55 protein-coding genes and 2 pseudogenes (2 of these 57 cut by a window edge) are annotated in these 57,295 nt (G+C 59.1%); 26 read left to right on the top strand and 31 right to left on the bottom strand.

Annotated features, from left to right (window positions below; translation table 11 throughout):
- Positions 1-827 carry the 3' end of an efflux RND transporter permease subunit gene (locus POR16_RS10730; RefSeq protein ID WP_122381279.1) on the top strand. 2,314 nt of this gene lie to the left of the window's left edge, so the window shows 827 of its 3,141 coding nt (coding positions 2,315-3,141); its start codon lies off the left edge, out of view; the stop codon is at positions 825-827.
- Positions 828-863: 36 nt separating this feature from the next.
- Here POR16_RS10730 and POR16_RS10725 read toward each other — a convergent pair whose 3' ends face one another.
- Both POR16_RS10725 and sfnG read right to left on the bottom strand, forming a co-directional pair.
- Positions 864-2,435 (bottom strand): sensor domain-containing diguanylate cyclase, encoded by a 1,572-nt coding sequence (locus tag POR16_RS10725; RefSeq protein ID WP_005893315.1) that lies wholly within the window; start codon positions 2,433-2,435, stop codon positions 864-866.
- Positions 2,436-2,744: 309 nt separating this feature from the next.
- Entirely contained in the window at positions 2,745-3,845 is a 1,101-nt protein-coding gene (gene sfnG, locus POR16_RS10720) for a dimethylsulfone monooxygenase SfnG (RefSeq protein WP_024669093.1), read from the bottom strand.
- A 326-nt stretch (positions 3,846-4,171) separates the two neighbouring features.
- Between sfnG and POR16_RS10715 the strand changes: the two genes are divergently transcribed.
- On the top strand, positions 4,172-4,507 hold the full coding sequence (locus POR16_RS10715) for a hypothetical protein (protein WP_005893322.1): 336 nt from the start codon (positions 4,172-4,174) through the stop codon (positions 4,505-4,507).
- 84 nt (positions 4,508-4,591) lie between these two features.
- Here the strand turns inward: POR16_RS10715 and POR16_RS10710 are convergent, their stop codons facing one another.
- The 4 genes from POR16_RS10710 to POR16_RS10695 form a co-directional block, all read right to left on the bottom strand.
- A complete protein-coding gene (locus tag POR16_RS10710) occupies positions 4,592-5,758 on the bottom strand; it encodes an acetyltransferase domain-containing protein (protein ID WP_042932588.1) in 1,167 nt (388 codons plus the stop codon).
- A gap of 56 nt (positions 5,759-5,814) precedes the next feature.
- Entirely contained in the window at positions 5,815-6,375 is a 561-nt protein-coding gene (locus POR16_RS10705; protein WP_005893326.1) for a gamma carbonic anhydrase family protein, read from the bottom strand.
- An 11-nt stretch (positions 6,376-6,386) separates the two neighbouring features.
- Positions 6,387-7,292, bottom strand: a complete 906-nt coding sequence (gene folE2 / locus POR16_RS10700; protein ID WP_005893328.1) for a GTP cyclohydrolase FolE2 — start codon at positions 7,290-7,292, stop codon at positions 6,387-6,389.
- Positions 7,293-7,466: 174 nt separating this feature from the next.
- Complete coding sequence (locus POR16_RS10695; protein ID WP_005893330.1) at positions 7,467-8,375, bottom strand: LysR substrate-binding domain-containing protein; 909 nt, start codon at positions 8,373-8,375, stop codon at positions 7,467-7,469.
- A 207-nt stretch (positions 8,376-8,582) separates the two neighbouring features.
- Between POR16_RS10695 and POR16_RS10690 the strand changes: the two genes are divergently transcribed.
- The 8 genes from POR16_RS10690 to POR16_RS10655 all read left to right on the top strand — a co-directional run bounded on the left by POR16_RS10690 (position 8,583) and on the right by POR16_RS10655 (position 18,462).
- Positions 8,583-10,103: an ABC transporter substrate-binding protein gene (locus POR16_RS10690; RefSeq protein ID WP_005893331.1), complete on the top strand. Its 1,521-nt coding sequence runs from the start codon at positions 8,583-8,585 to the stop codon at positions 10,101-10,103.
- A gap of 102 nt (positions 10,104-10,205) precedes the next feature.
- Positions 10,206-11,123, top strand: coding sequence for an ABC transporter permease (locus tag POR16_RS10685; RefSeq protein ID WP_024669088.1), 918 nt, complete (start codon positions 10,206-10,208; stop codon positions 11,121-11,123).
- Between the two features lie 8 nt (positions 11,124-11,131).
- Positions 11,132-12,040 (top strand): ABC transporter permease, encoded by a 909-nt coding sequence (locus POR16_RS10680; RefSeq protein ID WP_054997687.1) that lies wholly within the window; start codon positions 11,132-11,134, stop codon positions 12,038-12,040.
- A gap of 16 nt (positions 12,041-12,056) precedes the next feature.
- The gene (locus tag POR16_RS10675; protein WP_005893341.1) at positions 12,057-13,058 is read left to right on the top strand and encodes an ABC transporter ATP-binding protein; all 1,002 of its coding nucleotides are present in this window, start codon (positions 12,057-12,059) and stop codon (positions 13,056-13,058) included.
- Positions 13,055-14,068 (top strand): ABC transporter ATP-binding protein, encoded by a 1,014-nt coding sequence (locus POR16_RS10670; RefSeq protein WP_005893344.1) that lies wholly within the window; start codon positions 13,055-13,057, stop codon positions 14,066-14,068. The genes POR16_RS10675 and POR16_RS10670 overlap by 4 nt, the downstream gene beginning before the upstream one ends.
- Complete coding sequence (locus POR16_RS10665; RefSeq protein WP_005893347.1) at positions 14,065-15,492, top strand: M20 family metallopeptidase; 1,428 nt, start codon at positions 14,065-14,067, stop codon at positions 15,490-15,492. Before POR16_RS10670 ends, POR16_RS10665 begins: the two co-directional genes overlap by 4 nt.
- Positions 15,489-16,652: a M20 family metallopeptidase gene (locus POR16_RS10660; protein WP_005893349.1), complete on the top strand. Its 1,164-nt coding sequence runs from the start codon at positions 15,489-15,491 to the stop codon at positions 16,650-16,652. The genes POR16_RS10665 and POR16_RS10660 overlap by 4 nt, the downstream gene beginning before the upstream one ends.
- A gap of 286 nt (positions 16,653-16,938) precedes the next feature.
- Entirely contained in the window at positions 16,939-18,462 is a 1,524-nt protein-coding gene (locus POR16_RS10655; RefSeq protein WP_005893352.1) for an amidase, read from the top strand.
- Between the two features lie 9 nt (positions 18,463-18,471).
- Here the strand turns inward: POR16_RS10655 and phnP are convergent, their stop codons facing one another.
- From phnP to POR16_RS27035, 15 genes and pseudogenes are all read right to left on the bottom strand, one after another.
- On the bottom strand, positions 18,472-19,224 hold the full coding sequence (phnP, locus tag POR16_RS10650) for a phosphonate metabolism protein PhnP (protein ID WP_005893354.1): 753 nt from the start codon (positions 19,222-19,224) through the stop codon (positions 18,472-18,474).
- A complete protein-coding gene (phnN, locus tag POR16_RS10645; protein ID WP_005893356.1) occupies positions 19,215-19,781 on the bottom strand; it encodes a phosphonate metabolism protein/1,5-bisphosphokinase (PRPP-forming) PhnN in 567 nt (188 codons plus the stop codon). The genes phnP and phnN overlap by 10 nt, the downstream gene beginning before the upstream one ends.
- Positions 19,781-20,926 (bottom strand): alpha-D-ribose 1-methylphosphonate 5-triphosphate diphosphatase, encoded by a 1,146-nt coding sequence (locus POR16_RS10640; protein ID WP_005893358.1) that lies wholly within the window; start codon positions 20,924-20,926, stop codon positions 19,781-19,783. Before POR16_RS10640 ends, phnN begins: the two co-directional genes overlap by 1 nt.
- Positions 20,920-21,636, bottom strand: a complete 717-nt coding sequence (gene phnL / locus POR16_RS10635; RefSeq protein WP_054997686.1) for a phosphonate C-P lyase system protein PhnL — start codon at positions 21,634-21,636, stop codon at positions 20,920-20,922. Before phnL ends, POR16_RS10640 begins: the two co-directional genes overlap by 7 nt.
- Positions 21,637-21,668: 32 nt before the next feature.
- Positions 21,669-22,490, bottom strand: a complete 822-nt coding sequence (gene phnK, locus POR16_RS10630) for a phosphonate C-P lyase system protein PhnK (protein WP_005893366.1) — start codon at positions 22,488-22,490, stop codon at positions 21,669-21,671.
- Positions 22,487-23,374 (bottom strand): alpha-D-ribose 1-methylphosphonate 5-phosphate C-P-lyase PhnJ, encoded by an 888-nt coding sequence (locus POR16_RS10625; RefSeq protein WP_005893370.1) that lies wholly within the window; start codon positions 23,372-23,374, stop codon positions 22,487-22,489. Before POR16_RS10625 ends, phnK begins: the two co-directional genes overlap by 4 nt.
- Positions 23,371-24,450, bottom strand: coding sequence for a carbon-phosphorus lyase complex subunit (locus POR16_RS10620; RefSeq protein WP_122323379.1), 1,080 nt, complete (start codon positions 24,448-24,450; stop codon positions 23,371-23,373). Before POR16_RS10620 ends, POR16_RS10625 begins: the two co-directional genes overlap by 4 nt.
- Positions 24,450-25,046, bottom strand: coding sequence for a phosphonate C-P lyase system protein PhnH (gene phnH / locus POR16_RS10615; RefSeq protein ID WP_005893376.1), 597 nt, complete (start codon positions 25,044-25,046; stop codon positions 24,450-24,452). The genes POR16_RS10620 and phnH overlap by 1 nt, the downstream gene beginning before the upstream one ends.
- Positions 25,046-25,510, bottom strand: a complete 465-nt coding sequence (gene phnG / locus POR16_RS10610) for a phosphonate C-P lyase system protein PhnG (protein WP_005893378.1) — start codon at positions 25,508-25,510, stop codon at positions 25,046-25,048. Before phnG ends, phnH begins: the two co-directional genes overlap by 1 nt.
- A gap of 14 nt (positions 25,511-25,524) precedes the next feature.
- Positions 25,525-26,256, bottom strand: a complete 732-nt coding sequence (gene phnF / locus POR16_RS10605; RefSeq protein WP_042932590.1) for a phosphonate metabolism transcriptional regulator PhnF — start codon at positions 26,254-26,256, stop codon at positions 25,525-25,527.
- Between the two features lie 37 nt (positions 26,257-26,293).
- On the bottom strand, positions 26,294-27,082 hold the full coding sequence (gene phnE / locus POR16_RS10600) for a phosphonate ABC transporter, permease protein PhnE (RefSeq protein ID WP_024689862.1): 789 nt from the start codon (positions 27,080-27,082) through the stop codon (positions 26,294-26,296).
- A gap of 26 nt (positions 27,083-27,108) precedes the next feature.
- Entirely contained in the window at positions 27,109-28,119 is a 1,011-nt protein-coding gene (phnD, locus tag POR16_RS10595; protein WP_005893383.1) for a phosphonate ABC transporter substrate-binding protein, read from the bottom strand.
- Between the two features lie 53 nt (positions 28,120-28,172).
- On the bottom strand, positions 28,173-29,006 hold the full coding sequence (phnC, locus tag POR16_RS10590; RefSeq protein ID WP_005893384.1) for a phosphonate ABC transporter ATP-binding protein: 834 nt from the start codon (positions 29,004-29,006) through the stop codon (positions 28,173-28,175).
- A 267-nt stretch (positions 29,007-29,273) separates the two neighbouring features.
- Positions 29,274-30,038: a methyl-accepting chemotaxis protein gene (locus POR16_RS27040; RefSeq protein WP_371903751.1), complete on the bottom strand. Its 765-nt coding sequence runs from the start codon at positions 30,036-30,038 to the stop codon at positions 29,274-29,276.
- A 93-nt stretch (positions 30,039-30,131) separates the two neighbouring features.
- A pseudogene (locus POR16_RS27035) lies at positions 30,132-31,094 on the bottom strand (HAMP domain-containing protein); the annotation flags it as partial.
- 403 nt (positions 31,095-31,497) lie between these two features.
- On the opposite strand from POR16_RS27035, the gene POR16_RS10580 reads away from it, so the two are divergent.
- The 3 genes from POR16_RS10580 to POR16_RS10570 all read left to right on the top strand — a co-directional run bounded on the left by POR16_RS10580 (position 31,498) and on the right by POR16_RS10570 (position 34,964).
- Positions 31,498-32,322, top strand: a complete 825-nt coding sequence (locus POR16_RS10580) for an HDOD domain-containing protein (RefSeq protein WP_005893386.1) — start codon at positions 31,498-31,500, stop codon at positions 32,320-32,322.
- Positions 32,323-32,503: 181 nt separating this feature from the next.
- Entirely contained in the window at positions 32,504-34,477 is a 1,974-nt protein-coding gene (locus tag POR16_RS10575) for a DNA topoisomerase III (protein ID WP_005893387.1), read from the top strand.
- 88 nt (positions 34,478-34,565) lie between these two features.
- A complete protein-coding gene (locus tag POR16_RS10570; protein ID WP_005893389.1) occupies positions 34,566-34,964 on the top strand; it encodes a RidA family protein in 399 nt (132 codons plus the stop codon).
- Between the two features lie 8 nt (positions 34,965-34,972).
- Here POR16_RS10570 and POR16_RS10565 read toward each other — a convergent pair whose 3' ends face one another.
- Entirely contained in the window at positions 34,973-35,284 is a 312-nt protein-coding gene (locus POR16_RS10565) for a DUF6482 family protein (RefSeq protein WP_024669066.1), read from the bottom strand.
- Between the two features lie 207 nt (positions 35,285-35,491).
- Here POR16_RS10565 and POR16_RS10560 point away from each other — a divergent pair, with 207 nt between their 5' ends.
- On the top strand, positions 35,492-35,863 hold the full coding sequence (locus POR16_RS10560) for a PH domain-containing protein (RefSeq protein WP_005893391.1): 372 nt from the start codon (positions 35,492-35,494) through the stop codon (positions 35,861-35,863).
- Between the two features lie 64 nt (positions 35,864-35,927).
- On the opposite strand, the gene POR16_RS10555 is transcribed toward POR16_RS10560, so the two are convergent.
- The 3 genes and pseudogenes from POR16_RS10555 to POR16_RS27025 form a co-directional block, all read right to left on the bottom strand.
- Complete coding sequence (locus POR16_RS10555) at positions 35,928-37,724, bottom strand: methyl-accepting chemotaxis protein (RefSeq protein WP_005893392.1); 1,797 nt, start codon at positions 37,722-37,724, stop codon at positions 35,928-35,930.
- A gap of 132 nt (positions 37,725-37,856) precedes the next feature.
- Positions 37,857-38,582: a methyl-accepting chemotaxis protein gene (locus tag POR16_RS27030; protein ID WP_371906712.1), complete on the bottom strand. Its 726-nt coding sequence runs from the start codon at positions 38,580-38,582 to the stop codon at positions 37,857-37,859.
- Between the two features lie 132 nt (positions 38,583-38,714).
- Positions 38,715-38,999: pseudogene (locus POR16_RS27025) on the bottom strand (HAMP domain-containing protein); the annotation flags it as partial.
- 680 nt (positions 39,000-39,679) lie between these two features.
- Here POR16_RS27025 and POR16_RS10545 point away from each other — a divergent pair.
- Entirely contained in the window at positions 39,680-40,624 is a 945-nt protein-coding gene (locus POR16_RS10545) for a DNA/RNA non-specific endonuclease (RefSeq protein WP_005893394.1), read from the top strand.
- A 95-nt stretch (positions 40,625-40,719) separates the two neighbouring features.
- Here the strand turns inward: POR16_RS10545 and POR16_RS10540 are convergent, their stop codons facing one another.
- Positions 40,720-41,553 (bottom strand): DUF1206 domain-containing protein, encoded by an 834-nt coding sequence (locus POR16_RS10540; protein ID WP_005893395.1) that lies wholly within the window; start codon positions 41,551-41,553, stop codon positions 40,720-40,722.
- Between the two features lie 278 nt (positions 41,554-41,831).
- On the opposite strand from POR16_RS10540, the gene POR16_RS10535 reads away from it, so the two are divergent.
- The 3 genes from POR16_RS10535 (at position 41,832) to POR16_RS10525 (ending at position 43,747) form a co-directional block, all read left to right on the top strand.
- The gene (locus POR16_RS10535; protein ID WP_005893396.1) at positions 41,832-42,203 is read left to right on the top strand and encodes a hypothetical protein; all 372 of its coding nucleotides are present in this window, start codon (positions 41,832-41,834) and stop codon (positions 42,201-42,203) included.
- A gap of 2 nt (positions 42,204-42,205) precedes the next feature.
- Entirely contained in the window at positions 42,206-42,388 is a 183-nt protein-coding gene (locus tag POR16_RS10530; RefSeq protein ID WP_005893397.1) for a DUF1289 domain-containing protein, read from the top strand.
- A 105-nt stretch (positions 42,389-42,493) separates the two neighbouring features.
- Positions 42,494-43,747, top strand: coding sequence for an MFS transporter (locus tag POR16_RS10525; RefSeq protein ID WP_005893398.1), 1,254 nt, complete (start codon positions 42,494-42,496; stop codon positions 43,745-43,747).
- A 6-nt stretch (positions 43,748-43,753) separates the two neighbouring features.
- Here the strand turns inward: POR16_RS10525 and POR16_RS10520 are convergent, their stop codons facing one another.
- A complete protein-coding gene (locus tag POR16_RS10520) occupies positions 43,754-44,503 on the bottom strand; it encodes a carbon-nitrogen hydrolase family protein (RefSeq protein WP_005893399.1) in 750 nt (249 codons plus the stop codon).
- Between the two features lie 190 nt (positions 44,504-44,693).
- Between POR16_RS10520 and POR16_RS10515 the strand changes: the two genes are divergently transcribed.
- The 5 genes from POR16_RS10515 to POR16_RS10495 all read left to right on the top strand — a co-directional run bounded on the left by POR16_RS10515 (position 44,694) and on the right by POR16_RS10495 (position 52,375).
- Complete coding sequence (locus POR16_RS10515) at positions 44,694-45,236, top strand: hypothetical protein (RefSeq protein WP_051126734.1); 543 nt, start codon at positions 44,694-44,696, stop codon at positions 45,234-45,236.
- A gap of 334 nt (positions 45,237-45,570) precedes the next feature.
- On the top strand, positions 45,571-46,872 hold the full coding sequence (locus POR16_RS10510; RefSeq protein WP_005893401.1) for an Nramp family divalent metal transporter: 1,302 nt from the start codon (positions 45,571-45,573) through the stop codon (positions 46,870-46,872).
- A gap of 226 nt (positions 46,873-47,098) precedes the next feature.
- Entirely contained in the window at positions 47,099-49,210 is a 2,112-nt protein-coding gene (locus POR16_RS10505) for a TonB-dependent siderophore receptor (RefSeq protein ID WP_005893402.1), read from the top strand.
- 52 nt (positions 49,211-49,262) lie between these two features.
- Positions 49,263-49,991 (top strand): DUF4198 domain-containing protein, encoded by a 729-nt coding sequence (locus tag POR16_RS10500; protein ID WP_005893403.1) that lies wholly within the window; start codon positions 49,263-49,265, stop codon positions 49,989-49,991.
- 443 nt (positions 49,992-50,434) lie between these two features.
- Positions 50,435-52,375 carry a methyl-accepting chemotaxis protein gene (locus POR16_RS10495; RefSeq protein WP_005893404.1) on the top strand — a complete coding sequence of 647 codons (1,941 nt, stop codon included), beginning with the start codon at positions 50,435-50,437 and terminating at the stop codon, positions 52,373-52,375.
- Between the two features lie 207 nt (positions 52,376-52,582).
- Here POR16_RS10495 and POR16_RS10485 read toward each other — a convergent pair whose 3' ends face one another.
- The gene (locus tag POR16_RS10485) at positions 52,583-53,467 is read right to left on the bottom strand and encodes a LysR family transcriptional regulator (protein ID WP_005893405.1); all 885 of its coding nucleotides are present in this window, start codon (positions 53,465-53,467) and stop codon (positions 52,583-52,585) included.
- A gap of 110 nt (positions 53,468-53,577) precedes the next feature.
- Between POR16_RS10485 and POR16_RS10480 the strand changes: the two genes are divergently transcribed.
- The 3 genes from POR16_RS10480 to POR16_RS10470 all read left to right on the top strand — a co-directional run bounded on the left by POR16_RS10480 (position 53,578) and on the right by POR16_RS10470 (position 55,515).
- Positions 53,578-54,453 (top strand): MBL fold metallo-hydrolase, encoded by an 876-nt coding sequence (locus POR16_RS10480; RefSeq protein ID WP_122381280.1) that lies wholly within the window; start codon positions 53,578-53,580, stop codon positions 54,451-54,453.
- Between the two features lie 117 nt (positions 54,454-54,570).
- Entirely contained in the window at positions 54,571-54,969 is a 399-nt protein-coding gene (locus POR16_RS10475; RefSeq protein WP_005893408.1) for a hypothetical protein, read from the top strand.
- A gap of 60 nt (positions 54,970-55,029) precedes the next feature.
- Entirely contained in the window at positions 55,030-55,515 is a 486-nt protein-coding gene (locus POR16_RS10470) for a GNAT family N-acetyltransferase (protein ID WP_122381281.1), read from the top strand.
- Positions 55,516-55,587: 72 nt separating this feature from the next.
- Here the strand turns inward: POR16_RS10470 and POR16_RS26785 are convergent, their stop codons facing one another.
- The 3 genes in view from POR16_RS26785 to POR16_RS10455 are tightly spaced (at most 55 nt apart) and all read right to left on the bottom strand, a layout consistent with a single transcriptional unit that may run on beyond the window.
- Entirely contained in the window at positions 55,588-55,713 is a 126-nt protein-coding gene (locus POR16_RS26785; protein WP_005617503.1) for a hypothetical protein, read from the bottom strand.
- A 55-nt stretch (positions 55,714-55,768) separates the two neighbouring features.
- Positions 55,769-57,259 carry a chemotaxis protein CheW gene (locus POR16_RS10460; protein ID WP_122381282.1) on the bottom strand — a complete coding sequence of 497 codons (1,491 nt, stop codon included), beginning with the start codon at positions 57,257-57,259 and terminating at the stop codon, positions 55,769-55,771.
- On the bottom strand, positions 57,256-57,295 hold the end of the coding sequence (locus tag POR16_RS10455) for a methyl-accepting chemotaxis protein (protein WP_042932594.1). Its footprint extends 2,093 nt past the window's final position; only the last 40 of its 2,133 coding nucleotides appear in the window; its start codon lies off the right edge, out of view — the gene reads right to left on this strand; its stop codon occupies positions 57,256-57,258. The genes POR16_RS10460 and POR16_RS10455 overlap by 4 nt, the downstream gene beginning before the upstream one ends.

The raw sequence follows: 57,295 nt of genomic DNA, 5'->3' as shown, positions 1-57,295 counted from the left end.
ACCAAAACGCGCGAATGACCCCGGAAAGCGTGCTTAAACTGTATGTACCCAACAGCAGCGGCACGCTGGTGCCACTGGGTGCGTTCGTGTCTACACACTGGGAAGAAGGCCCGGTACAGATTGCTCGCTACAACGGCTACCCGGCGTTCCGGATAGCCGGTGATGCACCGCCCGGCGTGAGCACCGGCGAAGCGATGGCGGAAATCGAGCACATCCTCTCCAGCTTGCCTGCGGGTATAGGTTATGAATGGACAGGTCTGTCGTATCAGGAAAAAGTCGCCAGCGGGCAAGCGACCGGGCTGTTTGCACTTGCGCTGCTGGTGGTATTTTTGCTGCTGGTCGCGCTTTACGAGAGCTGGGCGATTCCGCTGGTAGTGATGCTGATCGTGCCGGTGGGCGCGCTGGGGTCGGTCTTGGCTGTGACTGCCGTAGGCATGCCCAATGATGTCTATTTCAAGGTCGGGCTGATCACAATCATCGGGCTGGCGGCAAAAAACGCGATTCTCATCGTGGAGTTCGCCAAAGAGCTTTGGGATCAGGGCCACTCACTGCGCGATGCTGCCCTTCAAGCGGCGCGGATGCGCTTTAGGCCGATTGTCATGACTTCGCTGGCCTTCATCCTCGGCGTTGTCCCGCTTACCCTGGCTACCGGCGCAGGTGCTGCGAGCCAGCGTGCCATCGGCACTGGCGTCATCGGCGGCATGCTTAGCGCTACGTTACTGGGGGTGGTTCTGGTGCCGGTTTTCTTCGTCTGGGTACTGTCGGCGCTGCGCCGCAAGCCGCATCAACAACACCAGACTGCTGACGTCGAGCCCGACGAAAGGTAAAAAACGGGCTGGCGGGCTGCAAACCCGCCACCCCGGCTATTCCGGTCCGGACTGCTGATTACGCAGCACCTTGACGCGGCTCCAGGCAGGCAAAGCGCCGCCGCCGATGTCCGAGGCGGCGTTGACGCGATTGCGACCTTGTGACTTGGCGGCATACAGCGCACGGTCAGCGAGCTCGATCAGCCCCCGCTGGTCAAGCCGTCGATCAGTGCCCATGAACGTGGCGACACCCAGGCTGACAGTGACGATACCGAACGGACTGTCGGCATGCTCGATCTGCCTGTCGCCAATAGCGTGCAGGATGTTTTCCGCGACCTGGCGGGCGTTTGACTCGTCGGTCCCGGGCAACACCACCGCGATCTCTTCGCCACCGTAACGGGCTGCAACATCTGCAGGCCGGCGAATGCACTGTTCGACCATCCTGGCGAGCGTCACCAGGCACTCGTCACCGGCCAGATGACCGTAATGGTCGTTGTAGCGTTTGAAGTGATCGGCATCGATCAAAATTAACGACAGCGTGCTGCGCTCGCGCCTGGCACGCTTGAATTCCAGGTCCAGAAACTGATCAAAGCGGCGGCGATTGGCCAGCCCGGTGAGCTTGTCTTCGGACGCAATAAGCTCCAGATGCTGATTCAGCCGGATAAGAGCAGCCTGTGAACCCAGCAATTGATCTTCTACCCGTATGCGGCTGTGAATATGGCCCAGCAGACGAAACCCCAGCCCTACGACCAGCCCGAGTAATACCAGCATCACCAGGATCGACTGCTTGGTCTGTCCGAGCCAGTCGAGCATGGCCTCCTTCTGCCCCAGCGCGACCACGGTCACAATCGGGTACACGTCACTGCGTTTGAACGCGTAGAACCGGGACACGCCGTCAATTCTGGAAACAAAACGGGTGGTCCCGGACGGCGAATCAAGTTCGGACGTGAAAATAGGCGTCGACGAAAGGTCTCGACCGATCTCTCCCTCAAGGTGGGGATAGCGCACGCGTAACTGCCCGGCGGTCGAGGTCAGGCTGATGACGCCGGTTTTGCCTATCTGAATGGCTGAATAGAATTTCAGAAGGTGCTCGACACCGATTGTCACGACCATCAGCCCGGCAAAGCTCGAGTCAGGATTCTCGATGCGCCGGCTTACCGATATCACCCATTCCCCCGAAGCACGACTGCGGATGGTCGGGCCTATGTAGGGCGCCTTGCCGGGCGTGTGCAAGTGACGCTGAAAAAAATCGCGTTGCGCACTGTTGATGCCCACCGCCTTCGGATTGCTTGAAAAGATGCAGATGCCATTGGCGTCGTACAGCGAGACAGTGTCGATTTGCGGCAATGCACCCATTTCACGTGCGATGACCGACCTCAGGCGTTCGAGCTGATCAGGCCCGATACCGTCCTTTTCGACACGCTCAGTCAGGCCGATAAGCATCAGCTCGCTTTGCTTGAAAATGCCGTCTGTATAAGTACTCAGCGCCCCAGCCAGATTCACCGTGCTGGTCTGGATGTTATCCAGCGTGTTGCGGCGCGCGGTCCATGCCTGCCAGACCATCAGCATCACCACGCAGATACACACTACAAAGATCAGCCACGACGCAAGCCGAAGGTCGCGTTTCAAAAAACTTGCCTCCACAACGGTGAGAACCAGTGCATCTGGTCTCTGAAAACCGGACCTGATCACTCAGGGGCCACCAACAATCTCCAGCTATCAACTGCTCTACTCGACAGCCGCCTGGCCAAGCCGAAAAGGCTGACGCCAGGCAACAGCATGCCGGACGGTGACATCATAATGCCACGTACAGATATCATTTGGTTGATTGGGGATCAACTTACGCAGGCAGCCAGACACTGGATCACAGTGGCGGAGGATTTCTGAAGGGCCGTGAGCGAAGTCCGCTCACGGCAACCGGGCGGGAGGGTCAGCGGATCAGGCGATGGCGGCTACAGGCTTGCGTTGTGCAGCGGCCTCCAGGTCACGCACCAGTGGCAGCACGTGCTCGCCGAAATAGGCGACTTCTTCCTGAAAATGCAGGAACGCAGATAGGATCAGATCCACACCGACAGACTTGAGTTCGACGATGCGCTCGGCTATCTGACGCGGCGTACCGATCAGATTGGTCTTGAAACCGTCGTTGTATTGCACCAGGTCCTGAAAGGTGGATTTGGCCCAGTTACCTTCACCTTCCGGGCTGGCCTTGCCCGCCTGCTTTGCCGCATCTCCGAAAGCGTTGACTGCTTCAGGGTCTGCCTTGTCAACGATCTCCGCCAGCACCGCACGGGCCTCTTCTTCGGTATCGCGGGCGATGATGAAGGCATTCACGCCGATTTTCACCGAATGGCCGTTTGCAGCGGCCTTGGCGCGGATGTCATCGACCTGAGCCTTGATGCCTTCGACGGTATTGCCGTTGGTGAAGTACCAATCAGACACCCGCGCCGCCATATCGCGCGCAGCACGCGAACTGCCGCCCTGGAAGATTTCCGGGTGGGGACGCTGAATCGGCTTGGGCTTGAGGGTGTAGTCGTGGAACCGATAGAAATCACCCTTGAACGTAAAGCTGTCAGTGGTCCAGATGCCCTTGAGAGCGCGAATGAACTCTTCGGAGCGACGATAACGCTCGTCATGCTCCAGCCAAGGCTCGCCAATGGCCTGAAACTCGCCCTTGAACCAGCCGCTGACGATGTTGACCGCCACCCGCCCTGCCGTGAGCTGATCGATGGTTGCCAGTTGCTTGGCCGCCACCGACGGCGTCCACGGCCCCGGCAAAATAGCGGCGATGACTTTGAGCTTTTCCGTCGCGGCCAGCAATGCATGGCTGAAAGCAACCGACTCATGCTGAAACTCGGCGCCATAACCGGCGGTAAAACGGATCTGGGTCAGCGCGTATTCAAAACCCGAACGCTCGGCAATCTGCGCCAGCTTGCGGTTGTAATCAATGGTCCAGCTGGTGCGTTGCTCGATTTTGCTGACGACCAGTCCACCGCTGACGTTCGGCACCCAGTACGCAAATTTGATGGCTGATTGGCTCATATCGGCACTCCTCTCACGGCAGGTTTCCCGAGCGCAGTAGTCGAACGGGGGTTGCAATTGCTATAGAGCAGCAACCGTGCCAGAGAGATAATCATTTACAGATCAAAGAGTTGGAACACCCGCTTATGGATGTCAACTGTTCGTACACCGGCAAGGTGCAGGACGACTGTTGCCAGAGCAACAGTCCCCTGCCGTCGTGCGCCATCCGTTGGCCCGATTGATCAGGCTGGCCAGCCGACGAAAGGCCGTCTGTAGTGGCTATTCAGAAGTAAAGGACAGGAGTAAATTTGGATCCAATGAAATCACATTCATCCGCAGGAGCACTGATGAAGTCTACCCTCTGGCTTTTGGCCTTGTTGATCCCGGCACTGGGAGCTCATGCCGAGGCAAAAACCATTCCCGTCCCCATGGACGTTGCAGGCCAGCACGCCTTGCTGGAAAAAAGCGGGAGTTCAGATCTGCGCGTGGTCGTCACGCGGCGGGAAGGCCTGCTCGGTGTGCTTTATTCAAAGCGCCTCTACAACTGCGAAAAACATTTGGTGAACCTGGTGGGCACCGGTTCGACGCTGGAAATCATGGAACAAGCCCATGCAGTCAGTGGCATGAGACCTATCATTCAGGATTCCACGGACGACTACATCGGCTCCGAGGCCTGCAGTTGAACTGACTGGGCACCGCTTCCATCGACACATGTCACAGATTCGCCAACATGAAAAGCGCCCACTCAGAGGCGCTTTTTTCGTTAGTTACAGGTATTTCAACCAGCCGATATCGCGACGACGCGCCTTGAGTGCGGCGAACCAGCGTACCGCCGGAAACAGCACCACAGCCAGTACCACTGAGGCCAGCCAGACGCCCCACATGTGGTCGAAACCAAAGTACTGACCCTGATTCGCACCCCAGATAGCCAAGGCAATCAGGTAGAGGATTTTCAGCACATACAGGTGCAGCAGGTAGAAAAACATCGGTGCAGAACCGAGCACCACCAAGGGGCGCACCCAGCTTTTCTCCTGACTGCGTTCGAACAGGATCAGCAGCAGCATGCCAATCCCCAGCGTCAGACTGATGAACACCAGCGATGGCGGGTACTTGGTGATGTTGAAAAAGCTCATGACGGTTTGCACGCCGGTCTCGCCAGCGCTCCACGGTTTTTCGCCGTAGCCGTTGATCATGCGCAGCACCACGAAACCTGCCAATGCTCCCACGCCGCACATCAACAGATTCGCACGCCGCTTCGCTGGCTCGAAACCTGCCACAAACCAAGGGCCTGCGGCATATCCCAGTGCGATGATGCCGATCCACGGCAACAGCGGATACGAGGTGCGAAAGCGCAGGTTTTCTGATACGTCGATCCAGCCACGATCATGCAGAATCGCCCACGGGATGTGCATGGCAGACTCGGCACCGAAATGCAGTGTGTCCAGCAGATTGTGCCCGCCAATGATCACAGCGCCGATAACCACCAGCGCCCAACGCGGCAGGAACACCATCGCCGACAACGCCACCATGCTCAGGCCGATGGCCCAGATCACTTGCAGGTAAATAATGGTCGGCGGGAACTGGAAGGTCCACGCAAAGCTCACCAGAGTGAACTCAAGCGCGATCAGAAACAGCCCGCGCTTGAGCAGAAACGCCGAAACGTCGCTTCTGCCCTGGTATTTCTCGCCATACAGGTAGGCCGAAAGCCCGGTCAGCAGCACGAACAGAGGCGCACACAAATGCGCCAGAGTGCGGCTGAAAAACAGATCTGGTCCGGTTGTCGCTACATCCATCGGGTCCAGCACCTGACGGTGCAGAAAGAACGTCTCCCGAACATGATCCAGCAGCATGAAAAGGATTATCAGCCCGCGCAGAGCATCAATCGAGCGCAACCGGGATGCCGGTGCTCGGGTGGGTTGAACAGCTGTTGTCATGAAAATTCCAGGTCCGTGGTTGGGCTTGCCAGGTACAGCGTATTGCTCAAGCTTTATCAGAATTCGTTTTGCAGAGCCTTGTAACCGCGCACCAGATCAATGTTGGTGTGTGCGACGTCTTCGGAAAACTCTGAGGCCGAGATGCTCACTGGCGGAAACTGCGAGAGATCTGTATTCGCCCCGATGCGAGTCGTGGACGGCACGTAAAAATTCTCCGGCAGATCGCGGCCATCGACCACCGAGTTGTGCCTGACCACACTGCCGTTACCGACCTTGCAATTGAACACCACACTGTTGAAGCCGATGAACACGCGATCTCCGACTATGCAAGGTCCGTGCACGATGGAACGATGGGCAATCGAGGTGAACTCGCCGATAGTCACTGCAGCGCCGGATTTGGAGTGGATGACCACGCCATCCTGAATGTTCGAATTGGCGCCAATGATGATCGGCTCCATGTCGCCACTGGCATCGACTTCATCGGCGCGGATCACCGCGTAAGGGCCGACGAAGACATTATCGTGGATGATCACCTTGCCGCAGATTATCGCGGTTTTGTCGATGTAGGCGGATTCGGCAATGACCGGCAGGTGGCCGGACGGGTTTTTACGGATCACGGTATGAAGCCTCAGGACAGGTAGTTGGAGGTCTGCGCAGCTGCATCGTGCGGATGCAGGCTTTCGAAGTGACGCACGCTGACACTGGAGGCGGCGTAGCGGCCCTCAAGTGCTTGCTGGATCTTGCGTGCGGCGTCTTCGACGTACATCAGGTTTTGGCCATTGAGCCGGGCGAACGCCTGCTCGTCAGCACGTTTGACGGCGGTCTGCACCGGCGTGCCCAGCGCTTGCTCGACAGCATCGATCAGGCTCATCAGGCCCAGCTCGGCAGCCTGTTCAGCGACCCGCACTTGTACCGTCGCCACGCTGCGCTGACTGTGCGGCGTGGCATGGGAGGCGTTCTCCCGTAGCCAGGCGGCAACCACCATCGGGTCGACAAACGACTGCCTGCCGAAGCGCATCGTGAACGCCTCTTCCAGCAGTTGCCGAGACAATGCAGCCGAGCATGGGCAGGTAGACGAATAGGTGATGTCGGCTGAGACATTGAGGCACAGGTGGCCTGCATGCCAAGTGGCGTCAAGCTTCACCGGGTAGGATTTCCAGCCGCTGAGCCCTTCGGTAATCAACGCCGGGCGACGGCACAGCAGGTTGAAGCTCAACGTCAGCCGGGCGCGGCTGGAGTGACAATCGAGATGGCTCTCGACCATCGCCTCCATCAAGGCTGCGAGCGTGTCTGGGCTCAGTATCTGGTGTTCGGCGTACCTGTCGAGCAGGCGGTAAAGTCGCGACATATGAATGCCCTTGACGCTCGGATCGGCCAGATCGACCTGCAGATCGACATGCGCATGAACAGGATGCCGGATGCCCGCTTCGGCGAGCCTGATAGGCACTTCGACGCCTTGCATGCCGACCCAGTCAAGTGAAATCAGGGCCGAGGAAACTTCCGTCAGGGCAACGTCTGGGAGGGGGTTGTTCATGTTGGTCGGTCGTCTCGCTGGCTGACCTCGCCGCGTGGGCAAGGCCTGATGTTGGCAGAGCACGCGTATACAGCGCGCCACTGCAAATTCGTTACACTATAACATCATGAGCAAACAGTTCATCAACCACACATTGTCCAGCCGATACAGCGAAACCTTACGGGCACAGGCCTCTCAGGTCTTTGCCAGCTCCTGAATCAGAAAATCGCGAAACGCCGCCACAGCAGCGGGCAGGTTCCGCCCGGCCATGCTTTGCAGCTCGATACGCCGCGCTTTCATGCCTTCGTCGCTGATCGGCAGCGATTTGAGCTGTTTTTCATGCGCGCGCTTGTCGAGCGTCATTTCGCTGGACAGGCTGATACCGCCCTCCTCGCTGACGAATCTCAGCAGCGCGCCAATGTAATTGCTGGTCAGCACCGGGTCGAACATCAACCCTTGCACACCACAACAGATATCAAACAGCTGGCGCAACGTCGTGTCGGTGTTGGTCAGCGCAATGGCGTAGGGCTGCAGCTCGGCCAGCGCAACCTCTTTGCGCGAAGCCAGCGGGTGGTTCTGGCTGACCACCGCGCAGATGGCGCCGCTGTGAATATGCTCGACCTTGATCTCGTTCTGCGGTGTCAGGCTGAAGGTCAGGCACAGGTCCGCATCGCCCGAGCGCACCCGCTCGGTGGCCTGGGCCGGGGCGCAGACTTCCATCGAGAAGTGGATGCCTTGATAGACCTGCCGGAACCGCGCGATGCATTGCGGGAGGAAGTCCAGCGCAAACCCCTCAGAGCAGGCAATCCGCACATGACCGCGCTGCAAACCCTGCAGCTCGGTGATTTCCAGCACCACCTGCTCGGCCTCCAGTTGTGATTTGCGCGCATAGGCCGCCAGCCGAATGCCCGCCTCGCTGAGCATCATGCCGCGTGCCTGGCGCTCGAACAGCAGCGCATCCAGCTCGCGCTCCAGCTTGCTGATCTGCCGACTTACCGCTGACGACGCGACATTGAGCCGGATTGACGCTTCGCTGATCGATCCGCAACGCGCCACTTCGAGGAAGTAGCGCAGCGCGGTGGACTGTACGCCGTAGAGTTGCATCGCGGCTCCTGCGTTGCCTTTTCGGCAATGAAAGGTTCGAAATATTGTGCTTGTGGCATTGATACGCTTTGCCTAGAGTCATGTCGAGGCGCAACTCAATCAAAAGAATGCAATCAAAAGAACACTGCCGCCTCGTTGTCCTCCTCTTCTCGCATTTGCGACCCACTGCCCTTTGATACATCCACTTTGCCTTTTGGAGATGACGGCATGGGAATCAAGGGTTTCGCTCGCAGCATTGCGCTATTGAGCCTGTTCAGCAGTTTTTCCGCACTGGCCGGCAAGGCCGACGACACGCTGGTCTACGCATCCGACAGCGAACCGGAAAACATCAGCCCCTATCACAACGACCTGCGCGAAGGCGTCATCCTAGGTCGCCTGATCTGGGACAACCTCGTCTATCGCAACCCCGACAACGGCCAGTACGAACCCATGCTTGCCACCCGCTGGAAGCAGGTCGACGACACCACTATCGACTTCCAGTTGCGTGAGGGGGTCAAGTTTCACAACGGTGACCCGTTCACTGCCGACGATGTGGTCTTCACCCTCAATTACGTGGTGTCGCCCGAGTCCAAGGTCGTCACGGTACAGAATGTCGACTGGATCAAGAGCGCCGAAAAACTCGGTGAGTACAGCGTCCGCCTGCACCTGAAAAAGCCCTTCCCGCCTGCGCTGGAATACCTCTCCAACGCCGTACCGATGTTTCCGCAGAAATATTTCGAGCAAGTCGGCATGGCTGGTTTCAGTCGCAAACCGATTGGCACCGGGCCTTACAAGGTCACGGCCATCGCCGCCGGTGAAGGCGTAAAGATGGACAAGAACCCGGACTACTTCAAGGACAGCCCGCAGGGCCAGCCGAAGATCAGCCACATCAACTTTCGCGTCATTGCTGATGCTGAAACACGTCTGGCAGAGCTGATGACCGGTGGCATCGACTGGACTTGGCGAGTTGCTCCGGATCAGGCGGAAAACCTCAAGGCCATGCCGAATCTGGTGGTGACCAGCGGCGCGTCGATGCGTATCGGTTTTCTGATTCTCGACGCACGCGGCACTTCCAGCGCCGACTCGCCGATGAAGCAATTGAAAGTGCGGCAGGCGATCAACTACGCGATCAATCGTGACGGCCTGGCCTCGCAACTGGTCGGCGGCGAAAGCAAACCGTTACAGGTGGCCTGCTACCCCGGCCAGTTCGGGTGCGACACGACAGTCGCGACTGTCTACAACTATGACCCGGCCAAGGCCAAGGCGCTGCTCGCCGAAGCCGGTTACCCGAATGGTTTTGAAACAGAAATATTCGCTTACCGTGACCGCGACTATGTGGAAGCGATCATCGGCAACCTGCGCGCAGTAGGCATCAACGCCAAGTTGCGCTACCTGAAGTACGCCGCACTGCGTGATCAGCAGCGCGGCGGCAAGGTGCCGATGTCTTTTCAGGCCTGGGGCTCGTTCTCGATCCTCGACACCTCGGCCTCCGCTGGCACCTGGTTCAAGGGCAACCCGGACGACAACATCAAGGACCCGCAAGTCCAGAGCTGGCTGCAGACGGCCGACAACGCGCTGGACCCGCAGGTGCGCAAGGACAATTACCGCAAGGCATTGCAGCGTATCAGCGAGCAGGCGTATTGGGCACCGTTGTTCAATTATTCGATGAACTACGCCTACGTCTCGGACCTGAACTTCAAGCCTTATCCGGATGAACTGCCGCGCTTCGTGCTGTCGAGCTGGAAATAGGCCGTTCGTGACGCCAATCGGCGAAACCGGCTGTGAGGTGCGTGAAGGGCCTTGTAGCGTCGGCCGCCAACCCGTTATCCCCTGAACACAAGGTCACTTGTCATGTTCGGATTTCTCTTGCGCCGCCTGGGCATTGCTCTGTGCGTGGCGATTACCGTGTCGGTGATCAGTTTTTCACTGCTGCACCTGTCCGGCGACCTGGCCACCGCCATTGGCGGGCCGGAAGCCAGCAGCGAGCAGATCGAACAGATCCGCGTGCAGTACGGCCTTAACAAGCCACTGGTCACCCAGTATTTCGAATGGCTGGGCGACGTGGTGCGCCTCGATCTGGGCGATTCGTTCTTCTTTCAGGAGTCGGTCTACAACCTGATCGCCTCGCGCCTGTCGATCACCCTCGGGCTCGGTGCGATGGCCCTGAGCATTGCGTTGCTGATCGCCATTCCGCTGGGCGTGCTGGCGGCTGTGAAGCGCGACACCTGGGTTGATCGTCTGGCGCTAAGCATCGCGGTGCTCGGTCAGGCAATGCCAAGCTTCTGGTTCGCGCTGATGCTGATTGTAGTGTTCTCGGTAACCCTGAAATGGCTGCCTGTGTCGGGCAACTCGACCTGGGCGCACTTTGTTATGCCGGCGATTGCCCTGGGTTATTACGCTACCCCGGCAATCATGCGTCTGACCCGCGCAGGCATGCTCGATGTACTCAATTCCGACTACATCCGCACCGCGCGAGCCAAGGGGCTGCGCCCAGCCACCGTATTGTTCAAGCATGCACTGCGCAACGCGCTGATCCCGGTGGTCGCGCTGGCTGCTGTGGAATTCGGTTTCATGCTCGGTGGCTCGGTGGTCATCGAAACAGTCTTCTCGTTGCAAGGCATCGGCCAACTGGCCTGGGATGCGATTGCCCGCGACGACTTCCCGGTGGTGCAGGCGGTCGTGCTGTTGATCGCGGTGATCTACATCGTTCTCACGCTGCTGGCCGACGTGCTCAATGCACTGCTCGACCCGCGCATCCGCGTGAAATAGGAGGCTCCATGAGCACAACCACCTCATCGCCACTGGCCATTCAGGATTACCAGCCACCAGCGCGCAGTGTTTTGCGCACTCTGCGCAGCAGTTTTGCGCATCGCGGTTTTGCCATCGGCGCGTGTTTGCTGTTGATCATCCTGATCGGTGCGCTGTTCGCACCCTGGCTCGCACCCTATGACCCTTATACGCAAGACGTGATGTTGCGTATGAAGCCACCAGTGTGGATGACCAACGGCACGTGGGAGTACGTGCTGGGTACCGACAAACTGGGCCGCGATTACCTGTCGCGCCTGCTCTACGGTGCGCGCATATCATTGTTCATCGGTTTCTCGGCAGCGCTGATCTCTGGCGTCATTGGCACCATCATGGGACTGCTGGCCGGTTACTTCGGCGGCAAGACCGATGCGCTGATCAGCTACCTGATCACCACGCGCCTGGCGATGCCGGTGGTGATGATCGCGCTGGCGTCTGCTTCGTTGATCGGCGGTTCATTGAAAGTGGTGATCATCCTGCTGGGCTGCCTGCTCTGGGACCGCTTTGCCGTGGTGGTGCGGGCCGCCGTGCAGCAGATTCGCGATGCCGAATACGTCGCCTCGGCCCAGGCCCTGGGCTGCTCGACGCTGCGCATTCTGGCCAGCGAAATCCTGCCCAATCTGATCGGCGCACTGATTGTCGTCGCCACCCTGGAAATGGCCCACGCGATACTTCTGGAATCAGCATTGTCGTTTCTTGGGGTCGGCGTCCAGCCGCCAATTCCTTCCTGGGGCCTGATGATCGCCGAGGGCAAACCGTACATGTTCTTTTCCCCGTGGGTAATCGCCATACCCGGCATCGCTCTGATGGTGCTGGTGCTGGGCATCAATCTGGTCGGTGACGGCCTGCGCGACCTGATCCTGCCCGAAGGGCGAAACTGACAGAGGAGATACGCACATGGCGCTGTTGCATGTTGAAAACCTGCGTGTCGAGATCCCTCTAGGGCAAGACACGCTCCACGCAGTGCGCGGCCTGGACTTTCAGGTAGAGCGCGGCGAAATGCTGTGCATCGTCGGCGAATCGGGCTGCGGAAAATCCCTGACTTCGCTGGCACTCATGGACCTGCTGCCGCGCAAGGCCCGGCGTACCGCGACGACATTGAAGCTGGACGACATCGACATGCTGACCCAGAGCGAACGGCAGATGTGCGACCTGCGCGGCAACCGTCTGGCAATGATATTTCAGGAGCCCATGACCTCCCTGAACCCCGCCTACAGCATCGGCGATCAGCTCAGTGAAGTGCTGACCCGGCACCGCAAGGTGTCACGTAAGGAAGCCCTGCAGCGCGCTGCACAGATGCTGGAGAAGGTCGGGATCAGCAACGCTGGCGAACGCCTGCGCCAATATCCGCATCAATTGTCAGGTGGCCTGCGCCAGCGGGTGATCATCGCCATGGCGCTGATGTGCGAGCCGGATGTGATCATCGCCGACGAGCCGACCACTGCACTGGACGTGACCATTCAGGCGCAGATCCTGCGGCTGATCCGCGACATTCAGAAAGAGTTCGGCCTGGCAGTAATCTTCATCACTCACGACCTTGGGCTGGTGGCGCGCATTGCCGACCGGGTTGCAGTGATGTACGCCGGGCAGATCGTCGAAACCGCCCCGGCGATCGAGCTGTTCGAAAACCCGCAACATCCTTACACGCGCGGCCTGCTGGAGAGCATACCGATTCCCGGACGCACCCAGCCGGGTCAGCCGCTGGGGTCGATTCCGGGTCTGGTGCCCAGTCTGGTGGGCGAGCAATATGGCTGTGCATTCCGCAACCGCTGCCCACAGGCAGTCGCAGCCTGCGCCGAAGACGTCCCGCCGGTTCACAGCCACAATCACATGACCCGCTGCCTGTTCGCCACGGCGAACGCCGAGCCCGTGTTGTGCCGCGAGGGCATCACCTCATGACCCGACAAGCCCTGAACATCAGTGTCAAAAAAGATATCGCCCTGGAACTGTGCGACATCCGCCGCGAATTCAGCATCAGCCGTGGCTTCTTCAAACCCAACGCCACGCTGAAAGCGGTCGACGGCGTGTCGCTGCGCCTGATGCGCGGCGAAACCCTCGGCCTGGTAGGCGAATCCGGTTGCGGCAAAAGCACTTTGGCGAAAATGCTGCTGGGCCTGCTTGCACCCAGCAGCGGCGATGTACTGGTCAACGGCAAGCACCTGGCAGGCACCGACCGCAAGGAAATGGCGCGGCGCATCCAGCCGATCTTTCAGGACCCTTACTCGTCGCTGAACCCGCGCAAAACCCTGCGCGAAATCGTCACCCTGCCGCTGATCGTGCATGACATCGGCAGCAATGCCGAGCGCCGTCAGCGTGTCGAATCGATGATGGATGTAGTCGGTCTGCCGAAACGGGTAATCGACAGCTACCCCAGCCAGCTCTCCGGCGGTCAACGTCAGCGCGTGGCAATTGCCCGTGCGCTGGTGATGCGCCCCGATGTACTGATCTGCGATGAGCCGACCTCGGCGCTGGACGTTTCAGTGCAGGCGCAGATTCTCAACCTGCTGCAGGACCTGAAACAGGAGTTTGGCCTCACCTACCTGCTGATCAGCCATAACCTTGCAGTCATCGAACACTTGGCAGACCGGGTAGCGGTTATGTACCTGGGCAAAATCGTCGAAGAACGCAGCCGCGAATCGCTGTTTGCAAGGCCCGGTCATCCTTACACCCAGGCGCTGCTGGACTCGGTGCTGACCCCCGACCCGCATCTGGGGATTCCGGACCTGGGCCTGCATGGCACCTTTCCCAACCCTATGTCACCGCCGTCCGGCTGCGCCTTTCATCCGCGCTGCCCGAGCTGCATGGCGGTGTGCAAGGAAAACTACCCGAGCACTGGCCGCATGGAAGGAGGAACCGTCCGATGCCACTTGCGCGACACCTCGAAAACCCTGGAGTTAATGCCCTCATGAGTAGCCGATCGCATGCCATCGAAAACGCCACCGAGCAGTTCGACAACGGCAACTTTTTCGCCTTGCTCGGCGACAGCGTCGCCTATCCGACCCAAAGCCAGGAGGCTTCGAGCCTGCCGGAGCTTTATCGTTACCTGAACGAGTTCATCACTCCGCACGTCGAGCGTCTGGGTTTCGACGTCAAGGTGTACGACAACCCGGTCGCGGGCCGCGGGCCACTGATGATCGCGACGCGCATCGAAGACCCGGCCATGCCGACACTGCTCAGTTACGGCCATGGTGATGTGGTGCGCGGCTACGATGCACAGTGGCAGGCGGGCCTGTCGCCGTGGAAGGTCACCGAACGCGACGACCACTGGTATGGGCGCGGAACCGCCGATAACAAGGGCCAGCACCTGATCAACCTGACCGCCCTCGAACAGACCATGAAAGCGCGCGACGGCAAGCTGGGTTTCAACGTCAAACTGCTGCTGGAGATGGGCGAAGAAGACGGCTCGCCCGGCCTCAGCGCGTTCTGCCAGGCGCACGCAGAAGAGCTTGCCGCAGATATTTTCATCGCCTCGGACGGTCCGCGTCTGGCAGCCGCGCGCCCTACCCTGTTTCTCGGCTCACGCGGGGTGTTCAACTTCGAGCTGACGGTCAATCTGCGCGAAGGCGCGCACCATTCCGGCAACTGGGGTGGCCTGCTGGCCAACCCCGGCATCATCCTGGCCAACGCCATCGCCAGCATGGTCGATGAGCACGGTCGGGTAAAAGTCGCGGGCCTGATGCCAACCGCCATTCCCGACGCAGTAAAAGCCGCGCTGGCGGATATCGAAGTCGGCGGCGGCCCCGGCGACCCGGACATTGATCCGCATTGGGGGGAACCGACGTTGTCGCTCAGCGAAAAGGTCTTCGGCTGGAACACCCTCGACATCCTAGCATTCAAGACCGGCAACCCCGACGCGCCAGTGCACGCCATACCTGGCAAGGCCCACGCGCTGTGCCACATCCGTTTTGTGGTCGACAGCGATTACACCGCCTTCATTCCAGCGGTGCGCACGCATCTGGATGCGCACGGTTTCACTCAGGTCGAGGTGCGCCAGACACGTATGGACGTGATGCACGCCACGCGCCTTTCACCTAACAGCCCGTGGGTCGGCTGGGCACTGGAATCGCTGGCGACCACCACCGGCAAAAAACCAGCATTGCTGCCCAATCTGGGTGGTTCGCTGCCCAACGATGTCTTCGCTGAAGTGCTGGGCCTGCCAACGGTCTGGGTGCCACACTCGTACCCGGCCTGCTCGCAGCATGCACCCGACGAGCATTTGCTGGCGCCAGTGGTCAAAGAGAGCCTGCAAATCATGGCCGGTCTGTTCTGGGACCTGGGAACCGATGGCGCACGGCTGACCCGAGAGCATCGGGCACAGGAGCTGAGTCAATGAATGAAGCACAACGGCAGGCAACAGACTGGCTGAGCGAGCAGTACGGAGCGATGGAAGCCCTGTTGCAGAGCCTGGTCGACACCGACTCCAACAGCTACGACAAGGCCGGTGTCGATGCGGTAGGCGATCTGCTCGCTGCGCAATTGCAGGCCGACGGGATAAGCGTCGAACGCATCCCCGTCGAAGGTTTTGGCGATGTGCTGTTGGCCGAGTTACCGGGCGGCCTCGGCAAGCCTGTATTGCTGCTCGGTCATCGCGATACGGTTTTCCCGAAAGGCACGACAACTACGCGCGGCTACTCGAAAGACGAGACAAAAGACAGCGCACTGGCCTATGGCCCCGGCGTTGCCGACATGAAAGGCGGCCTGGTGTTGAACTGCTTTGCACTCAAAGCACTGAAACAAATCGGCCCGCTGCCGTTTCCCGTGCAGATCCTGTACACCGGCGACGAAGAAATCGGGTCCGCCAGCGCTCGTGTTCACATCGAAAAATACGCCAGTCAGGCGCGCGCAGTCCTCAACCCGGAGCCAGGGCGTGCCAGCGGCAACGTGGTCAGCGCCCGCAAAGGCGGCGCTACGCTGATCATCGAAGTCAGTGGCCGTGCAGCGCATTCCGGGGTCAATCATGCGGACGGTGCCAGCGCCATCCATGCGCTGGCACACAAGGTGATCAAGCTGCATGCGCTGACCAACTATGCAGCGGGTATTACCACCAATGTCGGGCTGATCTCGGGCGGTACGTCCAGCAACACCGTTGCACCCAGCGCCACAGCCAAACTCGATGTACGTTTTGTCGAGCTCAGGCAATGGGATGAAATTCTCGCAGCAGTCCAGGCCATCGTTGCCGAGGAGGAATTGACCGGCACATCGGCCAGACTGCTGGAAGCCACCACTTTCCTGCCAATGGAAGCGAAGCACAGCACTGATTTGCTGGCTATTTATCAGGGCCTTGCGCAGGAGCTGGGCTTCGCTGTCGAAGGCGAATTCACCGGCGGCTGCGCCGACTCGGGTTTCACCGCCAGCCTCGGCATCCCCACCCTGTGCGGCCTCGGCCCGGTAGGCGGCAAAGTGCACACCGACCGTGAGTATCTGGAGCTTGATACTTTGATCCCCAGAGGCCAGGCACTAGTGGCGACGATACTGGCGCTCGGGGATTTTTGAGGATGCCTCATTACCGCCAGGTATGTATGAGGGTAGGAGCAGACCGGGCGACGCGTCGCTTGTGTGGGAGCGGACTTGTCCGCGAACTGTCGGGAACCGACAGCAAAACCAGCATATAAAGGACATCAGGCACAACCGAGGTTACCAATTTCAGGCCCGCTTCGCAGCCCATCGCAGCCGTCGTGACCTCCTGAAGCTCCCACGGCATGCGGCCAGAATCAAAAGCAGATTCGTGTAAAGCCGTAAATGTGGCGCGTGGCTGCGATCAACACTACGAGGAAACCCCATGCAAAATTCTTCCGAGCTTCTCGGCAAATCCGCCACCGAACTGCGGGCGCTGATCGGCAGCAAACAGATCTCGCCAGTGGAGTTGCTCGACGCCTGTATCGAGCGCATCGAGACCCTCAATCCGAAAATCAACGCCTTTGCCGCGACCTGCTTTGACCGCGCCAGAAGCGAGGCTGTCAGCGCCGAACAGGCGGTGATGCAAGGCAAACCGCTGGGCTTGCTGCATGGTTTGCCAATCGGCATCAAGGACCTGGAAGAAACCGCAGAAGTACTCACCACCTACGGCTCGCCATTGTTCCGCGACAACATACCCACCCAGGACAACCTGTTCGTCGCCCGCCTGCGCGCTGCCGGGGCAATCATGCTCGGCAAGACCAACGTGCCGGAACTGGGCGCCGGCGCCAACACCCGCAACGTGGTCTGGGGCGCAACCGGCAACCCGTTCAACCCTGAATTGAATGCAGGCGGTTCTTCGGGTGGCTCGGCCGCTGCGCTGGCGGTGGATATGGTGCCACTGTGCAGCGGCTCTGACACCGGTGGCTCGCTGCGAATTCCCGCCGCGCTGTGCGGCATCGTCGGCTTGCGCCCTTCTCCGGGCTTGGTGCCGAGCGAGCGCAAGAAACTCGGCTGGACCCCCATTTCCGTCGTCGGCCCGATGGGCCGCAACGTCGCCGACACCCTGCTGCAACTGCGTGCCAGCGCCGGGCTGGCGCAGTCCGACCCATTGAGCTATGCCATCGCCGCTGACGAATTTGCTCCTCGTCAGGTAGACCTCAGCCAACTGCGGGTCGGCTACAGCGAAGATTTCGGCACCTGCGCGGTGGACACCCATATTCGTGCAGTCTTCCGGGAAAAGATCAGCGCACTGAAACCGCTGTTCAAGTCCTGCGAAGCCATCGACCTGAACCTGAGCAGTGCCCACCGTACCTTCGACGTCCTGCGCGCCGAAGCATTCGTCGCCGGCTTGCAGGACGCCCACGACCGCAACCCGGAAGCGCTGGGCCCCAACACCCGAGCCAATTTCGACATGGGCGTAGCGATGTCGTTGCAGGACTGCGTAAAGGCACATGGCGAACAGAGCCGAATCTTTCGCGGCTTCCAGAAGCAATTCGAACACTACGACGTTATCCTCGCCCCGACCACACCGGTGTCGCCGTTCCCCTGGAGCGAGCTGTACCTGCGCGAAGTCAACGGCGAACCACTGGACAACTACTACCGCTGGCTGGCGCTGTGTTACACCATCACCCTGACCACCAACCCCGCGTTGTCCCTGCCCTGCGGCACCGATCATAAAGGCATGCCATTCGGGCTGCAGGTGATCGGCGGTTTTCGTGGCGACGCAAAACTGCTCGCCTGCGCCCAGGCGCTTGAGCAAGCGACGGCGTACGACCCACGCTTGTCCCGGCCACGCCCGGACCTGCAGAAACTGCTGACGTCGGGAGTCGATCTGACACATATCGTCACGCATCCGCCTATTTATGGTGGGTCGAAGGGCGGTAAGCCTGAGGTGGGGGCGATGTGAGGGGGATTCTCAGACCACCGCCATTGCATCACGCCCAACCACCACATTGCCCGGCAACTCTCTAGGCTGTGTCATCAACCACGCATCCAGCGTGTGGCCAATATGCGTCAACACCGCTTTGCCCGGTCGCAGTTGGTCAATGCTTTCCAGCGCCAACGTCAGGTCATTGTGATTACGCGGTGGCTGAGGTTGCGGGGGCATGGAGCAGTCGAGAACCAGCACGTCCAGCGGCTGGCGTTGCAGGAACTCGCGGGTCACGTCGGGCAGGCCGACGGTGTCGGTCAGGTAAGCAATGCGTTGCCCGTCACCTTCAAACAGATAACCAAAGGTGGGCCTGGAGTGTGTCAATGGCAGCGCAGTGACTTGCATAGCGCCCAGCGATCGGGTTTCGAACGCTGCAAATGGCTGGCTGAAATCAAGAATGCCGGGGTGCTTGTAAAGGTCAGCCAGGCCTTCCGGGTCCGCCGGGCCGTGGACCGGGATGATCAACCCCTGCCCCCAGCGCAGATGCAGCAGGCCCTGCGCATGATCGGCATGGTAGTGGGTCTGCAAAATGCCGCTCAGGCTGTGCGGCGGAAAACGCTCGGTCAGATCGTTGAGGCCGCTGTCGATCAGCCAGCGTTGGTCTGCGCATTCGATCAACGCACTGCAGGGCAAGCGCCGTAAATCCTGATCGTCCCGCGCCGCAGAACAGGCCATACAGTTGCAACCGTAGACCGGCACCTGCCGCGCATCACCGGTGCCCAGCAGGGTCAGGCGCATGCGTGTCGCTTGTCCAGCAAGCCGATCAGGGTCGCAACCGTCTGTTGCAAATCAGCGGAATTATCCAGTGGCACCACCTGCGGAGTATCTGCCATCAAGCCCCCGGCGAAGCGTGCGTTGCGCTCCAGCCTTTCCTCGATTTCCGCCAGGGTTTCCCGGTTACGCGCCAGCAGGCGCTGACGCAAAACGTCTTGATTGACCATCAACAATACGGCCAACAGGTTCGGATAACGCGCTTGGGCTTTCTGCAGATGCGCTCGGGAACCGTTGATAAGCACGTCATGGCCTTCAAGCAGCCATTGATCGATCTCGATGGGGATGCCGTAGCGCAGGCCGTTGGCCTGCCAGCACAAGGCGAACGCACCGCGCTCGCGCATGTATTCGAACTGTTCGACGGTCACTGCCTGTGCCGCCTCGCCCACCGCTTCCGCAGAACGGGTGATCACTCTGCGAACCACCCGGCAGTCGCGCCGCGCCAGGGTTTCCCGGGCAGCGTCCAGCAGGCTGTCCTTGCCTGAACCAGACGGCCCGATCAGATAAATCAGTCTGCCAACCATCAAAACACCCTCTTGCCCTGTCGCCAGACTTTATCGATTACCGGCAGACCGCCATGGCTACGCGCCTGAATCAGATCTGCGCGCAGCCCAACGCGAATTTCGCCACGATCCGTCAGCCCTGCTGCAACGGCCGGTGTGCGGCTGACCATGTTGACAGCCTGCGGCAAACCGCATTCGTTGTCCTGATCGGCGAGCATGAATGCCGCCTGCAGTAGACTGGCCGGATAATAATCGCTGGAGAGAATGTCCAGTAGCCCTTCCCTTGCCAATGATGCTGCCGCCACGTTACCGGAGTGTGAGCCGCCGCGCACGATGTTCGGTGCGCCCATCAACACACTCATGCCCAGTTGGCGACAGCCTTTGGCTGCCTCGAGTGTGGTCGGAAATTCGGCGATGTTCATGCCGTAACCTGCCGACTCCTCGACATGCGCCATCGTCGCGTCGTCGTGGCTGGCAATCGACAGGCCACGTGCCAGACACAGTTCGACAATCGCACGCCGGTAGCGGTCGGCGTACTCGGTGGAGTTGGCGACCTGTTCGACGATAAAACGATCCATTTCCTCATGGCTCATGTGGTATTTGCCCATGTAGTACTCGCGGTACTTGGACTCTAGGGCGAACTGGCGCTGGCCGGGTGCGTGGTCCATCACCGAAACCAGTTGCACCAAGGGCTGGCCTACCAGGTCGCGAAACACATCAAGAGTGTCCGGATGGCTGACCTCGCAGCGCAGGTGCAACAGATGATCAGCGCGGGTCAGGCCAGCCTCGTTTGCATCGGCAATTGCCTTCAGCATCGAGGGCAGTTGCTGCATGCGCTTGCCCTTGGGGTTGATGTCGCCGATAGACAGTGCGTCGAACACCGTAGTGATACCGGCTGCGACGATTTGTGCATCGTGGCTGATCACGGCTGACATCGACGGCCAGTCGACACCAGGGCGCGGCGACAAGTGCTTTTCCAGGTTATCCGTGTGCAGCTCCACCAGCCCCGGCAAGAGGTAATCGCCGCGCATGTCATGAGCCTGGCTCAGTTGGCTGCTCCCGGTCTGAAGCTCCGCGATAAGCCCGTCACGCACCACCACAGTGCCGGTGAACACCTGCTCGGCAGTCACTACACGGGCGTTACTGAAAATCTGTTCGTTCAGCATTGCTGCAACTCCTTGGCGGTGAGTGCCACCGGGGTCATGTCGAGTTGACGGTCGGCGACCGACTCTCGGGCGTCACGGTCGTGGAAGATGCCGATCAGTGCAGCACCGGCCTGCTTGGCTTCAGTGACCAGTTCCAGCACCACCTGGCGGTTGGCGTCATCCAGCGAGGCAGTCGGTTCGTCAAGCAACAACACGGGCCAAGGCACCATGAATGCTCGGGCAATGTTGATGCGTTGCTGCTCGCCGCCGGAGAACGTACTGGGCGCCAGCGGCCACAGGCGTTGCGGTATGGTGAGGCGGGTCAGCAGCAGTTGCGCCCGCTCGTGAGCCTGCTCGCGGGACCAGCCTCGCGCCAGTGCGGGTTCCATCAACACGTCCAGGCTGGATACACGCGGGATGACGCGCAAAAACTGGCTGACGTAGCCCAGAGTCTTGCGCCGCACCTCGAGTACTTGTCGCGGGGTAGCGCCGACCAGCTCGATCATCTGCCTCTCGTGCTGCACGCGAATGCTCCCGGCGGCAGGCAGGTAGTTGCCGTACAGGGTGCGCAGTAGCGTGCTTTTACCAGCGCCGGACTGCCCGCTGAGTACCAGGCATTCGCCACTTCGCACCGAGAAATTAAGGCCGCGCAACACATTCAGGACCACGCCGTTGTGCTGATGCAGGGTGAAGGTTTTCGACAGGTCGCGGACCTCGATCAACGTCGTCATTGAGCTCACCTCTTGTGAGTGGACCGGCTGGCTCATGGCTGCAACACCGAGGACACCAGCAACTGCGAATACGGATGCTGCGGATCATCGAGGATCTGATCGGTGAGGCCGCTTTCCACGACTTTCGAGCGGCGCATGACCATCAGCCGATCCGCCAGCAGCCTTGCCACCGCCAAGTCATGAGTGACAATCACCACCGCCAGGTCCAGTTCGCGAACCAGCCCGCGCAGCAGATCGAGCAAGCGTGCCTGCACCGACACATCCAGCCCGCCGGTGGGTTCGTCCATGAACACCAGCCTCGGGCTGGACACCAGATTGCGGGCGATTTGCAGGCGTTGCTGCATGCCGCCGGAAAACGTGCGCGGCAGGTCGTCGATGCGTTGCGGATCAATCTCCACCTGAGTCAGCCAATCCACCGCCGCACCACGCAGCTGCTGATAATTGCGCACGCCCTGGGCCATGAGCCGTTCGCCGATGTTGGCCCCGGCCGACACGCCCATGCGCAGACCGTCACGCGGGTTTTGCTCGACAAAACCCCACTCAGTGCGCAGTAACGTGCGACGCTGCGCCTCGCTGGCGCTGTACAGATCCAGCCAGTCGCCATCCGTACCGCGATAATCGATGTTGCCGCGATCCGGCGGGCAACGTCCGCTCAGCAGCGACAATAGAGTGGATTTGCCCGAGCCGGATTCACCCACAATACCCAGCACCTCGCCGGGGTACAGGTCGAAACTGACGTCCTGACAGCCCTTCTGCACTCCGTACAGTCGGGTCAGCCCCCGGACCTTGAGCAGCGGCTGCACAGGTTCTGCCTGGCGCTCGGCCTCGGAATTCAAAGAAAGGGCACTGATCATCGTGCGTTCTCCTGCTGTTTGACACGCTGGGAGCAGTAATCGGTATCGGAGCAGACAAAACTCTGGGTGCCGGCGTCGTCGAGAATCAGTTCGTCGAGAAACGAGTCGTGACTGCCGCAAATGGCGCAGCATTGCTCCCAGCGCTGAACTTCAAAGGGGTGATCTTCGAAGTCGAGGCTCACTACTCGGGTAAAAGGCGGTACGGCGTACAGGCGTTTTTCACGGCCTGCACCGAACAGCATCAGCGCCGGGCTCATGTGCAGCTTGGGGTTGTCGAATTTCGGAATCGGCGACGGGTCCATCACGTAACGATCATCGACCATCACCGGGTAGGCGTAGCTGGTGGCAATGTGGCCGAAGGTGGCGATGTCTTCGTAGAGTTTGACGTGCATGACGCCGTAATCATCCAGGGCGTGCATGGTGCGGGTCTCGGTTTCCGAGGGCTCGATGAAACGCAGGGGTTCGGGAATCGGCACCTGATAGACCATGATCTGATCGGCGTGCAGCGGCGTTTCCGGAATCCGGTGGCGGGTCTGAATGACGGTAGCCTCCGGGGTACGCTCGGTGGTGGCGATGCCTGCCGTACGGGCAAAAAAGCGCCGGATCGACACCGCGTTGGTGGTGTCGTCAGCGCCCTGATCGATGACTTTCAGCACGTCGTCGTCACCGAGGATCGTGGCCGTCAGTTGCATGCCACCGGTTCCCCAGCCGTAAGGCAGCGGCATTTCGCGCCCACCGAATGGCACCTGATAACCGGGAATCGCGACCGCCTTGAGCAGCCCGCGACGAATCATGCGTTTGGTCTGTTCGTCCAGATAAGCGAAGTTGTAAGCCTCGTCCCGCCCTGGTGCTGGTTGCGCAGTGCTAATGGGGGCAGTACTCATTGGTCCCTCTCCGGTTTCGGTGCGGATTTGCGCAGTTTGCGGATCAACTCCAGTTCAGACTGGAAGTCCACGTAATGCGGCAGCTTGAGGTGCGAAACAAAGCCTGCGGCTTCGACGTTGTCGCAATGCGCCAGCACGAATTCTTCCTGTTGCGCAGGCGAGCGAATCTCCTCGTTGAACTCTTCAGCGCGCAACGAACGGTCCACCAGCGCCATGCCCATTGCCTTGCGCTCTGCGTTGCCGAACGCCAGCCCGTAACCGCGAGTGAACTGCGCCGGTTCGCTCGCCGAGCCAACGAACTGGTTGACCATCTCGCACTCGGTGATTTCGATGTCGCCAATTGAAATCGGAAACCCCAGTTCTTCGGGTTCGAGCCAGACTTCGACGGTGCCGATACGGATCTCTCCGGCGAACGGGTGATTACGGCCATAACCGCGCTGGGTCGAGTAACCCAGTGCCAGCAAAAAGCCCTCATCGCCACGCGCCAGCGCCTGCAAGCGCTGGGCACGACTGGCGGGGTACTCCAGCGGTTCACGGGTGATGTCCGCCACGCTTTCGCCGTCATCGACCTCGGGCTTCATCAGCCCTTCTCTGGCCAGCAAGCCCAGCACGCGTGGACAAGGCTCCAGCGTCGCCTCCGCAGCCGCATTCGGCCCCGAATGCTCGCCTTCGGCCAGCAGGGTGAAATCCAGCAGACGATGGGTGTAGTCGAAGGTCGGCCCCAGTAACTGACCGCCCGGCAGGTCCTTGAAGGTGGCAGACAAGCGCCGGTCGAGCTGCATGTTCGAAGTGTCGATAGGCTGGCTGGCGCAAAAGCGCGTCAGGGTCGTGCGGTAAGCACGTAACAGAAAGATCGCCTCGACCAGGTCGCCTGCCGACTGCTTGATCGCCAGCGCAGCCAGTTGCGGGTCGTACAACGAGCCTTCGCTCATGACCCTTGCAACGGCCAGCGGCAGCTGCTGACGGATTTGTTCGACATCGAGCTCAGCGATGCCTGTATCGCCACGGCGCCTGCTGGCCAGCAGGCGGTGGGCATTATCGATGGCCTGTTCGCCACCCTTCACGGCAACGTACATCAGGCACACTCCTGCACGCGGGTGCTGCGTGGCAAACCGAGCATTTGATTGCCCGACACGAAGAACATATCCAGCCCGCACGGAAATTCGATGCGCGATTCGCGTTCGTTCCAGAATCGCTCGTCGAGCGGTAACTTCACGCTGTTCTGACGCTCGATGCCCGGGCCGACACAGCTCATTTCAGGCCCGCCCTCAAGGCTCGGCAACTGGATGAGCAGCGTGCAGGACTGATCCGGGTAACGATCATTGCCCGTGTCAAAACCTTCAAGGTCCTGAGCTGCTGGCCCATCAAGCAACGCAAAGCGCGCAGCTTTTCGATCAGCAACAATCGGGCTGCCGCAATGAAACGAAAGGTTCGCGCGAATCGCCGGCGTATCGAATGCCGGCGCCAGCCAGACAGGCGTATCCAGGTCCAGCAAGGTCAGGCACAAGGCGTGGGTCGCGGCGTCCAGCCCCTGCAATGCAGGCGGCTGATGCCGCGCGGGCAAGGCCTGAATCACGCCTGGGCCGGCGAGCGCCTTGAGCGCCACCCGGAAACTGCGCTGCGCATCGAGTACGGGTTCAGTGAAAGCGGGTTGCAGCAGAACGGCATTCATCAGTCTTCTCCTCGGACCAGGGTAAAGAATTCCACTTTGGTCGCAGCGGTTTCAGCGTCCTTGCGCGCCCGGCACTCGGCTTGCGCACGCACCAGGGGCTCGATCAGTTCGGTCAGCCACCAAGCCTGCTGCGCGCCCTGCAGATGGGCGTCGGCCAGGGCAGCCAACTCTGCGTGTCGCTTGTCGCGTCCTGCCAGATAGCTGTAGCCAGTGCGCCCGTCGGCCAGGCGAACCACGCAGCGCGTGACACTCATCTCGCCCAGATTGAAGGCCGAGCCAGTCCCCCCCATACGCCCGCGCACCAGCGTCATGCCGATTTCAGGGGCGCGGATCATCTGGTAGTCGGCATCACGCAATGCCGCTTCGTGACGGTTGAACTGTTCGCGGCCCGGCTCGTCGACGTGGGCGCGGGCCAGTACGCCCATCCAGCGCTGACGCGCAGCTGTTTCAGGAGTTGTCTGCATGGAACACCTCGGTGTCAGGTCGTCTTTATGGGAGTCGCCACTGGGGTCGTGACTTGATACTGGAAACGGTCGGCGCGGCTCACGGATCTGGAAAGCTCCACAGCTTGCCCGGAGGCATCAGAGGAAACCGTCAGCACCGTCAGCGCAGGCATATGCCGGGGCATCAGCAGCAGCCCGGCCTCTTCACGGGATGGCAGGCGCGCGCCAATCAGGCTTTGCACACGGCTCAACGGCAGCTCGCGCTCGGCCAGATACTGACGCACCGAACCTCCGTGATAATCGGCCAGCAACCCGCTGTAGCGGGCGCTGTAGCGGTGAAAAATCAGGCTTACTGCCTGCCCGTCCAGCTTGCGCAGGGTCTGCAGCTCGATCAGCGGCGCGTGTTCTTCCAGCCCCAGATGCAGGGCATCTTCACTCGTTGCCTGGCATTCGCGGCGTTGCAGCAGAATCGCCTCCACTCCCAGGCCCTGCGCCGACCATGACTTGCTGTAGGCGCTGTCGGCCTGCATCGGATAAATCAACGGGCGCTCCAGCACTTGAGTGCCCTTGCCCTGGCGGCGCAAGACGCTGCCCTCGCGCACCAGCTCATCGACCGCACGGCGGATGGTGTGACGATTGACGCTGAAGCGCTCGGCCAGTTGAAATTCGGCCGGTAGAAAGTCGCCAGGCTGATAAGTGCCCAGCTCTTCACGCAATGTATTGGCGAGCTCGCGGTACATCGGAGTAACTTGTCTAGACAACTGCATGTTTAAAAAAAGTGTTCATCTGAACACCCCTCTTTAGTCAAATGAATTGCTTGCGCAGGCGCTGCGAAACAATGTCGATCGCGCTGACCACGACGATGATGACCAGCAGCACGGCGCTGGTCTGGACAAAGGCAAAGGCACGGATGTTTTCCCAGAGAATAACCCCGATCCCGCCTGCCCCGACCATCCCCACTACCGTCGCCGAGCGCACGTTCGATTCGAAACGGTATAGAGCATAGGAGATCCACAACGGCATGACCTGCGGAATGACGCCATAGATCACTTCCTGCAATGCGCTGGCCCCAGTGGCACGCACACCCTCGACCGGTCCGGGTTCTATGGCTTCCACGGCTTCGGCAAACAGCTTGGCCAGCACCCCGGTGGTGCTGATCCACAACGCCAGCACCCCGGCGAACGGCCCGAGGCCGACCGCCACCACGAACAACATGGCGAAGACCATTTCATTGATCGAGCGAAACGCATCCATGCAACGCCGTATCGGCAAGTGAACCCACCACGGCGTTATGTTTTCGGCGCAGAGAATGCCCAGCGGTATCGAACAGACAATCGCCAGCGCCGTGCCCCACAGGGCGATCTGGAGGGTTACCAGCATTTCCTTGAGGTAGCTGCGCCATTCGCGGAAGTCAGGCGGAAAGAAGTCCGAAGCAAAGGTCGCCATGTTCGACGAGTCGCGCACCAGTGCCATCGGGTTCATCTCGGCGCCTTGCCAGGCCCAGGCCAACGCGGCCAGCAGCAGCCCCCAGCCCAGGTACCTTGACCAGTTGTGCTTGCCCGCAAGGTGGATATATGCAGCGTGAGTGGTCATGACGACCTCCTGTTGGCAGACTGATATCAGCCTGCAGTACTGGCTGCGGTTTTCTGATTCAACTCGGTGATGCGCTCCTGCAATTTGCTCAGGTTCGCGTCGATTTCCTTGAGGCGGCTGGCTTTCTCCTGCGCGTCCAGCGTAGTACTGGAGACAACTTCAGTACGCTGCTTGAACAGCTCGAGTTGGCGAATCGGCAACAACTGGTCGTCGCTGGAGGGGAGGAACTTGCCCAGTTGCATGTTCTTGAGGACGGCTTTCTCTTCGTCGGTATCGCCGTAACTGGCAAAAAACTCACGAATCTTCACCTTGTTTTCGTTCGACAGAGCCTTGCTCCAGACCATCGGGTCGGACGGGATAAGCGGCGACTTCCAGATCACCTTGAGCTCCTTGACCTTGTCCGGCTGGGTCACGGCCAGGCGATCCCAGCTTTCGGTGTTGAACGTCGCGACATCCAGCTGGCCCTTGGCGACGCTCAGTGCATTGACTTCATGACTGGAGTTGAGCGTGCGCTTGAACGCGGTGGAGGCGTCTACGTGATTCTTGGCGAATACGTAATAGCCTGGCACCAGATAACCCGACGTGGAGTTGGGATCACCGTTGCCGAAGGTCAGGTTTTTGGCATTCTTGAGCATGTCCTCGACCGAGTTGATCGGGCTGTCCTTGCGCACGATCAACAGGCTCCAGTAACCGGGGGCACCGTCGGCCGCCGACGTCTGCGCAAAGATTTCGCCATTGGAGCGGTCCACTGCTTCCAGTGCAGCCTTGTTGCCCAGCCAGGCCACATCGACCTTATTAAAGCGCATGCCCTGAATCAGCCCGGCATAGTCCGAGGCGAAGGTGGCATTGATCTTGAGGCCGGTTTTCTTGCTCATGTCATCGAGAAACGGCTGCCAGATACTTTTCAGGTTCTGCGACGATTCGGTGGACATGATGCCGAAATTGATGACTTTCTCTTCTGCTGCATGAGCAGTGCCCAGCAAGCAGGCGGTCAGCAAGGCGGCAGACGCGAGGACGCGACCGATACGGTTGAACATGCAAGCTCTCCTGGTAATGAGGTTGATGCAACGGCGGTTGATGGTGAGCGTCATCAGACTTTGGCCAGCGCCAGACGCGGCTTCTGGCGGACACGACGGCTTCGTTCGGTAATCATCAGGCTGGCATCCTCGTCTGCACCGTACAGGTCGTTGAGGAACGTCTTGCTGAGGTCGCTGGCCAGGCCGTCGTAATGGATCCGTCCGCCCTTGAGGGCCACGGCACGCGGGCAATAGCGCACGGCATAATCAACCTGATGCAGCGTGACCACGACCGTCTTGCCGTCGCGGCGATTGATGTCGGCGAGGATTTCCATGACCTTGCGGGCGGACTCGGGGTCCAGCGAGGCGATAGGTTCGTCCGCCAGAATGACTTCAGCGCGCTGGGTAAGTGCACGGGCGATTGCGACGCGTTGCTGCTGGCCACCTGACAACGTCGAGGCACGCTGCCCGGCAAGGTCTGCCAGCCCTACCCGATCCAGCGCGGCCATGGCTCGCTGTTTCTCTTCGCTATTGAACAGCCCCAGGCTACCGCGCCAGCGTGGCATGCGGCCCAGGCAGCCGAGCAATACGTTGTCCAGTACGCTGAGACGGTTGACCAGGTTGAACTGCTGGAAGATGTAGCCAATGTCGGCGCGCAAACGGCGCACCTGGCTGTTGAGACGGCCCGAAGACTGAACCTCGCGGCCCAGCACACGGACCTGACCGCCATTGCCACGATCACAGCAGGCCAGGCCTGCAAGATGGCGCAGCAACGTCGACTTGCCGGAGCCGGAAGCCCCGATCAAGGCAACCATTTCGCCAGGTTGTATAGACAATGCGAGGTCTACGAGAGCACTCTTGTGCGAGAAAGTCTTGTTCAGGCCTTCGACATGAATGGCTGCGTCCATGAGGCTTCTCGGTCTTGGCACGACCCGGGACAGGTCGTATTCGGTGTCAACCAAACTGGACCTGTGTTGTTGCAGCCTCATGAACCGCAAGTGACGAGCTGATAACAGTTTGTCGCAAGGGGTGTTGCAAAGCGCCCATGTGTGATGCAGAGCATCACCCCACGCAGCGCTCAGCGTACATACGTTTTTAGGTGCCCGCAGACTGGGCTTGGGTCCGCTCCTGCGCCGCCCGCTTCAGGGCATGGAGGGGCGCAGAGAGCAGCTGGATCAGATCCTGAAGCTGCCTACCAGTTGCTGTAGCCGGGCAGCTTGTTCCTCCAGAGAATTGCAGGCTTCCAGGGTCTGGCGCAGGTTGTCCACGCCCAGCTGGTTGAGGGTGTTGATGTGGGTGATGTCGACGTTGATCGACTCGACCACCGAGGTCTGCTCTTCGGTTGCCGCCGCGACCGACTGGTTCATGCCGTTGATCTCTTCGATGCGGCGGGTCACGCTACCCAGACGCTCACCGGCCAGGTTGGCGATACCGACGCTGTCTTCGCTCTGGCGCTGACTTTCGGTCATGTTGATCACCGCTTCACGAGCACCGACCTGCAGCTCTTCGATCATCTTCTGCACTTGTTGCGCGGAGTCCTGAGTGCGATGCGCCAGGTTGCGCACCTCATCCGCTACCACCGCAAAGCCACGCCCCGCTTCACCGGCACGCGCCGCTTCAATAGCCGCGTTCAGTGCCAGCAGGTTAGTCTGCTGGGAAATACTGGTAATCACCTCGAGAATCTGGCCGATGTTGGCCGTCTTGCCGTTTAGGCTCTCGATGTTCACGCAGGACTCACTGATCTTGCCGGACAGCTCGTTCATCGCCTTGATGGTTTGCTGCACCACGTTTTGACCATCACTGGCCAGCCCGCTGGCATCGCTGGATTGCTGCGACGTGCGCGCGGCGTTCTGAGCGATTTCCTGCGCAGCAGCACCCAGTTCGTTGATGGCGGCTGCCACACTTTCAGTGCGATGAGCTTGTTGATCGGAGTTGCCCATCGATGCGTTGGAAACCTTGACCACACGCGTGGCGACTTCGCCCAGTTGCGCCGCCGTGGAGGCGACTTCGCGGATCGACGTATGAATGCGTTCGACGAAGTGGTTGAACGATTCTGCCAGTGCGCCGAATTCGTCCTGCGAGGTGATAGCCAGGCGCTTGGTAAGGTCACCCTCGCCATCAGCGATGTCGCGCATCGCACGGCCCATCTGGTGCAGCGGTTGCATCAACACGCGGATCAACAGGCCCAGGAGCAGGATGATAACCAGCACGACCACCACCATTGCGGTGATGGCCGAGGTACGAAACTCAGAAAGCATCGCATAGGCCGTGTCCTGTTCAAGCACCAGCGCCACGTACCAGTTGGCAGACGGCACGCCTTGTACCGGAGTGAACGAGATGATTTCCGGCTCGTTGCCAGAGTCGATCTCGGTTACGCCAGTGCTGATTTTAGGGGTGTTGACCGGGTAGGCTTCGCTAATGTTCTTGAGGACCAGTTTGCTGTCCGGGTGGACCAGAATCTTGCCTTCGGCACTGACCAGAAACGCATAACCGTGGCCGCCGAAGTTCAGCGAATTGATGATCTTTGTAACGTTGTCCAGGGCAATATCGGCGCCGGCAACACCCACAAACTCATTCTTGTACTTGACCGGCGTTGCCATGGTCATAACCAGCTTGCCGGACGAAGCCGCGATATACGGCTCGGTGACGATGGTGCCGGTCGCATTCTGCGCTGCCTTGTACCAGCCTCGCGCACGCGGGTCATAGTCAGCAGGACGATTGGCCGACGGAACCGAAAACATCACGCCTTCGGTACTGCCGAAATAGCTCAGCTGAAAGTTGTCACTGTAGGTCGGTACGCCGATTGCGCGCTGCAACTGTGGCAACTCTTTGCCGTCTACCGCAATTTGCTGAGACATCGATTGCAGCAGCTGAATGCGGCTTTCCAGCCAGGTCTGGATATTTTGCGTCGTCAATGTGCCCAGCTGTTGCAGCTCGGACTTCACGCTGGATTTAAGCGATTGACGTTGCCGATAATCATTGATGACGATGAACATGCTGAACGCGACCACCACGATCAACGCGGCGGCGAGCAGGATCTTCTTGCTGAAACCCAGACTTTTCATAGCGGTTACTTCCACGGCGAAAACCAATTAGGACGATCTCTGAATCGTCAATCAAACATCACAACTGCACTGCCTCTTGAGCAGCGCAAATACAGGCCGTTCAGCAACCAGCGTCGACAGGGCTCGTTTACTGCATTGAGTGCATCAGGCAGGAACGAGAATCGATACATTACGGAATTGCTTGTGTCGTCATATCGGCCGCAAGGGACAAGTCCTTGATTATTTTTTTATGCCGTCATGAGAGGGCTGTCCCACAATCGATGGCAAAACGTGCAGAGCTTGGAAAACTGGCTATCGTTGAAAACATCCCCGCCTTGCAGAGGATGGCCTTGCCATGCTGAGTATCGAAAAACTTTTTGACGATTTACACAGTCTTCCCAGTATTCCCAAAGTGGCTCAGGACCTGATGCTGCAGTTCGACAACCCCTCCTCCAACCTCGAAAGCATTGCCCGTAATATAGAAAAGGACCCGGTGATCGCGGCCAAGGTGCTGCGGCTCGCCAACTCGGCACGCTTTCGGGGATCGCGGGATTCCTCGAGTATCGAAGACGCCGCCATGCGCCTGGGTTTCAACACCTTGCGCACCTTGGTAATGGCCTCCGCCGTGACCGGTGCGTTCAAGGCCGGGCCGAGTTTTGATCTAAAGGGGTTCTGGCTGAAAAGCTTCCAGGTCGCCGGGATCTGCCGAATGCTGGCCAGGCAGACCGGCGTCGACCCGGAAATCGCTTTTACCTGCGGGGTGATGCACAACATCGGCGAACTGCTGATCCAGACCGGCGCCCCCGAGGTCGCAGAGCGTCTGAACGCAGCCAGGGCCAGCACACCGGGACGCGGCGCCAGCGAAACCCTGCAGTTGGGCTTCAGCTACCCGGAAGTCGGTGCCGAACTGGCCCGGCGCTGGCAGTTGCCGAAGGTGATCCTGCAAGCCATCGCTTATCAGGCCAAGCCGATGCAGGCCCCGGACAACGCACCGTTACCGCGTATCGTCGCTCAGGCAATCACTGTATCGGATGCGCTGGAAAGCCACAGCGGTGCGACACCCGAAGCACAGAATGCGTCCGGCGGACCGCTGATGGAAGGGATCGACCTGGATGCGCTTTTCGCAGGACTGCCTGCGGTGCTGGAAGCGGACAAGGCGTTTTCGGAGCTTCTGAGCTGAACTGCATGGCGCACGCCTGGCACCTGTGACACCTTCCAGCCTGCGACGCTGTCATGTCCGGATGCTCCGCATGACAGCGACAGCCACCTATTTATCTGTATATCCATACAGATAAAACTTGCTCCACGTTCGTTCAACGTCCATCCTTGCAGCCTCACACCGGTAATCGACGACGGTAGTCATGCGGCTGTTTCTCTGCGAAAAACCCTCCCAGGCCAAAGACATTGCGGCTGCGCTCGGCGCTACCCGGCGTGGCGATGGCTGCTGGGTGGGAGCCAATACCACCGTAACCTGGTGCATCGGGCATTTGCTGGAAACCGCCCCGCCCGATGCCTACGATGCGCGCTACAAACGCTGGGTGCTGGAAGACCTGCCCATCGTTCCGGAAAAATGGAAAATGCTGGTCAAACCCAGAACCGCCAGCCAGTTCAAGGCGGTCAAACGGTTGCTGGGCGAGGCTCAGGAACTGGTCATCGCCACCGATGCCGACCGCGAAGGCGAGATGATCGCCCGCGAACTGGTCGAACACTGCCGCTATCGCGGGCCGATTCAGCGTTTGTGGCTGTCGGCACTGGACGACGCGTCCATTCGCAAGGCATTGGCAGCGCTCAAGCCAGGTGCAGACACCTTCAGCCTGTACCACTCGGCTTTGGGCAGGTCGCGCGCCGACTGGTTGATCGGCATGAACATGAGCCGTCTGTTCACACTGCTGGGGCGGCAGTCCGGCTACCAGGGCGTATTGCCCGTCGGACGTGTACAGACCCCGACCTTGCGCCTGGTGGTGGACCGCGATCGCAGCATCGCGGACTTCGTCCCCGCGCCATTCTGGGCCATCGACGTAGAGCTGCTTCACGACAATCAGGCGTTCATCGCCCAATGGCGCGCGCCATCCGATACCTGTGACGATCAGGATCGCTGCCTTAACCAGCCGCTCGCGCAACAAGCCGCCGAAGCCATGCGCAACGCATCCAGCGCGAGGCTGGTCAAGCTGCGGACCGAGCGCATTCGCGAGACAGCCCCCTTGCCCTTCGATCTGGGTACCTTGCAGGAAATCTGCTCGAAAAAGCTCGGGCTCGGCGCGCAGGAAACCCTCGACATCGCTCAGTCGCTGTATGAAACCCACAAGGTCATTACCTACCCGCGCAGCGATTGTGGCTACTTGCCGAACAGCCAGCACGGCGAAGCGGCGAGCATTATCGGCGCACTGGGCAAGGCTGATCCGGCGTTGGCAAGCCTGTTGCCACACCTCGACCCGCAACGTCGCTCGCGTGCGTGGAACGATGCAAAGGTCACCGCCCACCACGGGATTATTCCCACAGCCGCCGTTCGCGGCGTTGAACGTCTGACCGGCAAACCCCGAGCGGTGTACACCCTGATCAGAGCCCGCTACCTGGCGCAGTTCCTGCCCAACCACGAATATGATCGCACTCAGGCAGATTTCGACTGCGCGAGCCATGCGTTGCGGGCCGTCGGCAAACAGATTGTCGAGCCCGGCTGGAAACGTGCCATGCCAGAAGCACTGGCACCGGCCAAAGGTCGCGAGGCACCTGCCCCGCAACCACTGCCCACGTTATTTCAGGGCTGCGAGTGCGCCGTTGCAGACGTGACTCTCAAGGACCTCTGGACCCAGCCGCCCAAGCCGTTTACCGAAGGCGACCTGATCAAGGCAATGAAGAACGTCGCCAAACTGGTGGAAGACCCGCTGCTCAAGCAAAAGCTCAAGGACACCACCGGCATCGGCACTGAAGCGACCCGCGCCGGGATCATTCAGGGGTTGCTGGACCGCGGCTACCTGACCAAGCAAGGCAAGGCGCTGTGCGCCACGCCGGCGGCCTTCAGCCTGATCGATGCAGTGCCCCGCGCCATTGCCGACCCGGGGACCACGGCTATCTGGGAGCAGGCGCTGGACATGGTGCAGAGCGGCGAGATGAGTCTTGAGGAGTTTGTCGCCAAACAGGCGGCCTGGATGAGCAAGCAGGTCAGCCGTTGCGTCGGCATGCGCATGACCATCAGCGGCCCAGCCAGCCCGGCAGGCGCTGCGCCGCCCTGGAAGAAAAAACGCAAGACAGCAAAGCGCAGCGCTGCGGCATCCCCGGCATCTACAGGCGCGACTAAAAAGCCACGGCGCGCCGCCAAGCCAGCCGTGAAAAGTTGAGCAGGCACAAGCCACAAGCACGCTAAACGCGCCCGACAATTGCACACTCATCCGTTACAGACCAAGGCGTTACAAACAGGTGTTATCTATGTCAGATCGCGAAATCATCGTCCCGCCCACCCATCAGTCGATCATGGACCGCGCAGGCTATGCCCCTGCTGTAAGGGTGGGCGATACGCTTTACTGCGCCGGGCAGGTAGGACGTACACGGGATATGGAAGTCATTCTCAACCCGGAGGCACAGTTTATCGCCTGCTGGGAGAACCTGCGCACCGTCCTGGCAGAAGGCGGCTGTACGTTCGAAGACATCGTGGACATGACCACTTATCACGTCGCGATGAGCGAACACATGCCGGTATTTCGCGAAGTAAAGAATCGTATCTTCCCTCGCGGTCAATGTGCCTGGACCCGTATCGGCGTCGCGGAACTGGCACACCCCGGCCTGTTGCTGGAGATCAAATGCATCGCGGTCAGACGCAGCGCCTGACCTTGTAATCACAGGCTCGAACGCAGCGGAATCTCGTGGCGGGAAGACTCTGGCTCAACACTGTCCATGCCCACCATCTCATCGTAAGCAGTGGCCTGGGACATGAACAGTTTCACATCCGGCACTGAGGCAAGTACCTTGCGCGCTTCTTCTACCGAGGCGACGTGCAGCGTCTTGCCGGTCGAGTCCTGCACAGGTACGGAGCTGCCGTCCACCCGAGCATGGAGTACGTAGGATCCGCCTTCCATGGAGATCAGATCGAGTTCGCGAACCTTCTCTTCTTTTACATGTTTTGTCAGTTCTTGAATGTTCAAAGTCACACCTCCGGGGACGTTCTGGAAATCAGCGCCTTGTAGAAATTGAGCCTTTAACGGCGTGAACGTTCCGTTGTTCAACTTCAAACCGCGTCATTCTCCCCGGCCATTGCCGCAGGAAATGCGCAAAGCGATGTTATTCTAAGCCTCCATCGGGCGCAGGGCTGCGCATGTAGCACATCCCCGTCCGAATGACCGATCAAGGATAGACCGATGATTGATTTCAATAACAAAGGCTTCTTCAAACTCAAGCAGAATGACGAATATGCAGACCGGGTCAAGGAGCTGCTACTCGACGGCGAAGAAGTGATCGACTCCTATAAATCCATGCGCGATGGTGTGGTGTTTACAACCAAACGCATTATTTCGGTCAACGTGCAGGGTTTGACGGGCAGCAAGAAAGACTTCACGTCACTGCCGTACAAAAACATCGTGGCGTGGTCGGTTGAAACGTCGGGCACGTTCGACCTTGACTCAGAGCTGGAGATCTACTTCTCGGCAATCGGTAAAGTGAAGTTCGAGTTCACCGGCAAGACGTCTATCGTCCAGATATCCAGATACATTTCCCAGCGTGTTCTGGGCTAATAGCGTTCCTGGCCTGCGCCTGACGCAGGCCTGTCAGCCTCGCTGCCTTAGTTCTCCAGCAGCATTACTTGCCCAGCAACAGCGCTGCGTCGAAGCCCATCCGCAAGTTGCCCCAGTGGCGCCCTTCGAAAAAGAACGGCACATCTATTTCAGTCATGATCTCACCGGTATCACGCAAATAGGTCTGTAACAGGAAGCGTTGCTTGTTGCCCGCCGCTCGCAGGCCTATCGGGTCGGAGAACATGCGTTTATTGCGGCACACCGGCAGGTCAACATCGCGATTGCCGGTCGGTTTCTGCGAGACCCAACTGTTATTGACCGGGCAATACCCCTTGCTGTCCACAATGAACGTTACCTTGCCGCCGCGGGTGCCCTTGGTCAGCTTGTCACACTCCTCCTGACAGACCTGCGCAAAACGCTCGGTGTAACCGGTGGTGTATTGCTTGGGGTCTGTTCCCGGAATCAGCTTGTAGCTCTGGTCAAACAGGTTGACGCCCTGCTTGTGCAGCTCGGCCAGACGCACTTGCAGAATGTCACGGCATTGGCTGGCTCTGGTGATTGCCGCATCCAGCTCGCCATGCCCGAGCACGAATCGTCCCAGCAGGCTCTGAACCTGCTCGGCCACACCTGAAAGGTCACGAGTCGCAGTGGCTGAGTGTTGCATGCGCTGATCAATGGCCTGGCTGTCAGAGTAAATCCGCGTTACCCGCTCATTGATGCCGGTGTTGGTGGCCGCAAACTGCTGGATATGCGCGGCGATGTCCGCCAGCTTGTCATTGGTGGATTCGAAATCGCCGATCATGCTCTCGAAGTGACCGGACGCGCGCTCCACCACCATCTGGGTTTCGCGTGCGCTGTGACTGATCTGAATGGTCTGCTCGTGGGTGGAGCTGACTTCCTGAAGCATCGCGTCGATGTTACGCGAGATATCCTCGGTAGCCCGGCTTACATTCTGTGCCAGGGTACGCACCTCATCGGCCACCACGGCAAAGCCTCGCCCGCTCTCCCCGGCTCGCGCGGCCTCGATGGCCGCATTGAGTGCCAGCAGATTGGTCTGCGCCGAAATCTGCTGAATGAGCCCGACAATGGATTTGATACTGGATGAGCGCTCGTTCAGACCCGATACCAGCGAGCCAAACTCATTCAGGCTACTGGATATCTGGCTGATGTTGCCGGTCACCTCCAGTAGTTCGGCGTACGAGTCGCGAGCCATGCTCAGATTTTGCGCGGTAGTGCTGGAAATACCCTGAGTCTGCTGCGAGACGTCCTCGATACTGCCCACCGCCATGTTGCTCTGGTCCATGACCTCTCTGGCAAAACGTGCTTGGTCAGTAGCGCTGTCGCTGGAGTCACTGATGTTTTTCAGCGAGCGTGCAGACTCGACCGCAATTTGCACGGTCAGCCCCTGGATACTGCTGATGACCTCGCGCTGCTTGGCCAGAAAGCGGTTGCAGGTACTCGCCAGCACCCGAATTTCGTCATGAGTGAGCAACGGCAGGTCTTTGGACAGGTCCCCCTCACCGCTGGCGACCTCTTCGAGCGCGCGAGTCATGGACATGACCGGACGCACGATCAGGTGACGGAAGTACCAGACCATGAAACTGACCATGACCAGCGTGAATAGCGTGCTCAGCAGAATTGCGTTGCTCAGCACGTCAAGCTGGCTCTGGACCTTGCCCAATGCCGCAGCGTCCATTGGAGTGCTGCGCAGTTGCAGCATGATGTCGGAGCGAATGTTCAGCGCCACCCAATACAGCAGGGCGCTGACCAGGACCAGCAGAAAGAGGCTTGAGAGCTTCTTGGTCAGTGTGTCGAAAAACTGCTTTTCAACTGACTCGTACAAAGCCTTTAGCGTCTGCATCGTGTTGCTCCTGGGGTGAGAGGTGATTCTCGTGCGATGGTTAACGTCAGTCGGTGGCAAAGCTTTAATGCATGACTCGCCAGTCACACAGTTCGCGGCACCTGAGGCGCCGCTGATCCGGAGTATTTAGTCTCAAAGTTGAAAGCGGTCAACCGATTGCGAGAGCTGCCCGGCCATCGCTGATAGCTCATCTGTGGTGCTGGCGGTCTGGACGATGATTCGGCTGTTGCCCTCGGACATGCTGGCAATCATCTCCACCTGATGGGCGATTTCGTTGCTGGCCAGGCTCTGTTCGCCAATTGTGCGGGTGATGTCATTCACCAGTTGAGTCGTGCTCAGCGTGGCATCGAGGATATCGCTGATCGCGCGTTCTACTTCGGCGGTGACGGCCATGCCCTTGTCCACCTGAGCGACACCGGCTTCCATGCTGGTCACCGCCTCGCGGGTACTCTGCTGAATGCGCGCGACCATCGTGGTGATTTCCTGAGTAGAAGCGCTGGTGCGTCCCGCCAGACTGCGCACCTCGTCGGCCACCACGGCAAACCCCCGGCCTTGCTCACCGGCACGAGCCGCTTCGATGGCCGCGTTGAGCGCCAGCAGATTGGTCTGATCGGCAATGCCCTTGATGACCTGAATAATATTGAAGATCCCCTCCGAATCCTTGTCCAGCGTGCGAATGACCTGCGCGGACTGTTGCGCGGAGCGGGCAATACTGTCCATGTCATTGACCACTTGATGAATCACCCGACCGCCGTTCTTGGCCAGGGCTTCGGCCTGACTGGCCATTTCCAGAGCTTGCCCGGCATGCCGGGTGATTTCCTCGATGCTGGCGGTCATCTCGCTGGTCGCTGCCGACATGGTGCCCGCTGCAGAGCTTTGCTGCCGACTGCTATCGGCCACATCATGACAACCGCTGCTGAGTTGGCGGCTCATGCCGCTGACGCCATGCGCATTGGCACGAACCACTTCAATCATGCCGCGCAGATCGCGCTGCATGATTGCCAGGCTGCGAATCAACATGCTGGCTTCGTCACGGCTGCGCGGCTCGGCGATGGGTTCGCTGAGGTTGCCGCGAGCAATGCTGTCGGCGATACGGCTGGCCGATGCCAGAGGGATCATGATGCTGCGAGTCACCCAGTGCCCTTGCACGATCAGCAGTAAAAGGCTGACCGCAAGCACCACCACCAAGGTGAAATTAGCATTGAGGATCGCCTGCCGGGTCCCCTCGCCGCTGGCTTTGGAATTGTCTTCGATCAAGTCGCTGAGCGTCGACATCCGCTCCTCCAGTTGAGTGAAGGCGCTGCTGAACGTGCCAAGCTCCTGCTGTGCGCGGTCCGGGCTGTCGAGGGCGAGGCCGACAATGCGCTCACCTGCAACGATATAGGCGTCGAGGCTTGGTTTGAGGCTGTTCAATTCTGCCCTGATGGCAGCGGAGATCGGCAACTCGAGATTTTCGCCTACCGCTTTACGAAATTGCGCAGCATGTTCGGCGAGAGAGGCCTGCACCTCGTTGCGGGTGCTGCTGCTTTTGCCCAGGCCGACCAGCATCGCTGACAGCACATCGGAGCGCAGCGCGTCGTGCATCATGTCGGCTTGCAGGTGATTGCCCAGCGCCGCCATGCTGACTTCGCTGTCAAGCATTGCAGTCTCTGTGCGGGTATTGCCCAGGTAATTGACCAGACTGATGACCAGGACGGTCAGAACACTGGTGCCTATCAGCAAGAACAGACGTAGTTTTATCGACATCCTGAAGCCTCTGCGGTTAATGAATAACACGAGCTGCGGATTGCTCTTATCAAGAGCTTATCGACGCACATGGCCTGTAACTTAAGCCTGTTTACGGACTTTTAATGAATCAGCGTAATGGTGCGTCTGATGGTCTTACCTGACGCAGGCCTGTAACGCGGCTATGGTGAACTGTGACTCAATTCACGCCCATCGCAGGAGCAAGCACCGTGCCTGACAAGAAGATCGCCATCGACCTCAACTATCGACCCCGTCTTGCCGACCTCAAGCCACTGACCTCAACTGCGCGATTGCTTGAGCCACAGGCGCTTGCCGCAGCCCGCACAACGCCTGCAAGCGAATTGAAAAAGCGCAAGGGTTACGCCGACAACTTTCTCGGCGATTTCGTCGTGCCGTGGCCTGCTGCGGACGAAGAGCTGGCGCCTGATGTCTATCCGCTGGGCAACACCGGCAACCGCCTCGATTACACGCACTTCTCCATTACCATGTCGCGCAGTCGACGCCTGGCACTGTATGTGGGCGTCAATATTGATGGGGCCAACAGCGTAGAGGTCAAACGCAGCAAGGATACCTGGTCTTTGGATGGCCGCCTGCCCGCCGAGGCGCAGATCGGCGAAAGCCTGTATGCCGACAACTTGCTGGATCGCGGCCATCTGGTCAGACGTCAGGACCCTAACTGGGGCAAGGAAGCCGAGGTGGCCAACAGCGATACGTTCCACTTCACCAACTGCTCGCCGCAGATGGGCGCGTTCAATCAAAAGACCTGGCTGGAGCTTGAGGACTACATCCTCGATAACACCAAGCGCTGGAAATCCAGGGTAACGGTATTTACCGGCCCGGTACTGCGCGATGACGATCGCAGCTACCGGAACATCAGGATTCCGTCGGCGTTCTGGAAAGTTGTGGCGTTTCTGGGCGATGACGGCAAGCCTTCAGCCAGCGCTTACATGATCGATCAGAGCAGCGAGCTGGGTAAGCTGGACATCGTGTTTGGCCCGCTCAGAACCTGGCAACGCAGTGTTGCGCAGATCGAGCAACTCACCGGCATACGCTTTGGCGACCTGTCCAGTTACGACGGCTTCTCCAACGAGGAGCGCCTGACCGGGACACGCATCGAGGCGCAGATCCGCGGGCCACAGGACATTCGGGTCTAGCACGTTACACAAGCCATCGACTTCAGACCGTTCTTGCGCAGATAAAAAAGGGCTGCCTGACACAGGTGTCAGGCAGCCCTTTGATTTACAGGCAATCAGCGAAAATGACGCGCCACGGCCTCCGGCGCGTCGGGTACGTCCATGTTGATCTTGCGCCAGGCGGCCTGGGCAAAGCTGTACACCGAAAAAGCGATCAAACCGAGAGCCACGACAAGCAGCACCAGGCCACCTGCTGGCAGGTCCTGCAAGCCATTCAGCGCGTCCTTCATACCCGGCGGGTGCATCGCCTGGTAGCTGGAGCCGCTGACAGCCAGTAACACGGCAATCTCGATGAATGCCACGCCGCGAGCGATCAGGCCAAAGCGAGACACCGGACGGACATACTTCATGACATCTTCGTCAGCCTCGAAGTACTTCTCGAAAGACGCTTTGTAACCCTTGATGATATGCACGATGCCCAGTGCCAAGGGCACCAGCGCAACGACATAGACCAGCAGGTTGGAATGATCCCACGACAGAATCGAGGCCAGCAGGTCCTTGGTCTGGCTGCCACCCGAGCCGCCTGAGCTTTTCAGCCCGCTGATCAGAAGACCGAGCGCGAAGAACGCCAGTGCGCCATACGTGAAGCCGCCCACCAGCAGGCCGCCCCGGATGACCAACCCCTTGAGCTCCCGACCATGATGGTCCACATCCTGCGTGGCCTGCAGCACTCGCCAGGCGGCAAAGGCGAGAAGACCGACGATCACCAGACTGACAAGCACATTTCCGAATGGCTGACTCAACAACGCCTCAAGGCTGCTGTGACTGTCAGCAGGCTGAGAAGAACCTTGAGCGGCCAGAACGGCGAACAGCCCGATAATCAGATACACCACACCACGAGCGGCATAACCACCTCTTGCAAGCAAAATCAGTCCACGTTGCGCCGACATAAATACAGATCCCTGAAAGTAATTACAGGAACAGACCCGGCACGTTCTCAGGGGTTCGACTCAATTGACGGCGTGCAGCCAAGCACATGCCTGCGCAGTGTTCAGGTTCCCGCCAGCTCTCGCGTCTACTGCGGATTACCGTGCATAGAGCAGCGAATAATTCCTCTCCGCTGCCTGAAAGCAACCAGGCATCACTTGTAAAATGCACTGTTTTTGGACCGCGCCAACAATTCAGGTATCGTGCGCAGCCATCCACCTGCCACTACCAGAGGCCCCAGATGCCCTCAAGCAAACGCGAGCAGGCCCACACTGAGCGCCAGCTTGTCACGGCGCTGACGCAGGCTTGTGAAACCGCCAAGTCTGAAATGCCCGGCTTTGTCTGGTTGACACACGAAGTCGACTACGCAGCCTTTCCATCCAGCCTGCAGGTGGTTTGGGTGTTCGATACGCTGGCCGACAAAAATGCGGCGCTGAGCCATGCTCTGGACAAGCGAATGATCGAACTGACCGGCGAGGCGTTTGCCGAAGCACAGCTGAGCGTTGCGAAAGTGTCAGCGCATGTGCATGTCGACTCTGAAGAAGAGTGCATTCGCGAAAACGGCGGTGATTGGCAGCAGCGCATTCGGCGCAAGTACACCAGGCGAGGTTGATCATGGCGAAGGACATCGAAAACCCGTGCATTTCAGTCTGCCAGCTCAGTGGCGACCTGTGCGTCAGTTGTGGGCGCACCAAGGATGACATTCGCAAATGGAAACGTATGAAACGCCCGGAGAAAATGGCGGCGGTACAACGCGCTAGCCAACGCATGAAGAGCTTGCAAAAAAAGAGCATTTAAAAACGAAAGTTTCATCTTGGTCGGGAAACTTCTCCAAAACGGTTTATGTCAGTATCCACCGTGACTCGGTTGCCTGGAGTCTGACGAATTACGGGAATAGAGCTATTGACCAGCCATGCCGATCGCCGCAACACCCTTTCACTGGACAGCCTGAATTTTTTCCTCGCTGATGTGCGCGATGGTTTGGGCCCTTACCTGGCGATTTACCTGCTTGCGGTTCACAAATGGGACCCGGCAAGTATTGGTGTGGTGATGACCATCGCAGGCATTGCGGGGCTGCTGACCCAGACACCGGCAGGTGCGCTGATCGACCGCACGCCCTACAAGCGAGCAATGATCGGCGTCGCGGCACTGCTGGTGACGCTGAGCTGCCTGATCTTGCCTTTCACCTCATCGTTTACCCTGGTTGCCCTGACTCAGGCCCTGAGCAGCGTTGCCGCATCAGTGTTCGCACCCGCCATCGCCGCCATTTCGTTGGGCATCACCGGACCAAAAGCGTTTACCCGACGCACCGGGCGCAATGAAACCTTCAATCATGCGGGCAACGCCTGCGCAGCCTTGCTGGCCGGTGGCTTCGCCTACCTGTTCGGCCCGATTGCAGTGTTTTATCTGATGGCCGCGATGGCGCTGGCCAGCGTCGTCGCGATCAGTTTTGTCTCTGCCGACGCGATAGACCATGACGTTGCCCGAGGCTTCGATGCCAGTCACGACACCAGTGGTCATCACGCCTCCGGACTTTCCGCCCTGTTGAGCAATAAACCGCTGCTGATGTTTGGCATCTGCTGCGCGCTGTTCCACCTGGCGAACGCAGCGATGCTGCCACTGGTTAGCCAGAAACTCTCGCAGATCAACATGCAGATGGCGACACCGCTGACATCAGCCTGCATCGTTGCCGCGCAACTGGTCATGGTTCCAGCAGCACTGCTGGTAGGTATGAAAGCGGACGTCTGGGGGCGCAAGCCGCTATTGCTGGCCGGCTTTTTGTTTCTTCCGATTCGGGGGGTTCTCTACACCTTCTCCGATGATCCGTACTGGCTGGTGGCAGTGCAAATGCTCGACGGAATCGGTGCAGGCCTGTTCGGCGCCTTGTTCCCGTTGATGGTCAAGGACCTGACCCAGGGCAGCGGACGCTTCAACGTGAGCCTTGGGGCGCTGTCGACCCTGTTCGGGCTGGGCGCGGCGCTGAGCAACAGCCTGGCCGGATTCGTCGTGCATACGGCTGGCTACAGCGCAGCGTTTTTGACCCTGGCGGGTGTAGCAGCCGTTGCGTTCTGTCTGCTGCTGGTGGCTGTGCCCGAGACGCTTTCACAGCCCCGACACACGCCGGCTCCGAAACCTGATCAGGCATTGAGTACGTAATCTGAGTTATTCCCACATCACCCCTCTCACCTGCCAGCCTTCGTGCTGGCAGGTCGCAATGACCAAACCGCTCCCGGCCCCGTCCATCCCTCCAACCCAACGCCCTGTTTCGTCCCACAAACCACTGCGTCCCGCCGACTGCCAACCTCCCGTAGGCCCGCCGTGATTGGCCATCAGCACCGGTAACCGGTGACGCTGGGCATGCCCGGCGAGCAACTCTGCATCATGTGCATAGCCGCCTGGCGAAATCAGCACGCTTGCGGCGTACAGCCATGCACCGCCGTCCGAGATACGTTGCACATGTTCAGAATGACTGAAGTCGGCACACACGCACAGGCCAATTCGGTGCTGATCGAGGTGCAGATAGCAATCTTCGCTGCCGGGACTGAAGACCGCATCTTCTCCGCGATGCAGGTATTGCTTAGCGTAGCTAATGACATCGCCATGGGTGGTGAACGTCAGCGCGCCAATTTCGATGCGGCCATCGGGTCCTTTTAGGGGTACGCCAACCGTGGTCACCAGTTGCAATTGCATGGCCAGCGCGCGAATCGGGTCCAGGCATGCATCGTCGGGTGAAAGCACCAGTTTGCGGGCGAGATCAGGCTCGTAGCCAGTCAGCGACAACTCAGGAAACAGCAGGTAGTGCGCGCCCAAGTCAGCGGCACGCTGCATGAACGCCAGATGTCCGGCGAGATTGTGCTTGAACTCGCCTCTGAGTGAACAGAATTGCGCAGCAGCCAGTGTCGGTGAAGTCATTTAATTGTCCATAGGCCATTGAGTTCGGTGGGGCGTGAATCACTTGGGGTTTGATGACGTCCGCCTGAATACCGTTCAATATGAGGACTGCGCCAACCATCATTCTGACTAGCGCAGTGCTGCCGCATTAGCGGGCAAACTGCTAATCTTGCGGGGTGCTGATCCGGCACCTTACTGAGTTATTCCGATCATGGCTGATCAATCTTCTTTCTCGCGATACAACATCCATTTCGCAACATTGCTATTGAGTAGCCTGGCATTTTCGCAGGCACAGGCTGCGGTCGAGGTTACTTCGGGCGGGACGGTGTCTCAAGACAGGATCGCGGCAATCCATGCAGAAAGCGTCGGTCACTCTTTACGCAATACCGATATGACTGTGAGCGACTTGCAGGAACTGCAGCGCAACTCAAAGCGCAACGCTGATGAGATTGCGAGTTTGAAACAGACCATCAATGCACAGGCAAAATTGATCGAAGAGTTCAAACGCGGCGCGGGCAGTCAGTCGCTCGGCAACGCGAGTGATACATCAGCGTTGAAGAGCAAAATCGACGAACAGAACAACAAAATCGAAAAGCTGGAAAGTCAGATAAGCACCCTGAAACGCAGTTCCGAATCCGGCGCCAATGCCAATGCCAATGATGTAAGCAACCTCAAACGCGAGATCAGCAGCACGCAAAGTGACCTTAAGTCGCTGAAAAGTACAGTCGACAGTCTGAGCAACCGTATCAAATAACGGCATCACTCGATGAAAAGTGAGCGACACCAAAGCTGTTTTCGCTCACCCCCGTGTTTTTTACATTGCGCCACTCTTCATAGGGCACATGGCTCGTACTGCGGGCAGTACGAGCCACAAACAGTGTCTGAGGCCAAACCTGGTCGTACTTTTTTTTGCGCGAGACTGATGATGCGTTGGTCTTGTGCGAAGCCAATGAACACCAACACCGTCCCCACACCCGTAAAACGTTTTTACACATAGTTACATTTGAATCTCCACGCCAGTTGTACGACGTCTTATCTTGCTCATAAGTGAGTGAAGTCTCAATACAATAACAATGGAGATCAAACGCATGTCCGGCACCCCTACGCTTGAAGAAAAGGCGGCACCTGCAGCCGAACCCCGTCTCAAAAAGCTTGCCAAAATGCTCGGCCCCGGGATCATCGCTGTGCTCTCCTGGCTGGGCGCCGGGGACCTCATCACGTCATCCGTGGCAGGTGCCAGTTATGGCTACGCCATGATGTGGGTGCTGGCGATATCCTTGCTGCTCAGGTTTATGATCGTCAACATCATCGCCCGTTTTCAGCTGTGTAATAACCAGGGCATGACTATTCTGCAGGGCTATGCGCAGCTTCACCCGCTCTTTGCCTGGTTCATGCTCGGTTACGCGTTATTGATGGGGCATTTGATCAACGCCTACATGATCAAGGGCGCGGGTGAAGCACTGGCGATGCTGTTGCACATCAATCAGCCGCTGCTTTGCTCGGTCGCGGTGGTGCTCGCCGTGTGGCTACTGGTCGGTCGCAATATCTACACGATGATCGAAGGCGTCATGAAAGTGCTGCTGGCAATCATGACTCTGGCGTTTCTGACTCTGGCGATCATGTCTGGTCCGGATGTCACCGGCATCATCAAAGGCACGATCGGTTTCAGCATTCCGCCCGACGAAGGCGTACATGGCGCACTGCTCGTAGCCGTGTCAGTAATCGGTGCGGTGGCCGGCTCCATCGCCAACTTCGTCCATCCTTATGTCATGCGCGAAAAAGGCTGGACGGGGCCGCAACACAAGCGCATGCAGCGCAACGATCTGCTGTTTGCGGTGATCGTCGGTATCGTCATCAACCTGGCCATCTGGGTGGTAGGCGTTGAAATTCTGCGACCCAACGGCATTCAGGTGAATACCCTCGCCGACCTGGGCAAGGCGTTGGAGATATTCTTCGGCCCGTTGGGCTGGTACATCTTTTTCATCGGCGTGTTTGCCACGCTGTTTGCCAGTATTTCCGGCAAGACCACCGCCTTCCCGATGCTGATCACCGACGCCTTCCAGCACATCAGCCCAAAGCGCCGCGAACGCTATGGCAAGGTCTTCCACAACGACCCGATGCACAAATGGTTCATGCTGTTCATTCTGGTTACTCCACTGATCTGGTCGCTGCCCGGCATGCCCGACTTCGTGACGCTGACGCTGGGCGTCAACGCGCTGAACATCATTGGCTTGCCGATCATCTCGCTCGGGCTGCTGATCATGTCCAATCAAAAGTCGCTGTTGAGCAAGGAATACCGCAATAACTGGTTCGAGAACATCGCACTGACCTTCGCCACCGGGCTGGCGTTGTGGGTGGCGTTTCAGTTGGGCACGGAGTTGATGGCGTAAGCCGGCAAACGCTGGATTTCCGCTGAGTACCCCATCCCCAAGTCCATTCCCGCCCATGGGAATGGACGCCGTTCAACGATCAAACCGTCGTCCCAACTCCAAACGTTGCCCTCACACATCCAGCAACCTGCTGATCGAAGGGACTGCGACACTTCGCCTTCCAACAAACAGAAATAATTCTCAACGGAGATGTTATATTGTATCTATAACTATCAGGAAGTATCACATGTCGTCTCGTAGAATCGCGTCTCTGGCAGGCTTTGCAATCGGGGTGTTGGGCAGTAATGGCTATGCGGAGGAGCAGCCAAAGGCCATCGAGCTGGAGAGCGTCAACGTCACCTCCGATTATCAGTACGAAACCGCCACCGGCCCGGTAAAGGGTTATCGCGCCACCCGTTCGGCCACCGCCACCAAGACCGACACAGCCCTTCAGGACATCCCGCAGTCGATCAGCGTGGTGCCCGCTTCGGTACTCAAGGATCTTGGCAGCAACAGTGTCGAACGTGCGCTGGAGTTTGCCGGAGGCGTGTCAAAGCAAAACAACTTCGGCGGCCTGACCCTCTACGAATACAGCATCCGCGGCTTCACCACTTCCGAGTTCTACAAGGACGGTTTCAGTGCCAACCGGGGCTACCCTGCCACGCCGGACGCGGCGAATATCGAGCGTATCGAGGTGCTGAAAGGCCCGGCAGCCAGCCTGTATGGGCGTGGTGACCCGGGCGGGACGGTCAATATCGTTACCAAGAAGCCTCAGCGCGAAGCGTTCACTACGCTGCAAACCAGTGCGGGCAGTTGGGATCGCTATCGCACCGCACTGGACGTCAATACGCCGCTGGACGAAGAAGGCAAACTGCTTTCTCGGGTCAATCTCGCCGTCGAAGACAACAACAGCTTTCGTGACCATGTAGAAAGCAAACGGGTCTTTGTTGCGCCCTCCATCAGTTGGCAGCTGAACCCCGACACCAGCCTGCTGGTGGAAACCGAATTCGTGCGGCAAAAATCGACGTTCGACCGGGGAGTGGTCGCCCCCAACAACAAGTGGAGTGGCGTGTCCCGCTCGACCTTCCTGGGTGAACCCGACGACGATATCGACAATGACAACAACATGGTCCAGTTTGCGCTGGACCATCAGCTCAATGATGTCTGGTCGTTGCGCCTGGCCAGTCACTACAAGCAAGGCGAGATGTCGGGCTTTGCCAGTGAAGCGCGCCCTCTCAACCCTGATGGCCGCACCGTCAACCGCCGCTATCGCGAGCGCGACAATAACTGGCATGACAGCATCACCCAACTGGAACTGCATGGCCATTTCGACGCACTCGGTCTGGAGCACGAAGTGCTGATCGGTACCGAATACGAGAACTACCGCAAGAACGAGCGAGTCACGAACATTGGCGGTAGCGCCTACGCCATCGACATCTATAACCCGGTGTATGGCCAGCCCAAACCCAACGGCGTGCGTTCCGGTACGGATTTCTACGAACACATTGAAAGCCGTGCGCTGAACCTGCAGGACCAGATTGTCTTTACCGACAAGCTGCGCGGCATGATCGGCGCGCGCTACGAGCACTTCGACCAACAGGTCGATGACTTCATCACCAAAACCAACCCCGACCAGCGTCACGATGCATTCACCCAACGCGCCGGGCTGCTTTACCAGCTCACTCCGCAGGTGGGCGTATTCGCCAACGCGTCCACGTCATTCAAGCCCAATAATGGTCTGGACGCAGCCAGCAAGACCTTCGATCCGGAGGAAGGCGTCGGTTACGAAGCCGGGATCAAGAGTGAGCTGTTCGACAACCGTCTGAGCACCACCCTCGCCGCTTTCCATATCGAAAAGGAAAACGTTCTGGCGCTGGACCCGGGCACCGACACCAACCGCGCCGTGGGCAAGGCCCGCAGCCAGGGTTTTGACCTGCAATTCACCGGGCAGGTCAGCGAAGCCATTCGTGTGATCGGCGCGTTTGCCTACATCGATGCTGAAGTGACCAAGGGTGACCGAGCCATCCCCACAGGCAGTCGTATCCTCGGCGTGGCCAAACACAGCGGCAGCCTGTTGAGCGTCTACGAGTTTCAGGAAGGCCTGTTGCGTGGCTCGGACATAGGCGCAGCGTACACCTACGTCGGCGACCGCTCAGGCCAGTCGGGTACAGGCTTCGAGCTGCCTGCCTATCAGACCGTCGACTTGCTCGCTCATTACAAAGCCAGCGACAACGTTACGGTGGGCCTGAACCTGAACAACATCTTCGACGAAAAATACTACGAGCGCTCTTTCAGCAATTACTGGGTTGCTCCCGGCGAACCGCGTAATTTCACGGTCAGCCTGACACTTGGCCTCTGACGCTGATAACAATCGATTAACAACAGACGACCCATAACAACAAGGATGCACCATGCTTTCAACAAAACCTTTTCTGGCCTTGGGCCTGCTCGGTGCGCTGTTTGCCACGCACGTCAGCGCACATGGCCTGTGGACCGAGCAACGCCGCGGCAATATCGAAGTGGTCTACGGTCATGGCGCGGAAGACAACGCCTTCAAGGCACAGAAAGTCAGCGGCGCTTGGGCATTTGACCGTCAGGGCAAGATGATCCCGGTGACCGTGCAACGCCTCGAAGACCAAGCTCGGTTAGTGCCGCTCAAGCCGCCTGCAGTCATGTCCGTGGCGCTGGATAACGGTATGTGGACGCGCGACGCCGAGAAAAAATGGATCAACGAAGGGCGCAGCAAAGTGCCCAACGGTACCGACTCGATTCATACGTTCAAATACAGCGTCGCCATCTATGAAGAAGGTGCGCACCTGCCATCGTTCAACAAACTGAATTTTGTGATCGTGCCGCAGGCTGATCCATTGAAAGTCGGTGTGGGCAAACCATTACCGGTGCGTGTACTGATCGACGGCAAGCCCGCCGCCGGTATCAAACTGATCGGCGACTACCGCAGTGCGCCAGGCGTGATCAGCAGCGAAACGGATGCTCAGGGCATGGCCAATGTGATCGTACGCAACGAAGGGCTGAATATCATCGCCGCCGAGGTAACACTGCCCGTCAAGGACAATGCAGATATCGCCGAGCGTGGCCTGTTTACCTCACTGACCTTTGTCGGCGAGGCGCATCACGACTGACCCTCGCTGAAACGAAAAACGCCTGCCCTGGGCGTTTTCCGCCTGATGACAAGCGATACATGGACGCCTGCCCTGTATCGCACTCTCCCTCCATATTCCCTCCGATAAAGAACGTTTCCAGAAACCTCCGGACTCTGCATTTCCTTTCGCCCAAACGACACCAACTGCCTGTTGCCGGGTGATTCTGATCAATCCCGGTGCGCGGGCGGAACCGTGTTTCCAGATGTTTGACGGACGGGTCTGTAACGCATCAATACCTGCCATATTTATGCGTGAGCGACAGTGCATGTCCATTAACGCCATGCTGTCTAAAGGTCGACAACAATAAGCCGTTGGCTTCTTGGTAGACCATAAGACCACGCTCCAGGTATTGGCCTGAGGCGACAGACTGCAAACATGCAGCGCCCGACACGTGCGGCAGTAATGAACACTCCGGAGCTCATATGAACATCAAGCAAAAATTGACAGGGGCGTTCGCAGTCATTGCGTGTTTGCCCATAGTGGTCGTGGCCGCCATCGTTGTAGTGAACTTGCGCGGCAAGGCGACAAGCGATTTCGTCGACAGCAGCGGACGGGAAATTCGCCAGGTCGACAATGCCATGCAGTTGTTTTTCGATGGGATCGCACAGAACGTCAATTACATTTCAGCGCACCCGTTGATCGCCGGGGCGGGCGATGATTTTCGTAGTTATACGGGCGCCGCCCCTACCCCGCAATCGGACAATGACAAGCAGGCAACCGAACTGTTTGCCAACATTGCCAAGGCTCATCCCGCCTACGCTTATATTTCTTACGGCTTGGTCAACGGCAGCTACATCATGACGCCGGAAGAACCGAAAATGAGCAACTACGACCCGCGCGTGAGGCCTTGGTACAAGACCGCCATGGCAAACCCAGGCAAAACCGTGCGCAGCGATGCGTATTACTGGGCCAACGACGATGCCACATTGGTCAGCACCATCAGGGCGATTCCCAACAAGCTGGGCAACCCAGGCGGTGTAGTCAACATTGACGTATCGCTCAAGCAACTGACCAACATCGTCAAGCAGATGAAGCTCGGTGATAGTGGCTACGTGATGCTGATGGAAAAAAGCGGCACGGTACTGGTCGACCCCAAACAGCCAGAGCACAACTTCAAGAAGCTGGGTGAACTGGGTGACGGTTTCGCCGAGCTGGCAAAGACCGACCGGGGCCTGGTTGAAGTGACGCTCAATGGCGAGCGTTACATGGCTAACGTGTACCCTTCCGAACAACTGGGGTGGGACTTCATTGGTCTGATCAGGCAGGACGAAGTGATGGCCTCGGCCACCCGCCTGACTTGGCTGATTGGCATTATCGCTGCGGTGCTGGCGTTGGTTTTCGCGATTGTCGGGGCAAGCTTCGCCCGCGTCATCGTGCGTCCGATACACAGCGTTTCCACTGGCCTGGAAGGTATTGCCGGCGGCGAAGGCGACCTGACTCAAAACCTTGTCGTTCGCGGCAACGACGAAACCGCGCAACTGGCAGGCTGGTTCAACAAGTTCCTGACTGCGATTCGAGGCCTGATCCAGCATATAGGTCAGGCAGCCGGAAAGATTCTCGAGGCGTCGCACAGCTCCACTCGCGTTTCCAACGACATGGCCGAGGCCGCCGGACGCCAGCGCGAAGCCGTGGACATGGTGTCGACTGCGTTTCATGAAATGGTTGCCACCTCCAACGAGGTTGCACGCTCATGCAGTCAGGCGGCCGACTCTGCCGACAGCGGCCAGCAGCAGGCCCGCGAAGGTCAGCGGCAGATTGATGACGCGGTGCGCAGTGTCGACCAATTGAGCGAAGAGCTTGCCCGCTCGGCCAAAGAGATGACGCAACTGGAGAAGGACAGCACCGGAATCCAGTCGATCCTGAACACCATTCGCTCGATTGCCGAACAGACCAACCTGCTGGCCCTGAACGCTGCCATCGAAGCTGCCCGCGCAGGTGAGCAGGGTCGCGGTTTTGCCGTGGTAGCCGACGAGGTTCGTGCGCTGGCTAAACGTACTGCCGATTCGACCGCCGAAATCGACAGCCTGCTGGGCAATCTGGCCAAAGGTACGGCGTCCGTCGCACAACAGATGCACGCGAGTCTTGGCGTTTCTCATCAGTCGGTCACCAAGATCGGCCAGGCACGCAGCAGCTTTGGCCAGATTCGCGAGTCGGTGGATGTGATTCGCGACATGAACACCCAGATTGCAACCGCAGCCGAAGAGCAGCATCAGGTAGCAGAAGATATCAATCGGCACATCAGTCAGATCCACGGCGATGCGCAGCTGATCGCCGATCTTTCGGACGCGGCCCGCGCCGACTCCAGAAGTCTGGAGACGCTGTCCAGCGAACTGGACAGTCTGGTGCACAAGTTCAAGACTTGAGGCCTGCGACTCTTGAACATGCGACGCAGTGCGGGTCTTTGACGCAGAGCGTCACTAACGGCATTCCCACGCTGGAGCGTAGGGAACGATAACTGCACTATCGTGCGAAGCCTGAGCGTACTGCACGATAACCGCAACTATCGTGCGACGCTCTGCGTCGCCATGCCGTTCCGGACGCTCCGCGTCAGCTCCCGAGCAGGCGGCGTATCATTCGCTCGCAAACCATTCGGCCAGAAAATCCAGCATTGTGCGCAAGGTTGCAGACTGGTGATGCCGTGAGGTGTAGATCGCATGTATCCCCAGCGCACGGGGCTGGTAGCCGGGCATCAGCGCAACCAGCTTGCCGCTGGCAATCAGTGGCGCTGCAGAATGCACTGGCTGCAAGGTGATACCGGCACCTGCTACTGCGGCTTCCAGCAAAACCACTGAATCGTTGGCACTGAGGTTGCCGCCCACCGGCACACTGAGTGGCGATTTTCCATGAGTAAATTCCCACAGGCTTTTGCCGAAGTAGGAATAGGTCAGACAGTTGTGCGCAGCCAGCTCCTGCGGCCTGGACGGCGTACCGCGCAAAGCGAGATACGCTGGCGAAGCACAGACAATCGAATAGCACTGCCCCAGCGGACGGGCGATCACGTTAGGGTCCAGTTGATTAGTGATGCGGATCGCCAGATCGATACGCTCGCTGACCAGATCCACAGCCTCATTGCCGATCAGGAAATCGACCGAAGTGCCGGAATAACGTTGCAAATAGGCCGTCACCGCGGTTGCCAGAACTGCCTGCGCCAGTGACTGCGAACAGGCGATACGCAGCATGCCGCGTGGCTCATCAACTTGCGTATCAGCAGCCAGCGGCACTGCATCAGCCATCTCGACAAGCTGCTGGCAACGCAACAAAGTCACTTGTCCGGGCGCAGTCAGGCCGAGTTTACGCGTTGTACGGTGCAGCAATCGCGCGCCCGCCCAAGTCTCCATTTGCGCCAGATACCGAGTAACCATGGCCCGCGACATGTCCAATGCCTCGGCGGCAGCAATAAGGCTGCCCCGCTCGTTGATGGCAATGAACACACGCGCGGCAGTGATGCGATCCATGATTCGTCCGGTTCAAGCAATCAATAATTGCCGATACTGAGGCTTTTGTTTCGTTTCAAGCAACCTAAGATAGTCGCTTCAGCCCTGCCTCGTGAAAGGTTGCCTCCCCTATGCTGCGTATTTCCCTGCTCACCCTATCGCTCTCCGCCCTGCTGCCCATTGCCGCCCAGGCCGCCACCCCATTGGTGATCGACGTCTACAATCCGGCAGAAAAAGCCGTATTCCCGGTGTCATCCGAACTGGTTACCGGCGAACACGATGCAGTGCTGATCGACGCACAATTTCAGCGCAACGATGCTCAGGCGCTAGTAGAGAAGATCAAGGCCAGCGGCAAGAAGCTCACCACTGTCTACATCAGCCACAGTGACCCCGACTACTATTTTGGTCTGGACGTCATACAAGCGGCTTTCCCGGATGCAAGGATTGTCGCCAGCGCGCCCACCGTCAGAGCGATCAAGGCGTCGATGCAAGGCAAACTCGCGTACTGGAGCCCTATTCTCAAAGACAACGCGCCTGAGAAACTGGTACTGCCGGAGGTGCTCGAGGGTGATCACCTGAGCCTCGAAGGGCGTTCGCTGGAAATCAAAGGTTTGGCAGGCCCGGCACCGGAGCGCAGCTACGTATGGATTCCATCGCTCAAGGCCGTCGTCGGTGGCGTCGTGGTGTCCAGCGGCATTCACGTCTGGGTAGCTGACACGCAGAGCCCGAAGTCCCGGCAGGACTGGCTCGCCACACTCAAGGGCATCGAGGCATTGAAGCCGGCCACGGTGATTCCAGGCCATTACCTGGGGCAGATTCCTCAAGGCACCAAGGCCGTTGCCTTTACCGCCGACTACCTCAAATCCTTTGAAAAACAAGCCGCCAAAGCCAAGGACTCCGCAGCCTTGATCGATGCGATGCAGAAAGCCTGGCCACAACTGGCCGAGCCGAGCTCGCTGGAATTGAGTGCCAAAGTCATCAAAGGCGAGATGAAGTGGCCTAACTGATCTGGCAAAGGCAAAGCCTTCACCGCTGCGTGATACCTGAGGCGAGCTTGCGGAATACGCAGTGAAATCGCTTCACGGGTATGGTCAGACGCCCACCTCAGTGGCTATGCTGCGTCAATGAATGCGCCTGCCAAGATCCGTAACCCCTGCCCGCCCGGCGCTTGCGACTGCAAGCGCGAACGGCTGGACACAGAGGATGCCGACCTGCGGATTCTGCTACTGACACGCGAGGCCGAAAAAAGTCTTATAGAGCGTCTGGAACGCATCGAAAGTCTGGAAGACCTTGAGCACATGCAGCGCAAGATTTTCGAGCAACTGGGCGTGCGCGTCGAGATCGCCCCCGGTTTCAATGAAGTACGCACCATGCGCGGTATCAGCATTGTCGTCGAAGAGAAGATCGGGCTCTGTCGCAAGGCCCGCCAGTCGATCCCCGCTGCCATCCGCCGCGCCCTTGAGGCACGCCCCCAAATCGCCTATCAATTGCTCAATGCCAACGACCTGCTGCGCGACGCCTGACTATCGAGCGGCTGACAACTGCAGCTATCATGCGGCGCCCATCAGCCAAGGAATCCCTGCGTGCCTCTCGAAATTCGCCCTGCCACTGCCGCCGACGTCGATCAGATTCTAGCCTTCATCACCGAACTTGCGATCTACGAACGCGCCGGGCATGAAGTCAAGGCTAGCGCCAAAGACATTCAAAAGTCCCTGTTTGCCGACGACGCCCCTGCGAGCGCACTGATGTGCCTGTACGACGGCACACCGATTGGCTACGCCGTGTATTTCTACAGCTATTCCACCTGGCTGGGGCGTAACGGAGTGTATCTGGAAGACCTTTACATCACCCCTGAACAGCGCGGCGTCGGCGCCGGACGCGAACTGCTTCGGCATATTGCTCGCGAAGCAGTGGCCAACGACTGCGGCCGTCTGGAATGGAGCGTGCTGGACTGGAACGAGCCGGCTATCCGGTTTTACGAAGCGATCGGTGCAGAATCGCAAAGCGAATGGGTGCGCTACCGGATGGAAGGCGCCAGTCTGCTGGATTTCGCCAACGGCGGCGAATGAATCATAAGGCCCTCAAACGACAACGCCCGACCTGAAAAGGCCGGGCGTTCTCGTGATAGCACCTTGAGTCGGTCAGCAGACCCCAGGCGGAATGCCATCCTTGTTGAAGTCCTTCAGGCGTTCCTTTTCTTCCGGCGTTGAATGCGCTGGTACGTCACTGGCCGGTTCTGGTTTTTTCTCGTCTTTTTTCTCGGTCATGGCTGGATACTCCGTGTGTGGGTATTTCAGTAAGGCCACACGCGATGCATTCGGTTCAGACTGATTGCACATCCGCCCGGCGCTGCGGAAGGCCGCATTCCAGTTGCCTGGCCAGCCCCTGCAAGTCGAGCAGGGTCGCTCGCCAACTGCGCTCCTGGCTACCGACACTGACCAGCGAACGCACCCGATCATTCACTGAAATGCCCTTGCCGTTGCTGGCTTGCCAGCCTTGGTCCAGCATGGACGGATCGAATTGGTTGAAGGCGTCGATTGCGTCGACACGGCTCACAGCGAAACCAAAACACAGGCGATCGCCGCGCACGATCAGCACACGTGACGCGTCGCATTGAGGCTGTGCGCCCTCCCCGAGCAGACTGCTGAGGCAGATCAGCGGCACTTGCTCGCCACGCAGGTTGAACTGACCAATCAGATGAGTCTCGGGTTGCAGCAGACCAATCAACTGCGTGGGCACGCCCATGATTTCTACAATCTGGCTCAGTGGCGCCACAAAGCGCGTCGGCGCGTCAAACAGCAGGCACGCATGACGCAGCATGGCCTTGGTCACATCGTGTGAAGCCTGAGCGGGCTTGACGTCATGCTGGTAGACCTGAGTGTAACTCTTGATTTCCGGGCGCTGTAACAGCATCGGGTGATCGAGCAACAGGGCTTGCCGGCCCTCCTCCAGGTTCATCACCCCGGCGAACAGCTCCGGGTACGGCAGGCCGTAGGCAGGTGCTGCCAACAGACTGTCCGGGTCCTGGCGCTGGATAGCGACCATGCGGTCATAACCAAAACCGCACACCCGGCCATCCGCAGCGGTCAGCAATAACAATTGCGGCTTGGTGGTCTGGCGCCGATGATCCAGCCCCAGCACTTCAGACAGGTCAAGCGCGGGAACCTTGGTGCCGCGTACTGAAGTGACGCCGAAGCAGCAGTCGCTGGGAAAATCCGATGGAGAAATCTCTGGGTTATCGACCAGTTCAGTCACAACGCTGGCATCGATGCAGAAGTTACGCTCATCGCACTCGAACACCAGATAATGCAGCAGACGACTTTTGGCAGCCTGGGCCTGCTCAGTGCGCACCTGAGCGCTCGGGTCGGAGGCAAACAGCACGCCGGGCAGACGAGTCAGCGCATCGAGATCCAGCTTATAGACCATTCGCGCTTCGTCGGCGTCCAGCAGCACCGATGGCAGCAGACCGGGCCGGGCGCCATCGGAGCCCAGAGGGCTGAACTGCGAATCCCGGGCCTTGAGAATGTCGCAAACCGCGTCAATTGCCAGCCCCAGATACCCCCCGTTGTATTTAAGAATCGCCACCAGCGGCGTCGGCGGTGAAGCCTCGGTACCCTGTGCAAGCTCGCCACGCAAGTCTACAAGTGGCACCGGCTTGCCACGCAAGGTGAAAACCCCCAGCAACGCCCCTCGGGTCAGCGGGTGCGGCTGCAGGTTTTCCGGCCAGTGCACGGCTTCCATCAGAGCGTCAGCAACCACTGCGAGGTAGACGCCGCTGATCTGCACGACCCCATAGGCGATCAGGCTGCTCATGCAGGCTGTCCGACCGATACCTTATCCAGCGTTTCG

It is taken from the genome of Pseudomonas coronafaciens pv. oryzae str. 1_6 (genome assembly GCF_000156995.2).
Taxonomy (GTDB): Bacteria; Pseudomonadota; Gammaproteobacteria; order Pseudomonadales; family Pseudomonadaceae; genus Aquipseudomonas; species Aquipseudomonas tremae.
The sequence above is the reverse complement of the archived record's forward strand: the minus strand, read 5'-3'. Positions and strand labels throughout refer to the sequence as shown.

Coding starts and splice junctions, on each gene's coding strand:
- sfnG (WP_024669093.1), bottom strand. CDS start 3,845: ATGAGCCAATCAGCCATCAAATTTGCGTACTGGGTGCCGAACGTCAGC.
- POR16_RS10715 (WP_005893322.1), top strand. CDS start 4,172: ATGAAGTCTACCCTCTGGCTTTTGGCCTTGTTGATCCCGGCACTGGGA.
- POR16_RS10710 (WP_042932588.1), bottom strand. CDS start 5,758: ATGACAACAGCTGTTCAACCCACCCGAGCACCGGCATCCCGGTTGCGC.
- folE2 (WP_005893328.1), bottom strand. CDS start 7,292: ATGAACAACCCCCTCCCAGACGTTGCCCTGACGGAAGTTTCCTCGGCC.
- POR16_RS10695 (WP_005893330.1), bottom strand. CDS start 8,375: ATGCAACTCTACGGCGTACAGTCCACCGCGCTGCGCTACTTCCTCGAA.
- POR16_RS10690 (WP_005893331.1), top strand. CDS start 8,583: ATGGGAATCAAGGGTTTCGCTCGCAGCATTGCGCTATTGAGCCTGTTC.
- POR16_RS10685 (WP_024669088.1), top strand. CDS start 10,206: ATGTTCGGATTTCTCTTGCGCCGCCTGGGCATTGCTCTGTGCGTGGCG.
- POR16_RS10680 (WP_054997687.1), top strand. CDS start 11,132: ATGAGCACAACCACCTCATCGCCACTGGCCATTCAGGATTACCAGCCA.
- POR16_RS10675 (WP_005893341.1), top strand. CDS start 12,057: ATGGCGCTGTTGCATGTTGAAAACCTGCGTGTCGAGATCCCTCTAGGG.
- POR16_RS10670 (WP_005893344.1), top strand. CDS start 13,055: ATGACCCGACAAGCCCTGAACATCAGTGTCAAAAAAGATATCGCCCTG.
- POR16_RS10665 (WP_005893347.1), top strand. CDS start 14,065: ATGAGTAGCCGATCGCATGCCATCGAAAACGCCACCGAGCAGTTCGAC.
- POR16_RS10660 (WP_005893349.1), top strand. CDS start 15,489: ATGAATGAAGCACAACGGCAGGCAACAGACTGGCTGAGCGAGCAGTAC.
- POR16_RS10655 (WP_005893352.1), top strand. CDS start 16,939: ATGCAAAATTCTTCCGAGCTTCTCGGCAAATCCGCCACCGAACTGCGG.
- phnP (WP_005893354.1), bottom strand. CDS start 19,224: ATGCGCCTGACCCTGCTGGGCACCGGTGATGCGCGGCAGGTGCCGGTC.
- phnN (WP_005893356.1), bottom strand. CDS start 19,781: ATGGTTGGCAGACTGATTTATCTGATCGGGCCGTCTGGTTCAGGCAAG.
- POR16_RS10640 (WP_005893358.1), bottom strand. CDS start 20,926: ATGCTGAACGAACAGATTTTCAGTAACGCCCGTGTAGTGACTGCCGAG.
- phnL (WP_054997686.1), bottom strand. CDS start 21,636: ATGACGACGTTGATCGAGGTCCGCGACCTGTCGAAAACCTTCACCCTG.
- phnK (WP_005893366.1), bottom strand. CDS start 22,490: ATGATCAGTGCCCTTTCTTTGAATTCCGAGGCCGAGCGCCAGGCAGAA.
- POR16_RS10625 (WP_005893370.1), bottom strand. CDS start 23,374: ATGAGTACTGCCCCCATTAGCACTGCGCAACCAGCACCAGGGCGGGAC.
- POR16_RS10620 (WP_122323379.1), bottom strand. CDS start 24,450: ATGTACGTTGCCGTGAAGGGTGGCGAACAGGCCATCGATAATGCCCAC.
- phnH (WP_005893376.1), bottom strand. CDS start 25,046: ATGAATGCCGTTCTGCTGCAACCCGCTTTCACTGAACCCGTACTCGAT.
- phnG (WP_005893378.1), bottom strand. CDS start 25,510: ATGCAGACAACTCCTGAAACAGCTGCGCGTCAGCGCTGGATGGGCGTA.
- phnF (WP_042932590.1), bottom strand. CDS start 26,256: ATGCAGTTGTCTAGACAAGTTACTCCGATGTACCGCGAGCTCGCCAAT.
- phnE (WP_024689862.1), bottom strand. CDS start 27,082: ATGACCACTCACGCTGCATATATCCACCTTGCGGGCAAGCACAACTGG.
- phnD (WP_005893383.1), bottom strand. CDS start 28,119: ATGTTCAACCGTATCGGTCGCGTCCTCGCGTCTGCCGCCTTGCTGACC.
- phnC (WP_005893384.1), bottom strand. CDS start 29,006: ATGGACGCAGCCATTCATGTCGAAGGCCTGAACAAGACTTTCTCGCAC.
- POR16_RS27040 (WP_371903751.1), bottom strand. CDS start 30,038: ATGGGCAACTCCGATCAACAAGCTCATCGCACTGAAAGTGTGGCAGCC.
- POR16_RS10580 (WP_005893386.1), top strand. CDS start 31,498: ATGCTGAGTATCGAAAAACTTTTTGACGATTTACACAGTCTTCCCAGT.
- POR16_RS10575 (WP_005893387.1), top strand. CDS start 32,504: ATGCGGCTGTTTCTCTGCGAAAAACCCTCCCAGGCCAAAGACATTGCG.
- POR16_RS10570 (WP_005893389.1), top strand. CDS start 34,566: ATGTCAGATCGCGAAATCATCGTCCCGCCCACCCATCAGTCGATCATG.
- POR16_RS10560 (WP_005893391.1), top strand. CDS start 35,492: ATGATTGATTTCAATAACAAAGGCTTCTTCAAACTCAAGCAGAATGAC.
- POR16_RS10555 (WP_005893392.1), bottom strand. CDS start 37,724: ATGCAGACGCTAAAGGCTTTGTACGAGTCAGTTGAAAAGCAGTTTTTC.
- POR16_RS27030 (WP_371906712.1), bottom strand. CDS start 38,582: ATGTCGGCAGCGACCAGCGAGATGACCGCCAGCATCGAGGAAATCACC.
- POR16_RS10540 (WP_005893395.1), bottom strand. CDS start 41,553: ATGTCGGCGCAACGTGGACTGATTTTGCTTGCAAGAGGTGGTTATGCC.
- POR16_RS10535 (WP_005893396.1), top strand. CDS start 41,832: ATGCCCTCAAGCAAACGCGAGCAGGCCCACACTGAGCGCCAGCTTGTC.
- POR16_RS10530 (WP_005893397.1), top strand. CDS start 42,206: ATGGCGAAGGACATCGAAAACCCGTGCATTTCAGTCTGCCAGCTCAGT.
- POR16_RS10520 (WP_005893399.1), bottom strand. CDS start 44,503: ATGACTTCACCGACACTGGCTGCTGCGCAATTCTGTTCACTCAGAGGC.
- POR16_RS10515 (WP_051126734.1), top strand. CDS start 44,694: ATGGCTGATCAATCTTCTTTCTCGCGATACAACATCCATTTCGCAACA.
- POR16_RS10510 (WP_005893401.1), top strand. CDS start 45,571: ATGTCCGGCACCCCTACGCTTGAAGAAAAGGCGGCACCTGCAGCCGAA.
- POR16_RS10505 (WP_005893402.1), top strand. CDS start 47,099: ATGTCGTCTCGTAGAATCGCGTCTCTGGCAGGCTTTGCAATCGGGGTG.
- POR16_RS10500 (WP_005893403.1), top strand. CDS start 49,263: ATGCTTTCAACAAAACCTTTTCTGGCCTTGGGCCTGCTCGGTGCGCTG.
- POR16_RS10495 (WP_005893404.1), top strand. CDS start 50,435: ATGAACATCAAGCAAAAATTGACAGGGGCGTTCGCAGTCATTGCGTGT.
- POR16_RS10485 (WP_005893405.1), bottom strand. CDS start 53,467: ATGGATCGCATCACTGCCGCGCGTGTGTTCATTGCCATCAACGAGCGG.
- POR16_RS10480 (WP_122381280.1), top strand. CDS start 53,578: ATGCTGCGTATTTCCCTGCTCACCCTATCGCTCTCCGCCCTGCTGCCC.
- POR16_RS10475 (WP_005893408.1), top strand. CDS start 54,571: ATGAATGCGCCTGCCAAGATCCGTAACCCCTGCCCGCCCGGCGCTTGC.
- POR16_RS26785 (WP_005617503.1), bottom strand. CDS start 55,713: ATGACCGAGAAAAAAGACGAGAAAAAACCAGAACCGGCCAGTGACGTA.
- POR16_RS10460 (WP_122381282.1), bottom strand. CDS start 57,259: ATGAGCAGCCTGATCGCCTATGGGGTCGTGCAGATCAGCGGCGTCTAC.